General features: G+C 71.5%; 46 protein-coding genes (2 of these 46 only partly in view). 24 read left to right on the top strand and 22 right to left on the bottom strand.

The window, feature by feature from the left end; genetic code table 11:
* On the bottom strand, positions 1-794 hold the 5' portion of the coding sequence (locus tag ACF1A5_RS18740; protein WP_392193958.1) for a sodium:solute symporter family protein. It extends 898 nt beyond the left edge of the window; 794 of the gene's 1,692 nt are visible here — the first part of the coding sequence; it begins with the start codon at positions 792-794; its stop codon lies beyond the left edge, outside the window.
* 256 nt (positions 795-1,050) lie between these two features.
* Here ACF1A5_RS18740 and galT point away from each other — a divergent pair, with 256 nt between their 5' ends.
* The 7 genes from galT to ACF1A5_RS18705 all read left to right on the top strand — a co-directional run bounded on the left by galT (position 1,051) and on the right by ACF1A5_RS18705 (position 7,428).
* The gene (gene galT, locus ACF1A5_RS18735; protein WP_392193957.1) at positions 1,051-2,133 is read left to right on the top strand and encodes a galactose-1-phosphate uridylyltransferase; all 1,083 of its coding nucleotides are present in this window, start codon (positions 1,051-1,053) and stop codon (positions 2,131-2,133) included.
* Complete coding sequence (galE, locus tag ACF1A5_RS18730) at positions 2,133-3,101, top strand: UDP-glucose 4-epimerase GalE (RefSeq protein ID WP_392193956.1); 969 nt, start codon at positions 2,133-2,135, stop codon at positions 3,099-3,101. Before galT ends, galE begins: the two co-directional genes overlap by 1 nt.
* The gene (galK, locus tag ACF1A5_RS18725) at positions 3,101-4,264 is read left to right on the top strand and encodes a galactokinase (protein WP_392193955.1); all 1,164 of its coding nucleotides are present in this window, start codon (positions 3,101-3,103) and stop codon (positions 4,262-4,264) included. The genes galE and galK overlap by 1 nt, the downstream gene beginning before the upstream one ends.
* Positions 4,265-4,428: 164 nt before the next feature.
* Positions 4,429-4,746: a hypothetical protein gene (locus ACF1A5_RS18720; RefSeq protein WP_392193954.1), complete on the top strand. Its 318-nt coding sequence runs from the start codon at positions 4,429-4,431 to the stop codon at positions 4,744-4,746.
* Complete coding sequence (locus ACF1A5_RS18715; protein ID WP_392193953.1) at positions 4,743-6,116, top strand: DivIVA domain-containing protein; 1,374 nt, start codon at positions 4,743-4,745, stop codon at positions 6,114-6,116. Before ACF1A5_RS18720 ends, ACF1A5_RS18715 begins: the two co-directional genes overlap by 4 nt.
* A complete protein-coding gene (locus ACF1A5_RS18710) occupies positions 6,113-6,778 on the top strand; it encodes a hypothetical protein (RefSeq protein ID WP_392193952.1) in 666 nt (221 codons plus the stop codon). The genes ACF1A5_RS18715 and ACF1A5_RS18710 overlap by 4 nt, the downstream gene beginning before the upstream one ends.
* Before the next feature lie 143 nt (positions 6,779-6,921).
* Entirely contained in the window at positions 6,922-7,428 is a 507-nt protein-coding gene (locus ACF1A5_RS18705) for a hypothetical protein (protein WP_392193951.1), read from the top strand.
* Positions 7,429-7,509: 81 nt separating this feature from the next.
* Here ACF1A5_RS18705 and ACF1A5_RS18700 read toward each other — a convergent pair whose 3' ends face one another.
* Positions 7,510-7,953: a GNAT family N-acetyltransferase gene (locus ACF1A5_RS18700; protein WP_392193950.1), complete on the bottom strand. Its 444-nt coding sequence runs from the start codon at positions 7,951-7,953 to the stop codon at positions 7,510-7,512.
* A gap of 272 nt (positions 7,954-8,225) precedes the next feature.
* Here ACF1A5_RS18700 and ACF1A5_RS18695 point away from each other — a divergent pair, with 272 nt between their 5' ends.
* Positions 8,226-8,993, top strand: coding sequence for a LuxR C-terminal-related transcriptional regulator (locus ACF1A5_RS18695; protein WP_392193949.1), 768 nt, complete (start codon positions 8,226-8,228; stop codon positions 8,991-8,993).
* Here ACF1A5_RS18695 and tamR read toward each other — a convergent pair.
* Positions 8,952-9,449, bottom strand: coding sequence for a MarR family transcriptional regulator TamR (tamR, locus tag ACF1A5_RS18690; RefSeq protein ID WP_392193948.1), 498 nt, complete (start codon positions 9,447-9,449; stop codon positions 8,952-8,954). The genes ACF1A5_RS18695 and tamR overlap by 42 nt on opposite strands.
* A gap of 157 nt (positions 9,450-9,606) precedes the next feature.
* Here tamR and ACF1A5_RS18685 point away from each other — a divergent pair, with 157 nt between their 5' ends.
* Positions 9,607-10,425: a trans-aconitate 2-methyltransferase gene (locus ACF1A5_RS18685; protein WP_392193947.1), complete on the top strand. Its 819-nt coding sequence runs from the start codon at positions 9,607-9,609 to the stop codon at positions 10,423-10,425.
* 3 nt (positions 10,426-10,428) lie between these two features.
* The gene (locus ACF1A5_RS18680; protein ID WP_392193946.1) at positions 10,429-10,791 is read left to right on the top strand and encodes a VOC family protein; all 363 of its coding nucleotides are present in this window, start codon (positions 10,429-10,431) and stop codon (positions 10,789-10,791) included.
* Positions 10,792-10,793: 2 nt separating this feature from the next.
* Here the strand turns inward: ACF1A5_RS18680 and ACF1A5_RS18675 are convergent, their stop codons facing one another.
* Genes ACF1A5_RS18675 through ACF1A5_RS18660 form a run of 4 tightly spaced genes read right to left on the bottom strand, consistent with a single transcriptional unit; the run spans position 10,794 to position 12,944 of the window.
* Positions 10,794-11,045, bottom strand: a complete 252-nt coding sequence (locus tag ACF1A5_RS18675; protein WP_392193945.1) for a type II toxin-antitoxin system RelE/ParE family toxin — start codon at positions 11,043-11,045, stop codon at positions 10,794-10,796.
* Positions 11,042-11,272: a type II toxin-antitoxin system prevent-host-death family antitoxin gene (locus tag ACF1A5_RS18670; RefSeq protein ID WP_392194061.1), complete on the bottom strand. Its 231-nt coding sequence runs from the start codon at positions 11,270-11,272 to the stop codon at positions 11,042-11,044. The genes ACF1A5_RS18675 and ACF1A5_RS18670 overlap by 4 nt, the downstream gene beginning before the upstream one ends.
* Positions 11,269-11,943, bottom strand: a complete 675-nt coding sequence (locus ACF1A5_RS18665; RefSeq protein ID WP_392193944.1) for a TetR family transcriptional regulator — start codon at positions 11,941-11,943, stop codon at positions 11,269-11,271. Before ACF1A5_RS18665 ends, ACF1A5_RS18670 begins: the two co-directional genes overlap by 4 nt.
* Entirely contained in the window at positions 11,940-12,944 is a 1,005-nt protein-coding gene (locus tag ACF1A5_RS18660) for an acyl-CoA desaturase (protein WP_392193943.1), read from the bottom strand. Before ACF1A5_RS18660 ends, ACF1A5_RS18665 begins: the two co-directional genes overlap by 4 nt.
* Before the next feature lie 299 nt (positions 12,945-13,243).
* Between ACF1A5_RS18660 and ppc the strand changes: the two genes are divergently transcribed.
* The gene (gene ppc / locus ACF1A5_RS18655; protein WP_392193942.1) at positions 13,244-15,973 is read left to right on the top strand and encodes a phosphoenolpyruvate carboxylase; all 2,730 of its coding nucleotides are present in this window, start codon (positions 13,244-13,246) and stop codon (positions 15,971-15,973) included.
* Between the two features lie 68 nt (positions 15,974-16,041).
* Here ppc and ACF1A5_RS18650 read toward each other — a convergent pair whose 3' ends face one another.
* The 7 genes from ACF1A5_RS18650 to ACF1A5_RS18620 all read right to left on the bottom strand — a co-directional run bounded on the left by ACF1A5_RS18650 (position 16,042) and on the right by ACF1A5_RS18620 (position 22,566).
* Complete coding sequence (locus tag ACF1A5_RS18650) at positions 16,042-16,731, bottom strand: LPXTG cell wall anchor domain-containing protein (RefSeq protein WP_392193941.1); 690 nt, start codon at positions 16,729-16,731, stop codon at positions 16,042-16,044.
* Positions 16,732-16,866: 135 nt separating this feature from the next.
* Positions 16,867-17,370 (bottom strand): hypothetical protein, encoded by a 504-nt coding sequence (locus ACF1A5_RS18645; RefSeq protein WP_392193940.1) that lies wholly within the window; start codon positions 17,368-17,370, stop codon positions 16,867-16,869.
* Between the two features lie 42 nt (positions 17,371-17,412).
* Positions 17,413-18,015 carry an aminoacyl-tRNA hydrolase gene (pth, locus tag ACF1A5_RS18640; protein ID WP_392193939.1) on the bottom strand — a complete coding sequence of 201 codons (603 nt, stop codon included), beginning with the start codon at positions 18,013-18,015 and terminating at the stop codon, positions 17,413-17,415.
* 70 nt (positions 18,016-18,085) lie between these two features.
* Positions 18,086-18,694: a 50S ribosomal protein L25/general stress protein Ctc gene (locus tag ACF1A5_RS18635; RefSeq protein WP_392193938.1), complete on the bottom strand. Its 609-nt coding sequence runs from the start codon at positions 18,692-18,694 to the stop codon at positions 18,086-18,088.
* Positions 18,695-18,922: 228 nt separating this feature from the next.
* Positions 18,923-19,897, bottom strand: a complete 975-nt coding sequence (locus tag ACF1A5_RS18630) for a ribose-phosphate diphosphokinase (RefSeq protein WP_392193937.1) — start codon at positions 19,895-19,897, stop codon at positions 18,923-18,925.
* A gap of 136 nt (positions 19,898-20,033) precedes the next feature.
* Entirely contained in the window at positions 20,034-21,482 is a 1,449-nt protein-coding gene (gene glmU, locus ACF1A5_RS18625; protein WP_392193936.1) for a bifunctional UDP-N-acetylglucosamine diphosphorylase/glucosamine-1-phosphate N-acetyltransferase GlmU, read from the bottom strand.
* 211 nt (positions 21,483-21,693) lie between these two features.
* Entirely contained in the window at positions 21,694-22,566 is an 873-nt protein-coding gene (locus ACF1A5_RS18620; protein WP_392193935.1) for a hypothetical protein, read from the bottom strand.
* A 167-nt stretch (positions 22,567-22,733) separates the two neighbouring features.
* Between ACF1A5_RS18620 and ACF1A5_RS18615 the strand changes: the two genes are divergently transcribed.
* Positions 22,734-24,050 carry a sensor histidine kinase gene (locus tag ACF1A5_RS18615; protein ID WP_392193934.1) on the top strand — a complete coding sequence of 439 codons (1,317 nt, stop codon included), beginning with the start codon at positions 22,734-22,736 and terminating at the stop codon, positions 24,048-24,050.
* 14 nt (positions 24,051-24,064) lie between these two features.
* On the opposite strand, the gene ACF1A5_RS18610 is transcribed toward ACF1A5_RS18615, so the two are convergent.
* Both ACF1A5_RS18610 and ACF1A5_RS18605 read right to left on the bottom strand, forming a co-directional pair.
* Positions 24,065-24,559 carry an SUKH-3 domain-containing protein gene (locus ACF1A5_RS18610; RefSeq protein ID WP_392193933.1) on the bottom strand — a complete coding sequence of 165 codons (495 nt, stop codon included), beginning with the start codon at positions 24,557-24,559 and terminating at the stop codon, positions 24,065-24,067.
* Between the two features lie 101 nt (positions 24,560-24,660).
* Positions 24,661-25,185: a YwqJ-related putative deaminase gene (locus ACF1A5_RS18605; RefSeq protein ID WP_392193932.1), complete on the bottom strand. Its 525-nt coding sequence runs from the start codon at positions 25,183-25,185 to the stop codon at positions 24,661-24,663.
* Between the two features lie 286 nt (positions 25,186-25,471).
* Here ACF1A5_RS18605 and ACF1A5_RS18600 point away from each other — a divergent pair, with 286 nt between their 5' ends.
* The 3 genes from ACF1A5_RS18600 to ACF1A5_RS18590 all read left to right on the top strand — a co-directional run bounded on the left by ACF1A5_RS18600 (position 25,472) and on the right by ACF1A5_RS18590 (position 30,625).
* A complete protein-coding gene (locus ACF1A5_RS18600; RefSeq protein WP_392193931.1) occupies positions 25,472-26,470 on the top strand; it encodes an SMI1/KNR4 family protein in 999 nt (332 codons plus the stop codon).
* 8 nt (positions 26,471-26,478) lie between these two features.
* Positions 26,479-29,529, top strand: coding sequence for an SUKH-4 family immunity protein (locus ACF1A5_RS18595; protein WP_392193930.1), 3,051 nt, complete (start codon positions 26,479-26,481; stop codon positions 29,527-29,529).
* Positions 29,530-29,737: 208 nt separating this feature from the next.
* A complete protein-coding gene (locus ACF1A5_RS18590; RefSeq protein WP_392193929.1) occupies positions 29,738-30,625 on the top strand; it encodes a cellulose-binding protein in 888 nt (295 codons plus the stop codon).
* A gap of 90 nt (positions 30,626-30,715) precedes the next feature.
* Here ACF1A5_RS18590 and ACF1A5_RS18585 read toward each other — a convergent pair whose 3' ends face one another.
* Positions 30,716-32,329, bottom strand: coding sequence for a cation acetate symporter (locus ACF1A5_RS18585; RefSeq protein ID WP_392193928.1), 1,614 nt, complete (start codon positions 32,327-32,329; stop codon positions 30,716-30,718).
* A complete protein-coding gene (locus tag ACF1A5_RS18580; protein ID WP_392193927.1) occupies positions 32,326-32,871 on the bottom strand; it encodes a DUF485 domain-containing protein in 546 nt (181 codons plus the stop codon). Before ACF1A5_RS18580 ends, ACF1A5_RS18585 begins: the two co-directional genes overlap by 4 nt.
* Before the next feature lie 291 nt (positions 32,872-33,162).
* Here ACF1A5_RS18580 and ACF1A5_RS18575 point away from each other — a divergent pair, with 291 nt between their 5' ends.
* Genes ACF1A5_RS18575 through ACF1A5_RS18560 form a run of 4 tightly spaced genes read left to right on the top strand, consistent with a single transcriptional unit; the run spans position 33,163 to position 40,731 of the window.
* Positions 33,163-34,101: a toll/interleukin-1 receptor domain-containing protein gene (locus tag ACF1A5_RS18575; protein WP_392193926.1), complete on the top strand. Its 939-nt coding sequence runs from the start codon at positions 33,163-33,165 to the stop codon at positions 34,099-34,101.
* Positions 34,102-35,739, top strand: coding sequence for a hypothetical protein (locus ACF1A5_RS18570; protein ID WP_392193925.1), 1,638 nt, complete (start codon positions 34,102-34,104; stop codon positions 35,737-35,739).
* A gap of 8 nt (positions 35,740-35,747) precedes the next feature.
* On the top strand, positions 35,748-36,815 hold the full coding sequence (locus ACF1A5_RS18565) for an AAA family ATPase (RefSeq protein WP_392193924.1): 1,068 nt from the start codon (positions 35,748-35,750) through the stop codon (positions 36,813-36,815).
* Positions 36,816-36,831: 16 nt separating this feature from the next.
* On the top strand, positions 36,832-40,731 hold the full coding sequence (locus ACF1A5_RS18560) for an SAV_2336 N-terminal domain-related protein (RefSeq protein ID WP_392193923.1): 3,900 nt from the start codon (positions 36,832-36,834) through the stop codon (positions 40,729-40,731).
* Here ACF1A5_RS18560 and ACF1A5_RS18555 read toward each other — a convergent pair.
* From ACF1A5_RS18555 to ACF1A5_RS18545, 3 genes are read right to left on the bottom strand one after another with little or no spacing between them, the layout of a single operon-like run.
* Positions 40,728-41,000: a DUF397 domain-containing protein gene (locus ACF1A5_RS18555; RefSeq protein ID WP_392193922.1), complete on the bottom strand. Its 273-nt coding sequence runs from the start codon at positions 40,998-41,000 to the stop codon at positions 40,728-40,730. The two genes, ACF1A5_RS18560 and ACF1A5_RS18555, sit on opposite strands and share 4 nt — an antisense overlap.
* The gene (locus tag ACF1A5_RS18550) at positions 40,972-41,178 is read right to left on the bottom strand and encodes a Scr1 family TA system antitoxin-like transcriptional regulator (protein ID WP_392193921.1); all 207 of its coding nucleotides are present in this window, start codon (positions 41,176-41,178) and stop codon (positions 40,972-40,974) included. The genes ACF1A5_RS18555 and ACF1A5_RS18550 overlap by 29 nt, the downstream gene beginning before the upstream one ends.
* Positions 41,168-41,569: a Scr1 family TA system antitoxin-like transcriptional regulator gene (locus ACF1A5_RS18545; RefSeq protein ID WP_392193920.1), complete on the bottom strand. Its 402-nt coding sequence runs from the start codon at positions 41,567-41,569 to the stop codon at positions 41,168-41,170. The genes ACF1A5_RS18550 and ACF1A5_RS18545 overlap by 11 nt, the downstream gene beginning before the upstream one ends.
* Before the next feature lie 731 nt (positions 41,570-42,300).
* Here ACF1A5_RS18545 and ACF1A5_RS18540 point away from each other — a divergent pair.
* From ACF1A5_RS18540 to mfd, 3 genes are all read left to right on the top strand, one after another.
* Positions 42,301-43,089 (top strand): ABC transporter ATP-binding protein, encoded by a 789-nt coding sequence (locus ACF1A5_RS18540; RefSeq protein WP_392193919.1) that lies wholly within the window; start codon positions 42,301-42,303, stop codon positions 43,087-43,089.
* Positions 43,086-45,665 (top strand): ABC transporter permease, encoded by a 2,580-nt coding sequence (locus ACF1A5_RS18535; protein WP_392193918.1) that lies wholly within the window; start codon positions 43,086-43,088, stop codon positions 45,663-45,665. Before ACF1A5_RS18540 ends, ACF1A5_RS18535 begins: the two co-directional genes overlap by 4 nt.
* Positions 45,666-45,948: 283 nt before the next feature.
* Complete coding sequence (gene mfd, locus ACF1A5_RS18530; protein WP_392193917.1) at positions 45,949-49,485, top strand: transcription-repair coupling factor; 3,537 nt, start codon at positions 45,949-45,951, stop codon at positions 49,483-49,485.
* 181 nt (positions 49,486-49,666) lie between these two features.
* Here the strand turns inward: mfd and ACF1A5_RS18525 are convergent, their stop codons facing one another.
* Positions 49,667-49,843 carry an antitoxin gene (locus ACF1A5_RS18525; protein WP_392193916.1) on the bottom strand — a complete coding sequence of 59 codons (177 nt, stop codon included), beginning with the start codon at positions 49,841-49,843 and terminating at the stop codon, positions 49,667-49,669.
* 166 nt (positions 49,844-50,009) lie between these two features.
* Between ACF1A5_RS18525 and ACF1A5_RS18520 the strand changes: the two genes are divergently transcribed.
* Together ACF1A5_RS18520 and ACF1A5_RS18515 are read left to right on the top strand one after the other, a co-directional pair.
* Entirely contained in the window at positions 50,010-50,837 is an 828-nt protein-coding gene (locus tag ACF1A5_RS18520; RefSeq protein WP_392193915.1) for an HNH endonuclease family protein, read from the top strand.
* A gap of 311 nt (positions 50,838-51,148) precedes the next feature.
* A protein-coding gene (locus tag ACF1A5_RS18515) for a LamG-like jellyroll fold domain-containing protein (RefSeq protein ID WP_392193914.1) crosses the window boundary here: on the top strand, positions 51,149-57,671 show its 5' portion. The gene runs 4,511 nt beyond the window's last position; the window shows 6,523 of its 11,034 coding nt (coding positions 1-6,523); the start codon lies at positions 51,149-51,151; the stop codon falls past the right edge of the window.

The following is a 57,671-nucleotide window of genomic DNA, read 5'->3' as shown; positions in this document are numbered from 1 at the left end:
ACGAAGCCGAGGCCGAGGACGATGGTCAGCCAGTTGGCGCCCAGCGGGTTGGCGTTGCCGATGCCGGTGCCGCCCCAGGCGGTGACGAAGTTGCTGCCGTGCTGCTGGGTGAGCGTGTGGGTCAGGCCGTCCCAGCCGCCGACCTTCTTCAGGCTGAGCACCACGAGCGGGATGAGGGCCGCGAGGATCACGAAGAACTGCAGCACCTCGTTGTAGATCGCGGAGGACAGACCGCCGAGGGTGATGTACGCGAGCACGAAGAAGCCGGCGACCACGATCGCCACCCACTGGGGCCAGCCCAGCAGCGCCTCGACGACGATCGCGAGGGCGTAGAGGTTCACGCCGGCGATGAGGATCGCGGCGAAGGCGAACAGGATCGAACTGAGCAGGTGGGCTCCCTTGTCGAAGCGCAGGAGCAGGAACTCGGGGACCGAGCGCACCTTGGAGCCGTAGTAGAAGGGCATCATCACCAGGCCGAGGAAGACCATGGCGGGGATGGCGCCGATCCAGTACCAGTGCACGGTGTAGGCGCCGTACTGGGCGCTGTTGGCCGCCATGCCGAGGATCTCGGTGGCGGCCAGGTTGGCGGAGATGAAGGCCAGACCGGTGATCCACGCGGGCAGCGAGCGCCCGGAGAGGAAGAAGTCGAGGCTGGTCCGTACGGAGCGGCGGGCGGCGAAGCCGATGCCGAGGACCACGACGAAGTAGATCCCGAGGATCGTGTAGTCGAGCCAGTTGGTGGGGAGCCGTAGCTCCACTGCCAGGTAGGCAGGCGCATGTGTGGGGGTTTGCATGAGAACTCGCTTCGTTGCGCGAACTGATCCAGCGGGGAACCTACGCCTCTGTGTTCAGTAAATGAACACTTCTGTTGGTGATCTTTGTTTGATTGTGATGTGCGGACTGGTTGGTTGGTTGTGGCGTGTTATGTTTGATTGTGTTGAGTGATGGAGTGCGGCGCCAGGCAGTCCCCTGTGCCGCATCTTTCGGGGGCGACCCCCGGACCCCCGGCCGACTCGCTGGGGTGCCGGGTGTGAAGAAGGGTGAGTTGCTGTGAAGAAGACCTCGACCCGACTGGCCGACGGTCGTGAGCTCGTCTACTACGACCTGCGCGACGACGTGGTGCGCGGCGTGCCCGACCGGCGCCCGCTGGACCCCACCGTCACCACCTCCGAGATCCGCCGGGACCCGCTGCTCGGCGACTCGGTCGCGGTGGCCTCGCACCGCCAGGGCCGCACCTACCATCCGCCCGCCGACGAGTGCCCCCTGTGCCCGTCGCGGGGCGAGCGGCTGAGCGAGATCCCGGACTCGTCGTACGACGTGGTGGTCTTCGAGAACCGCTTCCCGTCGCTGGCCGGCGACTCGGGCCGCTGCGAGGTCGTCTGCTTCACGTCCGACCATGACGCCTCCTTCGCCGACCTGACCGAGGAGCAGGCGCGACTGGTGCTGGACGCGTGGACGGACCGGACGTCGGAGCTGTCGCATCTGCCCTCCGTCGAGCAGGTGTTCTGTTTCGAGAACCGCGGGGCCGAGATCGGTGTGACGCTGCAGCATCCTCACGGTCAGATCTACGCCTACCCCTTCACCACCCCGCGCACCGCGCGGATGCTCCGGTCCCTGGCCGACCACAAGGACGCCACCGGCGGGGAGAACCTCTTCGACGCCGTCCTGGAGCGGGAACTCGCCGGGGAACGGATCGTCCTGGAGGGTGAGCACTGGGTGGCCTTCGTGCCGTACGCGGCGCACTGGCCCTACGAGGTCCACCTCTACCCGCGCCGCCGGGTGCCGGACCTGCTGGGGCTGGACGAGGCCGCGCGCACAGAGTTCCCCCAGGTCTATCTGGAACTGTTGCGGCGCTTCGACCGGATCTTCGACGGGGGGGATGGAGGGGAGAGCTCCGCGGGTGAGCCTCCGACCCCGTACATCGCGGCCTGGCACCAGGCACCGTTCGGCACGCCGCAGGGGTACGGCGGGGTGAGCCGCGACGACTTCGCGCTCCACCTCGAGCTTTTCACCATCCGCCGCACTTCCGGCAAGCTGAAGTTTCTCGCCGGTTCCGAGTCCGGCATGAACGTGTTCATCAACGACGTGCCGCCGGAGCGCGCGGCCGAGCGACTGCGAGAGGTAGCGAGTTGATGAGCGGGAAGTACCTGGTGACGGGCGGCGCGGGCTACGTCGGCAGCGTGGTGGCCCAGCATCTGCTGGAGGCCGGCCACGAGGTCACCGTCCTGGACAACCTCTCCACCGGCTTCCGCGAGGGCGTCCCGGCCGGCGCCGCCTTCGTCGAGGGCGACATCCGCGACGCCGGCAAGTGGCTGGACCCCTCCTACGACGCGGTGCTGCACTTCGCCGCGTTCTCCCAGGTCGGCGAGTCGGTCGTCAAGCCGGAGAAGTACTGGGACAACAACGTCGGCGGCACCATGGCGCTGCTCGGCGCGATGCGCGAGGCGGGCGTGCGCACGCTGGTCTTCTCCTCCACGGCGGCCACCTACGGCGAACCGGAGCAGGTCCCGATCGTCGAGACCGCGCCGACGAGGCCGACCAACCCCTACGGCGCCTCCAAGCTCGCCGTCGACCACATGATCACCGGTGAGGCCGTCGCGCACGGCCTCGGCGCGGTGTCGCTGCGTTACTTCAACGTGGCGGGCGCCTACGGCGCGCAGGGCGAGCGGCACGACCCCGAGTCGCACCTCATCCCCCTGGTCCTCCAGGTCGCCCAGGGCCGCCGCGACGCGATCTCCGTCTTCGGCGACGACTACCCGACCCCGGACGGCACCTGCGTCCGCGACTACATCCACGTCGCGGACCTCGCCGAGGCCCACCTGCTGGCCCTGCAGGCCGCCACCCCCGGCGAGCACCTGATCTGCAACCTCGGCAACGGCAACGGCTTCTCCGTCCGCGAGGTGATCGAGACGGTCCGCCGGGTCACCGGCCACCCCGTCCCCGAGGTCGTGGCCCCGCGCCGCGGCGGCGACCCGGCGGTGCTGGTCGCCTCCGCGGCTGCCGCCCGCGAGAAGCTCGGCTGGAAGCCGTCCCGCGCGGACCTCGCGGGTATCGTCGCGGACGCCTGGGAGTTCGCACAGAAGATCGCAAGGGAGCAGTAGTGGGGGCACAGCAGGTGCGGGACGGCTTCGTCGGGCTGTACGGAGCCGAACCGGAGGGAGTCTGGGCGGCGCCCGGCCGGGTCAACCTGATCGGCGAGCACACCGACTACAACGACGGCTTCGTGATGCCGTTCGCGCTGCCGCACGGCACGGTCGCCGCGGTCTCCCGCCGCACCGACGGCCTGCTGCGGCTGCACTCGGCGGACGTCGGCGGCGGGGCGGCGGCCCCCGTCGGACTGCGCGTCGACGAGCTGACCCCCGAGTCCGACCGGGAGTGGACGGCGTACCCGGCGGGCGTGGTGTGGGCGCTGCGCGAGGCAGGCCACGCGGTGACCGGCGCGGACGTGCACCTGGCGTCGACCGTGCCGGCCGGCGCCGGACTGTCCTCGTCGGCGGCCCTGGAGGTCGTCGTCGCCCTCGCCCTGAACGACCTGTTCGAGCTGGGCCTGCGGGGCTGGCAGCTGGCCCGCCTGTGCCAGCGCGCCGAGAACGTCTACGTCGGCGCTCCCACCGGGATCATGGACCAGACGGCGTCCGCCTGCTGCGCCGAGGGGCACGCCCTCTTCCTCGACACCCGCGACCTCGCGCAGAAGCAGATCCCCTTCGACCTGGCCGCCGAGGGGATGCGCCTGCTGGTCGTCGACACCCGCGTCAAGCACGCCCACAGCGGCGGCGAGTACGGCAAGCGGCGCGCGGGCTGCGAGAAGGGCGCGGCCCTGCTCGGGGTGGACGCCCTGCGCGACGTGCCGTACGCGGAACTGGACGCGGCGCTCGGCCGGCTGGGCGACGAGGAGGAGGTCCGCCGCCTGGTGCGGCACGTCGTCACCGAGGACGAGCGGGTCGAGCGGGTGGTGTCCCTGCTGGAGTCGGGCGACACCCGCGCCATCGGCCCCGTCCTGACCGAGGGCCACCTCTCGCTGCGGGACGACTTCCGCATCTCCTGCCCGGAGCTGGACCTGGTCGTCGACACCGCGAACGCCGCCGGCGCCCTGGGCGCCCGCATGACCGGCGGCGGCTTCGGCGGCTCGGCGATCGTGCTGGCCGAGGAGACCGACGTCCCGGCGATCACCAAGGCGATCGAAGAGGCCTTCGCCGCGGCCGGCTTCACCACCCCGCGCGTCTTCGAGGCAGTGCCGTCCGCGGGAGCCCGGCGCCTCACCTGACCCACGACGCACCACCGGCCCCGGACGACACGTGACCGCTCACGCCCCGGGGCCGACGCCGTCCCGTACACGGCCCGCGAAAGGTGCCGGACCCCCACCCAACCGGAACCGATACCATCACTTGCTCCGGACGTCGGCCGGTGAACGGGGAGAGGGGCAAGGGCATGGCGGACCGCCTGGTCGTCGACGGCGACGAACTCGCGCACTTCATGAAAATGCTGAAGGCGTCGAGCACTTCGCTGAAGGGGGTGCGCAAGGCACTCGGCGACGCGAGCGTCACCGGTCTGGGAACGGACGATCTGGACTCGGCGTGCGAGGACTTCCAGGAGGACTGGAAGTACGGCACGGAGCAGATCGGCGAGCAGACGGAGGACCTGGCCAAGATCATCGGTCAGAGCAAGGACAGCTACCGCGAGGTGGACAAGGCGCTGGAGGAGGCGCTGCGCAAGGGCGGGCACGGCAAGGGGGCGGACAGGAAGTGACCGTCACTCCCGGCGTCGAACCCTCGCCCTACCCCGGCTCCGCCGCCCGCCGCAACGGCGACCTTCCGCAGGGCCTGAAGTCGGCCCCGCACATCCCCAACCCCGGCTATCCCCACCTGGGCTTCAACCCCGTCCCCGGCAGCACCGACACGGTCCACGACCTGGGCAGGAAGCTCGCGAACTGCGCGAAGGCGCTGGAGGAGACCCACGGCCTGGTCACCCGCCTGATGGACGGCAGCTACTGGCAGGGCGACGCGGCCGTCGCCTTCCGGGAGCAACTCGACGGCGGCCCGCTCCCGCTCAACCTGAAGAACGCCGCCCACTCGCTGCGCAAGGCGGCCCGTCAACTCGACCGCTGGGAGACCGAACTCGACGACTTCCAGCGCCGCGCCAAGCGCCTGGAGGAACAGGCGAAGGAGGCGCAGGCCACGGTCGACGCGGCCAGGGGCCGCGCCCACAGGGCGAAGAACAGCCCCGACCTGCACAGGAAGGGCGCCGACCACGACGCGGCCCAGAAGACGCTGACCCACGCGAACACAGCGGTGGAAGAGGCGCAGTCCGACCTCGACAAGATCATCGCCAAGGCGAGGAAACTGGCCGAGGAACACGAGGACCGCGCCCGCCACCGAGCAGCCAAGATCCGCGACGCGACGAAGAAACTGGCACCGCAGGAGCCGGGAGCGTGGGACAAGTTCACCGACTGGCTGGACGAGAACCTGCCCGACCTGCTCAGCGGCGTCGCCGCGATCTTGGGTGTCTTCGCCCTGTTCGCCACAGGTCCGCTCGCGGTTCCGCTCCTCATGCTGGCCGCTGGGGTGCTGAGCGGGTCTGCCCTCGTCCTGCGGCTTCAGGACGACGAGACGTGGGCCTCTTTGCGTGACGGAATCACCAAGGGCGAGCTCGACTCGGACTTCTGGGGCAACGCCATCTCCGTAGCCGGGGACGCGCTGGGCGTCGTGCCGGGACTCGGTGCGGTCACCAAGGGGCTCCTGAAGACGCCTGAAGTGTGGAGCGCCGCTGCCCGGTCAGCGGATGAAGCCCTCACCTTCGGGCAGAAAGCCGCCGCGGTTGGTTCTTCGATCCGTGAAGAGGCCTCGGCAATAGACGAAGCACCGAGTCTGCTTGAACGAGTCAACGTCTTCGGCGCGCGCACTGAAGACGTCCTGCCGAAGGTGGAGACCGCCTCGACGTGGCTCGGGGCCGGTACGGCCGTGTACGGGGTGGCCGGCAGCCTCTACGACACACTGGACAGCGATGGCGCCAAGACCGTGACGTCCGTGGTGGACGGGGTGCGGACCGGAGCGGTCGATGCCCCTGCCGCCGCCGGCGTTCTCCATTTCCTCTTCAAAGGAGTGGCTGCCGCTTCATGACCGCGGATACGTTCGTCATCGATCCGTCCGCCAGGACGCCGGACGCGGACATCTGGTTCGCCCTGCCGGCGGGCTTCATTCCGCTGCCTTTCAGGGAACTTCTCAAGTCCGAGAAGGCTTCCGCTGGTACGGACACCGCCCCGCGCTGGCCCCAAGCCATGCCGATGCTTCATGCTCTCGGGGACTCCCAACGGGCCCTCGAATTCCTTCTGCCTGTCCGGCGCTTGTTCCAGGTCCTTGCACACAACGGCGTGCTGCACTGCTCGCTGGGGCTGCATCGTGATGACGAAGCAGACGGAGCCCTGCTGCCGTCATTGTTCACTCTCGGCTGGCAGGAGATCGCCTGGGCGCCGCGCCGAGTGACCGTCGCGCGCATCGCCGCCGGGACACACGATGCACGGCACGCGGAGGTCCTCGAACTGCCCTGCGGCCCCGCGTCGTTGGTGGTGACCACCCTGGACGCGTCGGCTGCCGGCTTGCCGCGCGACCTGCTTCAGGTCGCCGTGCACATTCCGTACCCCGAGGCCACGAAGCTGGCTGTTCTGACGCTTTCCACACCGGCCGCACACCGCGCCGACCATTACTGTGATCTGCTCCGGGAGACAGCCCGCATGGTCACCTTCGAGAACCCATTGCCCGTGAACCTGCAAGGGGAGGCGTGACCTTGGAACCGCTTCAGCACCCCAGAGGCCCCCGGCCGGGTTGGGACGACCCTGGCACGCGTCGTGCTTGCGGGAAGCTGCTCGGCCTCGCCGTTCTGGGGCAGGCGCTCTGGCCCGCGGTGGCGGTCGGTGCCTTCGTCCTCATGATTCTCACGGGGCGTTGGTCGATGTGGTTCCTGCTGCCCGTGGCTCTGTACGCCCTCTACCGCACGCTGCTTCAGCGGCAGTACATCGTTGCGGCCCTGCAGACGCGTCGCATCCTCAAGGTGTATCCGTGGCAGGCGCACACGACTCCGGAGAGCGGCATCGGGCAGATCCCCCGAGCGAAATCCGGTGACGTCTGGCTGGCGTTCCCCGACCCGGACCAGCCCGGCGGCGTCGTCCGGATGATCCTTCACGGGCATGCGCGATCCGTCTGGTGGCGGCGCCGCCTCGGGCGTGGCTACGAGACGGAGAAGACCTCTCAGGTGGCCGAGGTGTGGTTCGCGGGCGATCCGCGGTTCGTCGGTGTCGTCGCGGTGCCGGGGCCTCGGCGTCTTTTCCTGCTCTATCAGCTCTCCTCCGGCAACTCGTCCGCGGAGAGCGAGTGGAACCCCTCGCCGGAGGCAGTGGTCATGGCCCGCCGCGCCGGGGTGCGTGTCACCGGCTGACCCAGTGCGCGGCGCCCTGAGGCCGTAGCGCCACCGGCCGAATCGACCACGCGGTGTTCCACAGCCGGTGAAGCGGGGTGCTCACCCCAGTCGCTTCGTCAGGGTGTACTCCGTCAGTCCCGGGGGATAGTCCGGGATCACGCAGACCACGTCGTAGCCGTGGCGCCGGTAGAAGTCGGGGGCCTGGAAGTCCCAGGTCTCCAGGCGGGCCGCCGTGCAGCCGCGTTCGGTGCGGGAGAGGTGCTCCGCGCGGGACAGGAGGTGGGAGCCGAGGCCCGCGCCGCGGTGGCGTGCGTCGACCCAGAGGTAGGTCACGTGCAGCCAGGTCGCCCAGGTGTGGCCCACGAGGCCGCCGGCGAGGGCGCCGGAGTCGTCCGACGCCCAGACGTGCAGCGGCACCTCGCGCCCGCCGGCCGTCCCGCGCAGCGCGGCGAGTACCGGGGACGCCGCCGTGTTCGTGTCCCGGAGGCGGGAGCGGAGAAGATCGCGCCGGTCTTTGTCGACTTCTGCCTCAATACGAAACATGCGGCACACCCTAAACGCGCTCGGTGGCCAGTTCTGCGAATTGCCTTCCCCTCCTGGCCACCGTCCGTACTCTGAGGAGCAGCACCGGTGGGGGCCGGTGCCGATCAGGGGGCGAGACAGTCGGGTACGACGCCCGAAGTGGGGGTAACTGTTCCGCACGGCGGCGGCCGTGCGGTCGTGGCCGCCCCCGGGCGTCGTGCCCGCGCCGGTCGGTGTTCTCCGGACGTTGGGGATCCCCTGCTCTGCGAGGAGCGTGGGGAAGGGGGTTTTCAGTGGTTCGCATCCGAGTCCTGGTCGTCGACGACCACCGCATCTTCGCCGAGTCGCTCGCCGCCGCTCTGGCCGCCGAGCCCGACGTCGACGTCTCCGCCGCCGGCTCCGGCCCGGCGGCGCTGCGCTGCATGGAGCGGGCGGCCGCCGAGGGCCGCCGGTTCGACGTGCTGCTCGTCGACGCCGACCTCGGCGGCAACGTGCCCGGCGGACGGCCCGCGGTCCCGGTGCAGGAGGGCAACGCGGACGGTCTGGTCGACGGGATCTCCCTGGTGGCCGGGGTGCGCGGGGCTCAGCCCGGCGTGCGGACCGTGGTGCTCGCGGAGAAGGACGACCCCCGGCGGGCGGCGCTCGCCCTGCAGGCCGGCGCCTCGGGCTGGGTGGCCAAGGACTGTTCGCTGTCCCGGCTGCTGACGGTCATCCGGGGCGTGCTGCGCGACGAGACCCATCTGCCCCCGGCACTGCTCACCGGCGTACTGCGCGAACTGACCGCTGCGCGCAAGCACCGCACCGACAGCGAGCGCCTGGTGGAGTCGCTCACCCCGCGGGAGCGGGAGGTGCTGCGCTGCATGGTCGCCGGGCTCGGCCGCAAGGCCGTCGCCGAGCGGCTCTATCTGTCCCCGCACACCGTGCGCACCCACATGCAGAACGTGCTGGGCAAGCTGGGCGTGCACTCCACCCTCGCCGCCGTCGCCCTCGCCCGCCGGGCCGGGGTCGGTCCGGCCGACCTAGCCGGGGATGTTGTCGAACGGGGCGGTCAACTGGCGTAGCAGTGCCGCCAGTTCGGCTCGCTGGGCGGTCGACAGCTCACCGAGGATCGCCCGCTCCTGGGCGAGCAGCCCGGCCAGCGCCTGGTCGGCGCGGTCGCGGCCCTCGTGCGTGAGGCGGACCAGCACCCCGCGCCGGTCGCTGGGGTCGGGCAGCCGCTCCACCAGGCCCTTCTTCGCCAGGCGGTCGATACGGTTGGTCATCGTGCCCGAGGTGACCAGCGTCTGGGTCAGCAGCTGTCCGGGCGAGAGCTGGTAGGGCGATCCCGCGCGCCTGAGCGCCGTCAGCACGTCGAACTCCCACGGCTCCAGGCTGTGCTCGGAGAAGGCCAGCCGACGCGCTCGGTCCAGGTGCCGGGCCAGTCTGCTCACCCGGCTGAGCACCTCGAGCGGTTCCACGTCGAGGTCCGGGCGCTCCCGGCGCCACGCCGCGACCAGCCGATCGACCTCGTCCTCCATGGCGATCAGTGTAGTGGTTGTGTCGACGTGAAGTCTCTTGATGTCGATCCTCTTGACGTCGAGATATATTCCGGGGAGAGTGGTGATCGTCGTGGTGCGCGCACCGGGCGTACCGCGCCGGGCGCGCCGCGGACGCCCAGCACCTCGAGGAGACGCCATGCCCGCCCACGCCACCAGCTGGGACCCCGCCCAGTACCTGCGTCACGCCGGCCACCGCGCCCGTCCCTTCACCGACCTCCTCGCCCGCGTCCCCGGCCTCCCCGGCGACCCGCCCCGCATCGCCGACCTCGGCTGCGGGCCCGGCAACGTCACTGCGCTCCTCGCCGACCGCTGGCCCACCGCCCGCATCACCGGCTACGACAACGCGCCCGAGATGCTCGACAGGGCCCACGTCGACCACGAGGGCCCCACCCCGGGCGGCGGCCGTCTGGACTTCGCGCCCGCCGACGCCCGGACCTGGACCCCAGCCGAGCCCTGTGACCTGATCGTCTCCAACGCCACGCTCCAGTGGGTGCCCGGACACGCCGGCCGCTTCGCCGACTGGATCGCGGCCCTGACCCCCGGCGGCACCTTCGCCTTCCAGGTGCCCGGCAACTTCTCCGCCCCCAGCCACACCCTCATGCGCGAACTCGCGCACTCCGCCCGCTGGCGCGACCGCCTGGCCGGCACCCTGCGCCACGACGACGCCGTGCTCGCACCGCGGACCTACCTGGAGAGGCTGACCGGCCTCGGCTGCGCGGCGGACGTGTGGGAGACGACGTACGTCCATCTGCTCCAGGGCGAGGACCCGGTCCTGGACTGGGTGAAGGGCACCGGCCTGCGCCCGGTCCTCACCGCGCTCGCCGACGACCCGGAGGCCAGGGGGCAGTTCCTCGCCGAATACCGCTCGGCCCTGCGCGAGGCCTACCCGACCGGCCCGCACGGCACCCCGTTCCCCTTCCGCCGCATCTTCGCGGTCGCCACGAAGGAGGCGTAGCGGATGATCGCCGCCGTCGACCACGTCCAGCTCGCCGCCCCGCCCGGCTGGGAGGACCGGCTGAGGGCGTACTACGCCGACGTCCTCGGCATGACCGAGATTCCCAAGCCGCCGGTCCTGGCGGCACGCGGAGGGTGCTGGTTCCAGGCCGGGACCGTCCGGCTGCACCTGGGCGTCGAGCAGGACTTCCGCCCCGCCCGGAAGGCCCACCCGGGGCTGCGGGTGACGGACATCGAGGCGTACGCGGCCCGTCTGGAGGCCCGGGGGGCGAAGGTCACCTGGGACGACGGCCTGCCGGGCCACCGCCGCTTCTACTCCGAGGACCCAGTGGGCAACCGGCTGGAGTTCCTCCAGCCGGCCGGCTGACGTCAGGAGGGGGTGCGGCCCAGGTGGGTGACCAGGATGCGGATCACGTCGTCGTCGATTCGGTAGAGCACCCGGTAGCGGCCGACTCGCAGGCGCCGGGCCTCCGGCCCGTAGACACTGGAGCCGGCGGGGCGCGGGGATTCCGCCAGTGCGTCGACGGCTTCGTAGACGGCTGCGAGGCCCTGGGGATCGTCCTTGAGGACGCGGAGCGCGGCATCGGTGGCGTTCGGCTCCCAGACGATGCGGTGGGTCACGGGCGCAGCCCCAGCATGCGTCCGACTTCCGCGTGGGGGATGCCCTCGCCGAGCGTGCCCTCAGCCTTGCGTCGCTCGTAGTCAGCCAGTGCCAGAGCGTCTTCCAGATCCTCTATCACCTGCGGAGACACGAGCAGCGCGGCCACGTGCCCATGGTCGGTGAGCGCGATGGTCTCGCGGCTGTGGGCGGCGCGGTCTATTGATTTCACTCGGTGGAGTGACGTCAGTTCTTGCGGTGGCCTATCAGGCGCGGCTTCTGCTCCAGGCCGTCCAGGCCGTGCCAGGCCAGGTTCACCAGGTGGGCGGCGACCTCCGCCTTCTTCGGGCGGCGGACGTCCAGCCACCACTGGCCGGTCAACGCGACCATGCCGACCAGGGCCTGGGCGTACAGCGGGGCCAGCTTGGGGTCGAAGCCGCGGCTCTTGAACTCGCGGCCCAGGATGTCCTCCACCTGGGTGGCGATGTCGGAGATCAGCGAGGCGAAGGAACCCGTCGACTGGGGAATGGGGGAGTCGCGGACCAGGATGCGGAAACCGTCCGTGTACTCCTCGATGTAGTCCAGCAGCGCGAAGGCCGCCTGCTCGCACAGCTCGCGGGGGTGGCCGGCGGTCAGCGAGCCGGTCACCATGTCCAGCAGGCGCCGCATCTCGCGGTCCACCACCACCGCGTACAGGCCCTCCTTGCCGCCGAAGTGCTCGTACACCACCGGCTTCGACACCCCGGCCTTCGCCGCGATCTCCTCCACCGACGTGCCCTCGAAGCCCTTCGCCGCGAACAGGGTGCGACCGATCTCCAGCAGCTGCTGGCGGCGCTCGGCACCGGTCATCCGGGTGCGACGCGCGCGCCGCGGCTTGTCATTGCTGGGGGTGCTGGAGTCGGTCGCCACGGCGACCATCATGCCGCCTCGGCGGTCTCCTCCCGGCGCCGGGAGCCGCCTTCCCGGTCCTTGCGGCGGGAATCGATACGCGAGCGTGACGGCCAGCGCACGTCGTACGCCCACCCGAGCCGCTCGCACCAGCGGATGATCCGGGCGGAGGAGTCCAGCTGCCCCCGCTCCACCCCGTGCCGGGCGGAGGTCGGGTCGGCGTGGTGGAGGTTGTGCCAGGACTCACCGCACGACAGGACCGCCAGCCACCACACGTTGCCCGAGCGGTCCCGCGACTTGAACGGGCGCTTGCCGACCGCGTGGCAGATCGAGTTGATCGACCACGTCACGTGGTGCAGCAGCGCGACCCGCACCAGCGAGCCCCAGAAGAACGCGGTGAACGCGCCCCACCACGACATCGTCACCAGACCGCCGATCAGCGGCGGCAGCGCCAGCGACACCACCGTCCACAGCACGAACTGGCGGGAGATCGTACGCAGCGTCCGGTCCTTGATCAGGTCCGGCGCGTACTTCTCCTGCGGCGTCTGCTCCTCGTCGAACATCCAGCCGAGATGGGCCCACCACAGGCCCTTCATCAGCGCCGGGACCGTCTCGCCGTACCGCCACGGCGAATGCGGATCGCCCTCGTGGTCGGAGAACCGGTGGTGCTTGCGGTGGTCCGCGACCCAGCGGACCAGGGGGCCCTCCACGGCCAGCGAGCCCATGATCGCCAGCGCGATCTTCAGGGGCCGCTTCGCCTTGAAGGAACCGTGCGTGAAGTGCCGGTGGAAACCGATCGTGATGCCGTGGCAGCCCAGGAAGTAGAAGAAGACCAACAGGCCGAGGTCCAGCCAGCTCACTCCCCAGCCCCAGGCCAGCGGCACCGCCGCCAGCAGGGCGAGGAAGGGAACGATGATGAACAGCAGCAGCGTAATCTGCTCGATCGAACGCTTCTGCTCGCCACCCAGGGTCGCGGACAGCGCGGTGTCGGTCGCCTTCGGGGCGTCGTCGATCACATCGGAGCTTGTGGTCATGGGCGTCCCCTGTGGGATCGAGGGTAGAGACAGGCTCAGGTGTCGAAGGGGGCGCGGAACCAGCCGGCTCCCTACGGTTCCGTAACCTACGGCGTCGTAAGTATGGCAGCGCCTCGCCGCGCGGCAAGAGCCCGCGAGCCTGCGCCTCCCGGTCGACACCTAGACTTGGAATCAGTCGGACAGCGCGGTCCGCTCTGATTTCTTCCCGGATGCCCCCCTCTCATGCGGCACCCACCGCGCGGGCGTGGCCACCGGGTTCCCCTCCCGGACGAGCTTCAACACTGCAAGGAGCCGCACCTGTGAGCAGTGCCGACGACCAGACGACGACCAGCAGCGAGCTGCGCGCCGACATCCGCCGACTGGGTGACCTCCTCGGTGAGACCCTCGTCCGGCAGGAGGGCCCCGAGCTCCTCGACCTGGTCGAAAAGGTCCGCCGCCTCACCCGTGAGGACGGGGACGCCGCCGCCGAGCTGCTGCGCGGCACCGAACTGGAGACCGCGGCCAAGCTGGTCCGCGCCTTCTCCACCTACTTCCACCTGGCCAACGTCACCGAGCAGGTCCACCGCGGCCGCGAGCTGCGCGCCCGGCGCGCCGCCGAGGGCGGCCTGCTCTCCCGCACCGTCGACCGCCTCAAGGACGCCGACCCCGAACACGTAAGCCAGACGGTCGAGCACCTCAACGTCCGCCCCGTGTTCACGGCCCACCCCACCGAGGCCGCGCGCCGGTCGGTCCTCAACAAGCTCCGGCGCATCGCCGCGCTCCTGGAGACCCCGGTCATCGACTCCGACCGCCGCCGCCACGACGTCCGGCTGGCGGAGAACATCGACCTCGTCTGGCAGACCGACGAACTCCGCGTCGTCCGCCCCGAGCCCGCCGACGAGGCCCGCAACGCGATCTACTACCTCGACGAACTCCACGCCGGCGCCGTCGGCGACGTCCTGGAGGACCTCACCGCCGAGCTGGAGCGGGTGGGCGTCAAGCTGCCCGACCACGTCCGCCCCCTCACCTTCGGCACCTGGATCGGCGGCGACCGCGACGGCAACCCCAACGTGACCCCGCAGGTCACCTGGGACGTACTGATCCTCCAGCACGAGCACGGCATCAACGACGCCCTCGACATGATCGACGAGCTGCGCGGCCTGCTCTCCCAGTCGATCCGCTACACCGGCGCCACCGACGAGCTCCTCACCTCCCTCGACGCCGACCTCGAACGCCTGCCCGAGATCAGCCCCCGCTACAAGCGCCTCAACGCCGAGGAGCCCTACCGGCTCAAGGCCACCTGCGTCCGGCAGAAGCTCGAGAACACCAAGCAACGCCTGGCCAAGGGCACCCCGCACGAGCCCGGCCGCGACTACCTCGGCACCACCGAACTCGTCGACGACCTGCGCGTCATCCAGACCTCACTGCGCGCCCACCGCGGCGAACTGTTCGCCGACGGCCACCTCAACCGCACCATCCGCACCCTCGCCGCGTTCGGCCTCCAGCTCGCCACCATGGACGTCCGCGAACACGCCGACGCCCACCACCACGCCCTCGGCCAGCTCTTCGACCGGCTCGGCGAGGAGTCCTGGCGCTACGCCGACATGCCCCGCGAGTACCGCGCCAAGCTGCTCGCCAAGGAACTGCGCTCCCGCAGGCCGCTCGCCCCCAGCCCCGCCCCTGTCGACGCGGCCGGCGCCAAGACCCTCGGCGTCTTCCAGACGGTCAAGCGCGCCCTGGAGGTCTTCGGACCCGAGGTCATCGAGTCGTACATCATCTCCATGTGCCAGGGCGCCGACGACGTCTTCGCCGCCGCCGTCCTCGCCCGCGAGGCCGGACTGCTCGACCTGCACGCCGGCTGGGCCAAGATCGGCATCGTGCCGCTGCTGGAGACCACCGACGAGCTCAAGGCCGCCGACACCATCCTCGAGGACATGCTCTCCGACCCGTCCTACCGGCGCCTGGTCGCGCTGCGCGGGGACGTCCAGGAGGTCATGCTCGGCTACTCCGACTCCTCCAAGTTCGGCGGCATCACCACCTCCCAGTGGGAGATCCACCGCGCCCAGCGCCGCCTGCGCGACGTCGCCCACCGCTACGGCGTCCGCCTGCGCCTCTTCCACGGCCGCGGCGGCACCGTCGGCCGAGGCGGCGGCCCCTCCCACGACGCCATCCTCGCCCAGCCCTGGGGCACCCTCGAGGGCGAGATCAAGGTCACCGAGCAGGGCGAGGTCATCTCCGACAAGTACCTCATCCCCTCCCTCGCCCGCGAGAACCTGGAACTGACCGTCGCGGCCACTCTGCAGGCCTCCGCCCTGCACACCGCGCCCCGCCAGTCCGACGAGGCCCTCGCCCGCTGGGACGCCGCCATGGACGTCGTCTCCGACGCCGCCCACGCCGCCTACCGCCGGCTCGTCGAGGACCCCGACCTGCCGACGTACTTCCTCGCCTCCACGCCCGTCGACCAGCTCGCCGAGCTGCACCTGGGCTCGCGGCCCTCCCGCCGCCCCGGCTCGGGCGTCTCGCTCGACGGTCTGCGCGCCATCCCGTGGGTGTTCGGCTGGACCCAGTCCCGGCAGATCGTCCCCGGCTGGTTCGGCGTCGGCTCCGGCCTGAAGGCGCTGCGCGAGACCGGCCTCGACACCGTGCTCGACGAGATGCACGAGCAGTGGCACTTCTTCCGCAACTTCATCTCCAACGTCGAGATGACCCTCGCCAAGACCGACCTGCGCATCGCACAGCACTACGTCGACACCCTCGTCCCGGACCACCTCAAGCACGTCTTCGACACCATCCGGGCCGAACACGAACTCACCGTCCGCGAGGTCCTGCGCGTGACCGGCGAGAAGGAACTGCTCGACGCCACGCCGGCGCTCCGGCAGACCTTCTCCATCCGGGACGCGTACCTCGACCCGATCTCCTACCTCCAGGTCACCCTGCTCAAGCGGCAGCGCGACGCGGCGGCCGCCGGCGAGGAGGCCGACCCGCTGCTGTCCCGGGCCCTGCTGCTCACCGTCAACGGCGTCGCCGCCGGCCTGCGCAACACCGGCTGACCCGGACCCTGACGCACGAAGGCCCCCGCTCCGACACGGAACGGGGGCCTTCGCCCTACGGGAGCCCGTCAGCCCCGGCGGACCGCACGCCGCCGGAACACCAGATAACCGCCCGCCGCCAGCAGCGCGGCCGCCGCGGCCGAGAGCGCCCCCACCGGGGCACCGGCACCGGTCTCGGCCAGATCGCCCGCGCCGCCCTGGGGCGACGGCGACGACGACACGGCCGCCCCCGCACCGGCGGACGCCGACGGCGAGGCCGCGGAACCGGCCGGCACGGAAGCGCCCGCCGACACGGACGCGTCGGCCGAGACGGAAGCGCCCACCGAGACGGACGCCGACGGGCCGCCGGATGCCGCGCAGTCCGTCCAGAACACCTTCTGCTTCGCGGCACCCTTCTCGCCGTCGAAGTTCCAGAACAGCTTGTAGTGCCCGTCCGGCAGCGACAGGTCCGGCGTCCGGCCGGCGCCCTCGGCGTCCAGCACGATCGACCCGGACTTCACCTCGACGCCCTTGGCCGCGGCCGTCGGAGCCCACGCCTCGATGTGCCAGGCCACCTGCTGCCCACCGTCGAAGCCGAAGGCGTCCAGGTAGAAGGAGCACACGTGCGGCTCGTTGCGGCGCGCCTCGGCGCCGGTCGCCGCGTCGTGGATCTTCACGGTGCCGTTGTCACCGCGGGGCGAGGCGTGAGCGGCCGGAACGGCCACGACCGCCGCGCAGACGCCGGCGGTCAGCGCGCCGGCGCGAATCAGGGTACGCATGGAGAAGGCCCTCTTCGGGAAGCGAAAGGAAGGTGTGGAGGGGGCGGTTCAGCTTCCACTCGCCACTGACCATGCGTCAATCACAAACCGGGAACGCTTGGAACCCGCACACACGTGGAGGTCGCCCCCACGCGGTCAAAGCGCCACGAACGCCGCCGTCAGCAACGCGAACCCCGCCCCCGCCAGCGCCCACGCCACCCGCGTCCGCCGCAGCCCGCCCGCCACCACGACCGACGCCAGCAGCAGCGCCCCGCCCAGCGGCACCCAGGCATACAGCACCCCGGCCGGACCCGAGCGCACCACCTCGTCCGTACCCGGCTTCACGATCACCGCGTACGTACCGCCCCTGCGCACCGTCACCGTCTGCGTGATCACGACCCGGCCCCGCGGCGTCGACCCCGGCGACACCGGCGTGTACCGGCCAGTGCACGCACCCTCCCCGCAGCGCACCACCGTGACCGTGCCGTGCTCCCGCCCCTTGGTCAGCATCACGTGCTGCGCGGTCCCCCAGGACGCCCACACACCCGCGATCAGGATCAGCACCGCGACCGTGCCCATCGCCGCGACCCGACCGAGCCGGAGCGCGGCGGCCGAGGCCTGACGGGAGCGGGTGAGGGTGGCGGGCATGGCCGGGATCATTGGCCATACCGTCGCACCCGGTCAACTCACAAGGCGGACAAGTCAGGAGTTGTACGAGCTCTGCGCCCGCTCCAGCCCCTCCGACACCAGACACTCCACCGCATCCGCCGCCCGGTCCACGAAGTAGTCCAGCTCCTTGCGCTCCGCCGACGAGAAGTCCTTCAGCACGAAGTCCGCCACCTGCATCCGGCCCGGCGGGCGCCCGATCCCGAACCGCACCCGGTGGTAGTCCGCACCCATCGCCTTCGTCATCGACTTCAGACCGTTGTGCCCGTTGTCGCCGCCCCCCAGCTTCAACCGCAGCGTGCCGTAGTCGATGTCCAACTCGTCATGCACCGCCACGACGTTCGCCACCGGCACCTTGTAGAAGTCCCGAAGCGAGTTCACCGGACCGCCCGACAGGTTCATGAACGACATCGGCTTCGCCAGCACCACCCGCCGACCCGCCGGCCCCGGCGGCCCGATCCGGCCCTCCACCACCTGCGCCTGCGCCTTCTGCGCCCGCTTGAACCTCCCCCCGATCCGCTCGGCCAGCAGATCCACCACCATGAACCCCACGTTGTGCCGGTTCATGGCGTACTCCGGCCCCGGATTGCCGAGGCCGACGATCAGCCACGGGACATTGGCGGGAGTGGTCACGTCCACATCTCCTCGATACGCGCCAGCCGCTGCCCCCGACGGGAACAGCGGCTGACAGAAACGACGACGGTCAGGCTCAGGCCTCGGCGCCGGCCTCTTCGCCCTCGACGGCCTCTTCGCCCTCGCCCTCCGGGGCCTCCTCGATCTGGGCCTGCAGGACCTGCAGCACCACGGCGTCCTCGTCCACGGCCAGGGTCACGCCGCTGGGCAGCTTGATGTCCTTGGCGTGGACCGAGGCACCGGCCTCCAGACCCTCCACGGAGACCGTCACCTGCTCCGGGATGTGCGTGGCCTCGGCCTCGACCGGCAGCGCGGACAGCACGTGCTCCAGCAGGTTGCCACCCGGGGCCAGCTCACCCTCGGCCTGCACCGGGATCTCGACCGTGACCTTCTCGCCGCGCTTGACCAGCAGCAGGTCCACGTGCTCCAGGAAACCCTTCAGCGGGTCACGCTGCACGGCCTTCGGGATCGCCAGCTCGTTCGCCTTGCCGTCGATGTCCAGCGAGATCAGGACGTTCGGCGTACGCAGCGCCAGCAGCAGCTCGTGGCCCGGCAGCGTCAGGTGCAGCGGGTCCGAGCCGTGCCCGTACAGCACACCCGGAACCTTGTCCTCACGACGGATACGGCGCGCGGCACCCTTGCCGAACTCGGTGCGCGTCGCGGCGGAGATCTTCACCTCGGACATGCTCTTCACTCCTCGCAGAAATTAAGGGGACTGGTCACCCGGCCACACGAACGGCCTGCTACGAAGAGCGCGTCGATTACGGACCACCGCATCCGCCGGAACAACGGAAACGGCCTCCCTCGCCGAGCAACTGGAGCAGTCTACTCGGCAAAGGAGGCCGAACCCAAAACGATCTACAGCGATCTACAGCGACCGACGGCGATCAGTCACGCCCCACCACAGTGACCGTCACTGCTCGTCGAACAGGCTCGTCACCGAACCGTCCTCGAACACCTCACGCACCGCGCTCGCGATCGTCGGCGCGATCGACAGCACCGTGATCTTGTCCAGCTCCAGCTCACCCGGCGTCGGCAGCGAGTTCGTGAACACGAACTCGCTCACCTTCGAATTCTTCAACCGGTCCGCCGCCGGACCCGACAGCACACCGTGCGTCGCCGTCACGATCACGTCCTCCGCACCATGCGCGAACAACGCGTCCGCGGCCGCACAGATCGTGCCACCGGTGTCGATCATGTCGTCCACCAGCACACAGATACGGCCCTTCACATCACCCACGACCTCGTGCACCGTGACCTGGTTCGCCACATCCTTGTCCCGGCGCTTGTGCACGATCGCCAGCGGCGCGCCCAGCCGGTCGCACCAGCGGTCCGCCACCCGCACCCGGCCGGCGTCCGGAGACACCACCGTCAGCTTCGAACGGTCCACCTTGTTGCCCACGTAGTCCGCGAGCAGCGGCAGCGCGAACAGATGATCCACCGGACCGTCGAAGAAACCCTGGATCTGATCCGTGTGCAGATCCACCGCGAGAATCCGGTCCGCACCCGCCGTCTTCATCAGATCGGCGATCAGACGCGCCGAGATCGGTTCACGCCCCCGGTGCTTCTTGTCCTGCCGCGCGTAACCGTAGAACGGCACGATCACCGTGATGGAGCGGGCCGACGCACGCTTCAACGCGTCGATCATGATCAACTGCTCCATGATCCACTTGTTGATCGGGGCCGTGTGGCTCTGGATCAGGAAACAGTCCGCGCCACGCGCCGACTCCTGATAACGCACATAGATCTCACCGTTGGCGAAGTCGAAGGCCTTCGTCGGGACAACCCCGATACCCAGCTCGTGAGCGACCTCCCCGGCAAGCTCGGGGTGGGCGCGGCCGGAGAAGAACATCAACTTCTTCTCGCCGGTCGTCTTGATCCCGGTCACAGCACTGTCTCCTCAGAGGTATTCACAGCTGGATGTCGAGAAGCCTCGTCAGCTGTCTGCGCGAAGCCGTCTCAGCTGGTGGGGTGCGGGTGGTGCACTTATCACGGTACGCCGTCCCGGACGTGCGTGATTCCCCTCAGACCTCGCCCTCCGGCTCCCGGGACGCCGCCTCGGCCGCCTTCGCCGCCGCGCTCCCGGGCCGCTTACGAGCCACCCAGCCCTCGATATTCCTTTGCTGGCCACGGGCCACGGCCAGCGAACCCGGCGGCACGTCCCGCGTGATCACCGACCCCGCGGCGGTGTACGCCCCGTCCCCGATCGTGACAGGAGCCACAAACATGTTGTCCGAACCGGTACGGCAGTGCGACCCCACCGTCGTGTGGTGCTTGTCCTGCCCGTCGTAGTTCACGAACACGCTCGCGGCGCCGATGTTCGAGTACTCACCGATCGTCGCGTCACCGACGTACGACAGATGCGGCACCTTGGTGCCCTCACCGATCGACGCGTTCTTCGTCTCGACGTACGTGCCCACCTTCGACTTCAGCCCCAGCCGCGTACCCGGACGCAGATACGCGAACGGCCCCACCGAAGCCTCCGCACCGATCACCGCACCGTCCGAGACCGTGTTGTCCACCCGCGCCCCCCTGCCCACGCGCGTGTTCGTCAGCCGGCTGTTCGGCCCCACCACACAGCCCTCACCCAGCTGCGTCGACCCGTGCAACTGCGTCCCCGGCAGCACCGTCACGTCCTGCTCGAACACCACCGTCACATCCACCCACGTCGTCGCCGGATCCACGACGGTGACACCCGCCAGCATCGCCTCCGTCAGCAGCCGGTCGTTCAGCGTCCGGCGCGCCTCGGCCAGCTGCACCCGGTTGTTGATCCCCGCGATCTCCCGGTGGTCCTCCGCCACACAGGCGCCCACCCGGTGCCCGGCCTCCCGCAGGATGCCGAGGACGTCCGTCAGGTACTCCTCGCCCTGGCTGTTGTCCGTCCGCACCTTGCCCAGCGCCTGGGCCAGCAACCGCCCGTCGAACGCGAACACCCCGGAGTTGATCTCCCGGATCGCCCGCTGCGACTCCGTCGCGTCCTTGTGCTCCACGATCGCCGTCACGGCCCCCGAGGCCCCGTCGCGGACGATCCGGCCGTAACCGGTCGCGTCCGGCACCTCGGCCGTCAGCACGGTGACGGCGTTGCCGTCCTCGGCGTGGGTCGCGGTCAGGCTCTGGAGAGTCCTGCCGGTCAGGAGCGGGGTGTCCCCACAGACGACGACGACGGTCCCGTCCACGGACCCGCCGAGCTCCTCCAGCCCCATCCGGACGGCGTGCCCGGTGCCCTTCTGCTTCTCCTGCACCGCGGTACGCGCCTGAGGGTCGACCTCGGCGAGATGCGCGGTGACCTTCTCCCGCGCGTGCCCGACCACCACGACCAGGTGCTCGGGCTTCAACTCACGGGCGGAGGCCAGCACATGACCGACCAGGGAACGGCCGCAGATCTCGTGCAGGACCTTGGGTGTGGCCGACTTCATACGGGTGCCCTCACCCGCTGCGAGAACGACGACGGCTGCCGGGCGAACGGAGCTCACGGGATGCCCTTCGGCTTTTGGGTGGGGTGGACATCCGCAGGATACCGGGGTGGTTCGTGGGGGAGACGAGAGCGGGCCCTGACTGGGAAGTCAGGGCCCGCATCGTGACAGCTCCCCCATCAGGATTTGAACCTGAACTTAAGGGACCAAAACCCTCAGTGCTGCCTGATTACACCATGGGGGATGAAACTCGCCCGAACCGGACATTTGGTCAGTCCGTCGAGTCGGCACCCCACACTATGCCGCACCAAGACCCTTCGATGCGACGGTACAAGTCCGCGCCCTTCAGGACTTTGATCACGAGGCAGCCCCGATACGCGGCGCCGATGTTCTTGCGAACCGTCTTGGGGTTGTGCTTCTTGAGTGTTGTCTTGTTGAACGCCGAAGAGTCGGCGCCGACGAGCTCGGCCCAGTACCGCTCGGCTCCGGCCACGTCCGCGCTCTCGTGGATCATGACGGTGAAGCGGAGACGCTCGCGCTCGATGCCGACCAGGTCGAGCCAGGCGAGGAATACCTTGATCACGCCCGGGTCGCTGTTGACGAACGTCACGTTCTCGCGGCGCTCGTAAGGCTTGTCCTTGCTGCCCTCCGCCCAGTACAGGCTCACGCCCACCAGGAAGAGCTCGCGGGGCGAGAGGCCGCCGATCGCCTGCTTGGCCATCGCCTGCTTGGCCATCGCCTTCGTGCGCTGCCGCTCCTCGTCGCGGATGCGCAGTTTCGCTTCCCAGCCCTTCCGGGCGATGGCTGCCGCCTCCCCAGGGCTGCGCTTGCGCTCCGGCTTCGGCAGGTCCCGCACCCACAGTGACACCGAGCTCCGTGAGCAGCCCAGCTCCGCCTCGATCTGGTCGTAGGTCCAGCCCTGGAGGCGCAGCTCGCGTGCCTTTGCGCGGAGGTCGTCCTTGGCTCGCGGGCGCTTCGTCCACGCCGGCGGCGCCTCCCCTTTCACCAGTTGATTGAGGATGTCGTTGTTGAAGACCTTCAGTTCGTCGCGGATCTGCCGAAGGCTGTACCCCTCGCGCCGCAGCGTCACCGCCCGCTCCCGCAGGCTCTCGAAGTCCGCGTACTTGCTGTGTGAATGTGCCATGGGCATACCGTCCGGCCGGAATGGAGTGGTCCGGGGTTGAACGGGGGCTGGTTCAGTAGTTCGAGGGATATCAGCTGGTTTTGCTGCTATTCGATTACGGAGTGTGGTGTGGGCCAGTAGCGGAAACTCGCCGGAAAAGCCGGGGGCGGCGCCCGTAGGCTGGAGTCATGACCACGACGGGGGAAGACCGCGCGGCGGCCGTGACCGGGCCGTGGTGGTGGGCGCGGTGGCGCAGTGCGGCGCTGGACGGGAGTCTCGCGCTGGTGTCCGCTCTGGAGTGCGGGGCGGAGGGGATTCCCTTCGCGCGGGACGCGGGGATCCCGGTGTCGGCGGGGATCGTGTTCGGTCTGGTGGCCGGGTCCGTGCTGCTGGTCCGGCGGCGGTGGCCGATCGCCGTCGTGCTCGTGTCGATCGCCGTCACGCCGGCCCAGATGGGTTTCCTGATGGGCATCGTCGGCCTGTACACGCTGGCGGCGTGTGAGTTGCCGCGCCGGGTCATCGCGGCGCTGGCCGGGATGTCGCTGCTGGGCACGATGATCGTGACGTTCGTGCGGGCGCGGCAGGACATGGCGCGGGGGGATCTGACACTGGGGGACTGGTTCGTGCCGTTCGCCGCCGTCACCACCTCGCTGGGGCTGACGGCTCCTCCTGTGCTGCTCGGGTTGTACGTCGGCGCGCGGCGCCGGCTGATGGAGAGCCTGCGGGAGCGGGCGGACAGCCTGGAGCGGGAGTTGCAGTTGCTGGCGGAGCGGGCCGAGGAGCGGGCGGAGTGGGCTCGGGGTGAGGAGCGGACGCGGATCGCGCGGGAGATGCACGACGTGGTCGCTCATCGGGTGAGTCTGATGGTGGTGCACGCGGCGGCGTTGCAGGCGGTGGCGCGCAAGGACCCGGACAAGGCGGTGAAGAACGCCGCGCTGGTGGGGGACATGGGGCGGCAGGCGTTGACCGAGTTGCGGGAGATGCTCGGGGTGCTGCGCAGTGGGGAGGGCCAGGGTCGGCGTGAGCCGGTGGCGGTCCCGCTTGTCGCGGTGGGGGTGGCGGCGGCCGCGGCGGCGTCGCGGGGTGCGGGTGAGGAGCCGGGTGCCGAGGGGCCGTGGTTGTCGGAGCTGGACGAGTTGATCGGGCAGTCGGCGGCGGCGGGGATGGTGGTGAACCTGTCGGTCGAGGGGGAGTCGCGGTCGTATGCGGCGGAGGTGGAGCAGACGGCGTACCGGGTGGTGCAGGAGGCCTTGACGAACGTCCACAAGCATGCGGCGGGGGCGAAGACGCGGGTGCGGGTGGCGCACCGGGTGTCGGAGATCGCGATGCAGGTGGAGAACGAGCCGCCGCCGGAGCCGGGGTCGGCGTCGGCCGCGCGGCTGCCGTCGGGAGGGAACGGTCTGCTCGGGATGAGGGAGCGGGTGGCGGCGCTGGGCGGAGTGTTCGTGTCGGGGCCGACGGATGCGGGTGGTTTTCGGGTGTCGGCGGTGATTCCGGCTTCGTAGTGCCGGTTGGTGCGTCAGCCTCCGGTCAGGCGAGTGGGCTGGGTGCCGGAGACGAGGGCGGTGAGGGCCTGGTCGATGTCGGGGCCGAGGTACCAGTCGCCGGTGTGGTCGAGGGCGTAGACGCGGCCTTCGGTGTCGATGGCGAGGAGGGAACGGGTCTCGGTCTCGGTGCCGAGGGGGCAGACCTCGCTGTCCAGGGCGCGGCCGAGGTCGCCGAGGGTGCGGGCCAGGTGGAGGCCGTGCAGGGGGTCGAGGTGGAGGGCGGCGGGGGCGATCTGGCGGCCGGGTCCGGTGGGGGTGATGCGGAGGCCGCCGAATTCGGCCCAGGCTTCGACGGCGGCGGGGAAGACCGTGTGGCGGTGTCCGGCGGGTGAGGTGTGGTCGCGCAGGGTGTCGGCCCAGCTCTCGGCCTGTCTTATGTCCCAGCGTCCGGGTTGCCAGCCGGCGGCGCGCAGGGCGGCGTCGACGGGTACGGCGAAGCGGGTGGTGGAGGTGCGGTCGGTGTGCATCTGCCCTATGTTGGCCCGTTCTTGCCTGTGTGTGCCTGTGCGTCGGTGGAACTGTGCGTCTGTTCGCTTGTTCGTCGTGGTTCGCCCGTGGGTTCCGGGTGTCAGTCGTCGGTGGCGGTGGGGTCGACGATGCGGACGCCGAAGTGGGCGCTGAGTGCGGTGCAGGCCCGGCAGGGGGTGGCGAAGCTGCCGTGCAGGGGGTCGCCGGCCTCGCGGATGCGGCGGGCGGTGAGTTTGGCCTGCTTGAGTGCTCTGCGGGCTTCGCCGTTGGTCATGGGTTTGCGTGCGGCCCGTTTGCTGCGGGCCGCGTCGGCGCCCGTGATGTGCCGGGAGATGAGGATGGTCTCCGCGCAGCGGCCGGTGAAGCGGTCGCGTTGGGCGCTGGTGAGGGTGTCGAGGAAGTCCTGGACGAGTGGGTGGAGGGCGGGGGGCTGGTCGCCGCGGGCGGCGGTGCCGGTGAGGGTGGCGCCGCGGACGGAGAGGGCGGCGGCGACGGTGGGGAGTATGCCGTCGCGGCGGTGGCGCAGGGCGGGCGCGTGGGGGGTTTCGGCGCTGCTCCAGCCGATTCGCGGGTCGCCGGATGCGTTGGTGTGCGGTCCCGTCTGTGTCGCGCTCATGATCATCATCCCCTCCCGAGCATCCCCCGGAAGAAGACAGACTGCCAAATGCCTTGGCCGGTGCGGAAGCTGGGGCGGTGCGACACGCCCGGGCAGGATCGGTCCGTCACGCGGGGGTGACGGCTGGTCACGGAGGTGGAGGCCCGGTGACCGGTGAAGCGGTACCGCATAGGCTGTCGGCACCGCGATCGGTGCGGTCAACGCGTTGGAGAGAAGTAGTCGATACGGGCAGTGGTGGGCCGGCGCAGGAGCCGGCGGCCGCGGGCCGTACAGAGTGCCGCAGGGGGCAACCGCCATGACGACAGGTCGGCTCGGGCAGCAAGCCGCGCCGCCGAACGCGGCCTATGCAGGGCAGGTCGTGCACTTCCCGGATCCGGTCCGGGCCACCCGCCACCCGAGGGGGGTGCGGATGGACGAGCGCGGTTATCCCGACTTCTCGCCGTACGCCCGGGCGGTGGCGGAGATCGCGGAGCCGCCGGAGGGTTTCGGTGTCGACGAGTTGCGGCTGACGGACTACGTGTCGGCGAACGCGGCGCTGGCCGCGACGGGGCACGAGTTGTGGGACACCGTGCCGGATGTGGCGACGCCGCACGGCTGGACGTGGCACCACGTGCCGGGCGGCCGCCGGTTGGAGCTGGTGCCGGTCGAGGTGAAGGCGTTGCTGCGGCACCACGGCGGGATCGCGACCGCGAAGGTCGACCAGACCAAGCGGGGCACGCGGCCGTTGCAGGAGACGCGTCCGGCGCACTTCGGGCTGCCGAAGTCGGGTGTGGCGGTCTCCGAGCAGGCGGTGCAGGGGGTCGAGGAGGACCTGGGGTACCGGCTGCCTGGCCCGTACCGCTCGTTCCTGAAGGCGGCGGGCGGTTGCGCGCCGGTCGGGACGGCGCTGGACGCGGAGTTGGGGCTGCTGGTCGACCAGCCGTTCTTCACCGTGCGTGAGGAGGCGGCGGTCAACGACCTGGTGTATGTGAACAAGTGTCTGCGCGACCATCTGACGAAGGACTATCTGGGGGTCGCGTTCGTGCAGGGCGGTCTGCTCGCGGTGAAGGTGCGGGGCGACCGGCAGGGTTCGGTGTGGTTCTGCGCGTACGACGACGCGCGTGACGTGGATCCGTCGTGGTCGCCCGCGGAGCGGGTGGAGCGGCTGCTGCTGCCGTGCGCCGCGGACTTCGACGCGTTCCTGTCCCGACTGGCGGGTTCTCCGCCGGAGTTGGAGACGGTGGCGAATCTGATGGTGGACGGCGGTTTCGCGCGGGTCGTGCCCGTCTCTTCCGTGTCGTCGGTGGGGGAGTGAGCTGAGCGATGGTGACCTTCGCGCAGGCGCAGGAGCGCGCCGAGGAGTGGATCAACGGGGACGTGCCCTCGTACCAGCACCGCGAGGTGCGGGTGCGGGAGTTCGAGCTCGGTTTCGTGGTGTGGGCCGAGGACCGTGCGGACGGGCCGCGTTCGGACGGGGGCGCGCAGCGGCTGGTGATCGCGCGGGACAGCGGGGAGGCGACGCTGTGGCCGTCGCTGCCGGTGGGTGAGGTGATCCGCCGGTACGAGGAGGAGTACGGCCGTCCGGACGTGCCCGCCGAGCCGGCGCCGGCGCCTGCGGCGCGGGTGGATCTGAATCAGACGTCGTTCCTGCTGAGTCCGCCGGAGTGGTTGCAGGAGGCGGCGGACAAGCTGGGGATTCCTGACCGGAGGTCCGGGGCCGCGTCCGGGACGGGAGCCGGGGCCGGGGCCGGGGCCGGGGCCGGCAGTGGTGCCGGGCCGGCTTCTGATGCCGGTGTCGCTTCCGGGACGGCTGCCGGTTCCGGTGCCGGTGGGGTTTCGGGTGTGGCCGGGGGCGGGGCGCTGCCCGAGACGCAGGCCGGGGTGCCGGCCGGTTCCCCGGTGTCGGGCGGCGCGGCGTGGCCGGCCGCCGGTGGAGGTGCGGAGGACGCCGGTGCGCCGTCCGGGAGCGGCGCGGGTGCGCCTGGGGCTCCGGCCGGGATGGGTGCGAGTGCGCCGGGGACTCCGGCGGGGGCCACGCCGTGGGCGGGTACGGACACCAACGCCGACGCGGGGGAGGACCGTTCCGTGCCGCTGCCCGCGACGGTGTTCGCGCCGCAGCTGAGCGACTCCGGCGACGGCACCCCGCCGCCGTCGTCCGTGCCGGACGCGAAGACGGCGCTGATGGCCGGTGGCAGCCGGCTTCCGCGTACGGCCATGGCGCCGGCGCTCGACGACCCGGCCGCACAGCACACACCGGGCGGGCCGGGCGCGTCCCAGGGCGGTACGCCGCCTTCGCCGCCCGGCGCTCCGGTTCCGCCTCCGGGCGGTCCGCAGGGCACGCCCCCGCCTCCGCCGCCCGGCGCGTCCTCGTACGGGTATCCGCAGGGGCCGGGCGGGGCCGCGGCCGCGCCGCCGGCTCCGGGTGGTCCGGCCGGTCCGGGGCGCCCGCTCGCCGCGAACGCCGGGGACATCGCCGACGCCGCGACCAGCAAGGCGGCGCCTCCGCCGCGCCGTGGACACGGTGGCGGGTCGGCGCCGCCTCCGCCGCCGGGTGCCCCGGGGACGCCGGGCGCGCGGCCGGGCGGGACGCCCGCGCCGGACACGCCTCCGCCGCCGGGCGCCCCCGCGGGCGGGTACGTGCGGACCCAGCTCGTGTCCTCGCTCGGTCCCGACGGCCCCGAGGGCGCCGCCGGTCCGGGCACGCCTCCGCCGCCGGGTGCCCCGCAGCCGCCCGGTGCTCCGGGTGTTCCGGGCGCGCCGAACACGCCTGGTGGTACGCCTCCGGGCGGGGTCCACCATGCGGCCACGATGCTGGCCGATCCCAGTCAGCTCGGCGGTGCGCCGCAGCCTCCGGGTCCGCCGGGCCCGCCCGGCGCGCCGGGAGCGCACGGTGCCCCGGGCGCTCCCCATGCCCCGCAGCCGCCCGGCCCACCCGGTGTTCCGGGTGTTCCGGGCGCGCCGAACACGCCTGGTGGTACGCCTCCGGGCGGGGTCCACCACGCGGCCACGATGCTGGCCGATCCCAGTCAGCTCGGTGGTGCGCCGCAGCCTCCGGGTCCCCCCGGCCCGCCCGGCGCCCCCGGTGCTCCGGGCGCACCCGGGATGCCCCCAGGCGCCCCGCAGCCGCCCGGTGCGACGCCTCCGCCTCCTGGTGCGATGCCCCCGCCTGGTGCGATGCCCCCGCCTGGTGCGATGCCCCCGCCTGGTGCGATGCCCCCGCCTGGTGCGATGCCTCCCCCCGGTGCGATGCCCCCGCCCGGTGCGATGCCCCCGCCGGGCCAGCCGCCCGTGCCCGGTCAGGCCATGCCCGGTCAGCCCCTGGTGCCCGGTCAGCCCGTGCCGGGCCAGCCGCCCGTCCCCGGGCAGCAGCCTCCGGCGTACGGCTATCCGCAGCAGGGGCAGCCGATCGTCGGCCCCGGCTATCAGGCCGTGCTGCGCTACCGCGCGCAGGACGGGTCGGAGCAGCAGCTGATCCGGCGGTCCGCGCCGGGCACGCCGCACCCGGAGTGGCAGATCTTCCACGAGCTGCGCGCCATGAACGTGCCGCCGAACCAGGTGCTGGAACTGCACACCGAGCTGGAGTCGTGCGAGCTGCCCGGCGCCTACTGCGCGCGGATGATCCGCGAGCAGTGGCCGCAGGCGCGTATCGCGTCGATCGCGCCGTACGGCACGGATCACGCGAGCCGGCAGCAGGGGATGCAGCAACTGCTGGCGCACCAGGGTGAGTTGCACCAGGTCGCAGACGGTCCGGCGCGGCCGGGGCCGGTGCGGGCGCCGCTGCCGCCGGTGCAGCCCGCGCCGCCGGTTCCGCCGGAGGCGATCGGGCAGGAGCTGGCCGGTGCCTTCGGGCCGGGAGTGTTCCGGTTCGAACAGGCGGCGGTCTCCCGGCAGGGTGTGCCGCCGATCGTCGCGCACACGCTGGTGGCGGCCGGTCTGCCGGTGGACATGGGCCCGTTCTTCTGGGCGCAGGCCCAGCCGGGCCGTCCGGTGCCGACGCTGGCTGAGCTGGCGGCCGAGCGCGGGGTGCAACCGGCGCCGGACGCGGGCTCGTACCTGGTCATGGGCAGCGACTTCGGCCGGGCGATCTGTGTGCAGTACGGCACGGCGAACATCGTCGCGGTGCCCGTGGAGGCGGGGCCGGGCGGTACGTCCGTACCGCCGCAGTTCGTGAACACGGGTCTGCCCGAGTTCGCGCGCTGCCTGGCGCTGCTCGGGCGGATGTGGCGGCTGCGGTACGGGCTGAACCAGGAGCAGGCGGGCCGCTGGACCGTCGACTTCCAGGCCCAGCTCGCCGCCCTGGACCCGGCGGCGCTGGGTTCGCCGGAGAGCTGGTGGTCGGTGCTGCTGGAGCAGATGTGGGACGGGCTGCTGTGACCCGTTGAGGCGGGTGCGAGGGCCGGGCCCGGTCGGATGACCGGGCCCGGCCCCTTTTTGTTCACCGCAGCTCGGCTCTCGCCCGTATCCGGCATTACCCCTTGCCCGGAGTGTCGCGTTATGGACATTTATGCCCGATACCTCAAGATGTGCGCGACGTCGGCTGGCGGCGTCCGTGCGGCGGGGGTCCGGCGGAAGGGGTTCCAGGATGGGCAGCACAGCGGTGTCACCTCACGGCTTCGCGGCCGTACGGGGACGCGGCTACCGGCCGGAGCAGGCCGATGCCTGGGTGGCGGCCCTCTCCGACGACCGGGACGCCGCCTGGGAGCGCGCCGCGCGGCTGACCGTCCTCGCCAGGAACATGGAGGCGGAGGCCCTCGCCCTGAGGGAGACCGTGGCGCGGCTCGCCCCGCAGACGTACGCGGCCCTCGGTGAGGGCGCCCGGCTGCTTTTCGAGCTGGGGCAGCGGGAGGCGCAGGAGGTCCGGGAGCGCGCCCGGCGGGAGGCGCGGCACGTGGTGGACGAGGCGCGGGCGGACGCGGAGGCCGTGCTCGAAGCGGCCCGGACGCACGCCGAGGCCGTGCGGACGGCGGCCGAGGAGACCGCCCGGCAGCGGCTGCTGGCGGCGCGCGCGGAGGCCGACGAGATCCGGGTCTCGGTGCGGCGCGAGGTGCGGGAGGGCCGGGGCGAGGCGCTGGCCGCGCTGCGGGAGGTGCGGCACCGTGTCTGCGGGATGCTCGCCGAGCAGTCCCGCGAGCACGCCGAGCGGTGGGCCGAGGCGGAGCGGGAGCTGGCCGGGCGGCAGGCCGCGCTGGAGGCGGAGTACGCCGGGCGCGTGGTGGCCGCCGAGGCGGCGCTGGCCGAGGCGGCCGAGGCGCTCGCCGCCGCGGAGGAGGCGGCGCGGCGGGCACCGGAGGAGGCGGGGGCGCGGGCGGCGGAGGTGCTGGCCGAGGCCCGGGCGCACGAGGAGCGGATCGGCCGGGAGACCGAGGAGGTGCTGCGGGAGCACGGCGAGAGATGGGACGACGTGCGCGCGCAGATGGACTCGGTGCAGGACAGCATCACCACCCTCACCGGGCGGGCGTGGGCGGAGTAGCCGAGCAGAGGACGGCGGGCCCGTTCGGCGGGGGTGCCCCGGACCGTCCCTCCGGCCGTCCGTCGGCCCGGGGCACCCGCCGCCCGTCGCTCACCCGCCCCTGCGTGCCGCGCCCGCCAGGATCCAGCCCTCGACCGCCTCGTACTGCCGGCGCTGTTCCTCGGCCTTCGCGCGGCCCGAGACCAGTGTGCCGAGCCAGCCGAAGAGGAAGCCCAGGGGGATGGAGACCAGGCCGGTCGTGGTGAAGGGGAAGAAGTTGAAGTCGGCGTCGGGGAAGGCCGCCACCGGGGAGCCGGAGACCAGGTTGGTGCCCGGCATCAGCACCAGCACCGCCAGCGAGCCGCCGATGAGCGTGCACAGCAGGCCCGTTCGGGTGTAGCGACGCCAGAAGAGGCTGTATACCAGGGCGGGGGCGATGGCGGAGGCGCCCAGGCAGAAGCTCAGCGTCACCAGCGGCTGCAGGCTGTGGTGCTGGACCAGGACGGCCAGCAGGATCGTGGGGATGCCGACCGCCAGCGCGGAGACGCGGGCCAGGGTCATCTCACGGCGCGCCGACATCTCCCGCACCCGGGCCGCGAACACGTCGTGGGCGAGGGAGTTGGCACAGGCCAGGATCATCCCGGCGACGGAGGCGAGCAGGGTCAGGAACAGCGCCGTCGTGACGGTGGTGAACAGGAAGCTCTCCGCCGCCGACACCTCCGCGCCGAACACCGCCCGGCTGCCCAGCAGGTAGGCGGTGTTGCCCTGCGGGTCGGCCTGCGCGATGGCCCCGCGCCCGATCAGCGCCGTCGCGCCGAACCCGACGACCGTGACCACCAGCACGAACAGTGCCACGCTCGACACCGCCCAGGACATCGACCGGCGTACCTGCCGGGCGCTGGAGGCGGTGTACATGCGCATCGTGATGTGCGGCAGGCAGGCGCCGCCGAGGACGATCGTCAGCTCCGAACTGATCATGTCCAGGCGGGGGTTGGCGCCGCCGGCGAACTCCAGGCCCGAGTGGAGGAAGGCGGGCCCGACCCCGCTGCGCTGCGCCGCCGCGGCGAACAGCGCGCCCGGGTCCCAGTCGAACCGCCCCAGGATCAGTACGGCGACGACCGCGCCGGAGCCGAGCAGCATCACGATCTTCAGGATCTGGATGAGGGCCGTGCCCTTCATTCCGCCGATCGCCGCGTAGCTGATCATGAGCACGCCGAGGCCGATCACGCAGCCCGTCTTCAGCGAGTCGCCGGAGAAGCCGAGGATGAAGGCCAGCAGCTGTCCGGTGCCGGCCAGTTGCACCAGCATCAGCGGCACCAGCGCGGCGATGGTCACCGCGCACGCCGCGATGCGCGCCGACCGCCCCGGCATCCGGCGCGCCAGGACGTCGCCCATGGTGAAACGGCCCGCGTTGCGCAGCGGTTCGGCCAGCAGGAACATCATCAGCATCAGCGACAGGGCCGTGCTGAGCGCCAGCACGATCCCGTCGTAGCCGCACAGGGCGATCACGCCGCCCGTGCCGAGCACGGAGGCCGCGGAGATGTAGTCGCCCGCGATCGCCAGGCCGTTGCGTACGGGGGACAGGGAGCCGTAGCCGGTGTAGAACTCGTCGAGGTCGTCGCGGTCCGGGCCGGTCATCACGCACAGCAGCAGCGTGACCGTGGCGACGGACGTGAACGCGACCAGGGACATCGTCTGGGCCGACCCGCTGAACTGCGTCGTCATCGGGTGGCCTCCCGCTTCGCGTCCAGCTCCGCCTGCTTGCGGATGCGGCTGGCGATCGGGTCGACGTACCGGCGCGCGGTGTGCTCGTAGAGGGCTATCGCCAGCCAGGTGACGGGGAGCTGGAGCAGGGCGAGCAGCAGCCCGAGGGGCAGGCCGTCGGTGACGGTGGTGGTCATGAGCGACGGCGCGAACGCCGAGAAGACCAGGAACAGCGTGAAGTACCCGAGCGCGGTGAGCGTGGCCACCCGGCGCTGCAGGCGGTAGGCGCCGCGCAGGATCCGCAGGTCGCTGTGGTGCCCCAGCGCGGGCCGGGGCGGCTGCCGCCGGTGATCGGGTCCGGGTTCGGACTCGGGCGGCGACGGCTGCCAGGGGTAGGTGGGGCGGCCCGCGTCGGCCGGGTGGGGCGCGTAGGCCTGGTACGGCGGTGAGGCCTCGTGCGAGGGATGAGGACGCGACGGGGACGTGTCGTGCGGCCGGTACGGGTACGACGATGACGCGTCGTGTGGTCGATATGGGTACGGCGGGGACGAGTCGTAGGACATCCCGGTATTCCTTGCGCGGCTCGGGTCCGGTGCGACGGACTGCAGGGAGGGGGGTGAGTGGTGCCCGCACGTTACTCGGCCAACCGGGCGGTCGCGAGCCTTTCGTCAAACTGTCCGGTCGGTATGCGCTTTCTGCACGGCGCCGGGGTCCTGGCTCGGGGGTTACCCGCGTTAAGTCAGTCTTTTGGGCCGTGTGGCAGGGTGCTCCGGGGGCAAACGGCTGACCCCCCGTCGCCGGTGGGCCATCATGGATTCACTCGTGGTGGTGCGGGGGAGCAAGGGGGAGGCCACATGAGTGGGGTGCCGTCACCGGGCCGGGTGTTCATCTCGTACGCGCATGACGACGACGGGCATGTCGACAAGGTCCGGGACCTGTACCGCTTACTGCGTTCCGAGGGGGTCGAAGCGGACCTCGACCTGCCCGCCGGGGAGCGCCGCCAGGACTGGGCGCTGTGGATGCTGCGCGGCATCCGCGACAGCCGGAGGGTGATCGTCGTCGCCTCGCCCGCGTACAAGCGGCGCGCGGAGGGCGACGCCCTTCCCGGCGAGGGTGCGGGAGTGCAGTGGGAGGCCCTGCTGCTGCGGAACCTGGTGTACGCGGACCCGGCCGCCGCGCTCGAGCGGATCGTCCCCGTCGTCCTGCCCGGCGGCTCCGCCTCCGACCTGCCGCTGTGGCTCGGCGGCTCCACCACCACCCACTACCCCGTCCGGGACTTCAGTGTCGACGGAGCCGAGAAGCTGCTGCGGCTGCTGACCGGGCAGCCGTACGAGACGGTTCCCGAGCTGGGGTCGGCGTCCCGGCTGCCCACGCGGGACGAGAACGCACAGGGGGCCCCGCCCGGGCCCGTCACCCCCCTGGCGCCGGTCGCGCAGCCGGTGCCGCCCCCGCAGCCGCCGCCCGCCGCCTTCGTCCTGCCGGAGCAGAAGGACCTGCTCGATGCCCTCCTGGCCTGCCCGGACCTGCACCAGCTCGCCAGGCGCCACGAACTCCTCCTGCTCATGGGTGAGTTACTGGGGCTCGACCGGCCCTTCGACGGGGTGCCCGAGTCCCCGGACGCCCGGACCCATCTACGCGGCCTGTACCGCCGCATCAAGCGGACGACCCTGACGGCCGACGCGGCGCTGAAGGCGATGTACCTCGCGCTGGAGGAGATCGCGCCGGACGACATCGGCACCAAGCGGGTGCGGGACCTCCTGGTCGCCTCCGGGCTTCCCCTCGGGGAGGAGTGAGTGTTCGGTCGGCGCCCGCTGTTCGGCGGCCCCGCCACCCGCGGGGGCCACCGGCGGCAGAGACACACGTGGAAGCTGCACCGGCAGCTCGTGGGGATGCTGCTGAGTGTCCGTGAACTGCACCAGCAGGACACCCGCCACGAACTCCTGGACCTGATGGGCGAACACCTGGACCTCGACGAGCCGTTCTCCGTGCCCGACAACCCCGACGCCCGCAAGCATCTGCGCGCTGTCGTCCGCGCCGCCGCCCAGGAGGACGCCACCCTGGAGGCCTTGCGGGACGCGCTGGAGGACATCGTCCCGGACGACATCGACGCCGCGTGGTTCCGGCTCGCGGTCACGGCGCTGACCGCGACCGAAGGCCCGCTGGCCGCCAGGTTCATACTCGGCCTGATCAGCGAATTCCGTTCGTTGCCGCGGGACTTCGGAAGGGCCGCGACATCCCGCTACCGGACCGAGCGCCGCGCCGCGGGACACCCGGTCGACGGCCGCACGCTGCCGCTGGTGCTGCTCCACCTCTACGACGCATGGGCGCCCTCCCCCGACGCCCGGCGCCGGGAGCTGGTCGGCTTTCTGCGGCGGCTGGACGCCGAGCCCGGCCGCAGCCCCCGCCTCGCCCATCTCCTCGCCCGGATCCCGGGCGAGGAGACCAAGGCACTCGCCCCGGCGGCCGCCGGGGCGTCCGCGTGCGCCGGGGGACAGGCGGGCACCGGTCGCCGGGTCATCATCCAGATACGGGTCGAGGAGGAGGACGCCCCCAGCGACCTGCCGTACACCCAGCGCCGCTACTCGCTGCGCGGTCTCCACTACGAGGGCACGGGAAACGCCCGGCCGGAGTTCCACTGCGCGTGGGACTGGCCCGGCCCGCTCACCGGGGAGGAACTGGCGCGCTGCGGGGACGGCTTCCTGGCCGACTGGAGCGCGCACGAGGCCGTCGAATGGGGGCCTGACAAGCGGGTGGAGTTCCTGCTGCCGGACTCGCTGCTCGGCTATCCGGCCGAGGCCTGGCCCAGCGGATCGGCCGGCCGGCCGCTCAGCCGCAGCTGCCAGGTCGTCGTACGGTCCCTGCGGCGCTACAAGGACGACTCGCTGCACCAGGAGTGGGGCCGGCGCTGGCGGATGCTCGACGCCGACCGGCCGCCCGGTGACGCGCTCAAGCGCATTGGCTGGATGAGCACCGACGGCGGGGGCGCGGCGGCGCAGGACGCGAAGGTCCCGCCGGAGGGCTTCGACTGGCCCGACAGCGCCTACGCGCCCCTGCGGCTGACCGACCTCGCCGACGTGCAGCGGTGGCTGGAGGGACACACCGACCTGGCCTGTCTGGGCCTCGGCAGTCCCTACGACTATCACGACCCCCTCATCCGGGAGGCAGTGCTCGACGCCCTGCTGGAGGACGGGATCCCCGTGATGGTCTGGCGCCGCGACGCCGGCGACCCCGCCCATCTGGTGGACGCCCTGCGCGCGGACGGGCCGCCCGCCCTGCTGGCCGAACTGCCGGACAGCGTCCTCAAGGCGCGCAAGCGCGAACGGAACAACCCGCTCAGCGTCGGCAAGCAGATCACCCTGCTGTGGGACGACCCCACATGTGTCTTCCGCGGACAGGACGGCCGAATGTCCGGCACCCAAGGGGCCGGTTAAGGAGCAGCATGACGCAGAAGCAGGACTGGTGGGTCTACGAGGGCAGCGGTAGGCCGCACGACGGCATCCGCCGGCTGCCCCCGGCACCCCCGTGGCGGGCCTTCCGGCACGGGGCGGCCGAGGACGCACCCCCACGGCGGCTCCCCCCGCCGTCGGCGGCCGGCGACGACGCCGTCCAGCGCCACCTCGGGCGAGCCGGACAGGGAGCCGCCTACCGGGCCGGTGACCGCGAGATCCACCTCGTCAACCTCGCCCTGCACCTGCGCCGCCCGCTGCTGCTGACCGGCAAGCCCGGCACCGGCAAGTCCACCCTCGCCTACGCCGTCGCGCACGAACTGGGGCTGGGGCCGGTGCTGCGCTGGGCGATCACCAGCCGCTCCACCCTCAAGGACGGGCTCTACGAGTACGACGCCGTGGGCCGCCTCTACGACGCCGGGCTGCGCAACGCGGGCGCCCTGGCGACCGGTACCGGAGCGACGCCCGAACCGCCCGACATCGGCAAGTACCTGTGGCTCGGGCCGCTCGGCACGGCCCTGCTGCCCTGGCAGCGGCCCCGGGTCCTGCTCATCGACGAGATCGACAAGTCCGACATGGACTTCCCCAACGACCTGCTGAACGTCTTCGAGGAGGGCGAGTTCGTCATCCCCGAACTGGCCCGGCTCGGCCGCAGGCCGCAGCGGGTGATGACCGCCGACCGGCGGGAGGTGGAGGTCAGCGGGGGCGCGGTGGCCTGCACGGAGTTCCCCTTCGTGGTGCTGACCAGCAACGAGGAGCGGGAGTTCCCGATGGCGTTCCTGCGCCGCTGCGTCCGGCTCGAGATCGGGGCCGCGGACCGGGACCGGCTCACCGGCATGGTCGCGGCGCACCTCGGTCCGCCCGCTCCCGGCGGCAACGGCTCCGCCGAGGTGCGGGCCGAGATCATCGACCAGTTCCTTTCCCGGCAGCGCGAGTTGGGCGCGCTCGCCAACGACCAGCTCCTCAACGCGCTGCTCATGGCGGACCGCGGGCTGTGGGACAACGAGACCGGGCGGGCCCTGCTCGGCGACGACCTGCTGCGGCCGCTGGACCGGGGCTGAACGTGCCGTGACGGGGGTGTCGAGGTTCAGGTCGAGCGCCGCGCCCGGCGGCGGACGGCCCGGGGCGCGGGCCGGGAAGGGCATCCGGCCGGACGGCGGGGACACACCCGGCGACGAGCAGGCCGGGCCGGGCGGTGAGCGGGCGGCGGCGCCCGACGCCGTCCTGCGCGCGGAACTCGCCCGGCTCCTCGCCGCCGAGCGCGCGCCGGAAGCGAGGGACGCCCTCGACGTGCTGTGGATCGCCCGGCTCAGCGGCCTCGATCCGGTCGACTGGTCACACCTCGGCCCAAGCATCGACACCTCGGCCCCCTCCCCGCCCGCCGACCCGCTGCCCCCGTCCCCGCCGGACGACCGGCCCGCCCCCCACCCCCGGCCCGAAGAGCCGACGGCCCAGCTCCACCTGCCCGGCGGCACCGGCGGTACCGCCCCGGCCCGTCCGGGCGGCGCCCACGCCATCCGCGTCGCCCAGCCGCCGGCCCTCTCCGACCCCCTCTCCCTGACCCGGGCGCTGCGCCCCCTGCGCCGTTGGGTGCCCTCCGCCCACGCCCGCGTCCTGGACGTCGAGGCCACGGCGGCGGCCTCCGGGGAGACCGGCCTGCTGCTGCCCGTTCTGCGCCCCGCCATCGAACGCCGTTTCTCCGTCGATCTGCTGATCGACACCGGCGCCACCATGACCGTCTGGCACCGCCTCGCCGGCGAACTGCGCACCCTGCTCGCCCGGCACGGCGCCTTCGCCGACGTCCGCGCCTGGGCCCTGCACACCGACGGCCCCGAGCCGACGCTGGCACCGTTCAGGTCCGGCACCCGCGCCGCCTCGCCCACCCGCCGCTGGCGCGAGGCCCTCGCCGATCCCGCGGGCCGCCGCGCCGTCCTGGTCCTCACCGACGCCGTCGGGCCCGCCTGGTACGGCACCGAACTGCCCGCCACCCTGGCCGACTGGTCGCGCCGCCGCCCCGTCGCCGCGCTCCAGGTGCTGCCCAGCCGCCTGTGGCACCGCACCGCCCTGGGCACGTCCCCCGTCCGGGCCCGGGGCACGGAAGCGGCCTCCGCCACGATCGAGGTCCGCTCCTCGGGCCCGCTGCCCGGCATCGCCCGGGGCCGTGCGGGCGCCGCCGACCGGGAGCGCATCCGCTGGCTGCCGGTGATGGAGGCCGACGACGCCTGGCTCGCCCCGTGGGCACGGCTGGTCTCCGGCCGCACGACGGACTGGGTCCCGCTGCACGCCGCCCCGCTCACCGTCGTCGAACGGCCCCGCCCCCTCACCGCGTCCGAGGAACCGGCCACCCCGGCAGCCTGGGTCGAGCACTTCGAGGAGGGCTACTCACCGGAGGCCTTCCGCCTGCTGCGCCTGCTGGCCGCCGCCCCGCTGAGCCTGCCGGTGATGCGGCTCGTCCAGCGCGCCATGCTCCCGTCGTCCACGCCCATGCACCTCGCCGAGATCTTCCTCTCCGGCCTCCTCGTCCGCCGCACCCCGCCGGGACCCGGTGAGGACCCCGACCGCGTGCTCTACGACTTCCGGCCCGGCGTCCGGGACGCGCTGCTCGGCCGCCTCACCCGCACGGAGTCGCTGCGCGTGCTGCGCCGGGTCCTCGACGGCGTCAGCGAGCGCGTGGCGGCGACGCTGGGCGGAGTGACCGACTTCGGTGCGCTGGTGGCGGCGGTGGGGGCGGAGGGCGACGGCGCCCTGGACGGCCTCGAACTTCCTGAGGAGAGCCGGGCGTTCGCCGAGGTCGCGGTGGCGGTGATCGGCGGGGTCGGCGGGGACTACAAGGAGGTGGCGGCGCGGCTGGGGGTGCGGGGGAGCGGGACGGGGGCGCGGGGGGCGCCTGCGGATCCGGAGCCGGAGCCGGAACCGGATCCGGAGGTGGTCGAGGGACGGAGGTCGCGGTGGTTGCCTTGGCGGCGTGATCGGCGGCGTCAGGTGACTGCCGACGGCGACTCGATCGGTGTCTCGGCCGCCGGCAGTGTCCACGTGGCCGGCTGCCCGACGAACCTGCCCGACCTGCCGGCTCTGCGCACCCACATCCGCAGTGATGAAGTCGGTCTCGTTGTGGGGTGGCTGCTCGCGATCAGCCGTCGGGCTGTGGGCAGAGGCTACCCGCTTCAACGCCCGACGACGTGGGTGATCGAGGGTGGCCAAGGCGTCGGCAAGACCACGCTGGCCGTTGACTGCGCACATCGAGTGATCGATGACTTCACCTTGGTCCGGTGGATCCGGGCCCACAGTTTCGATGTCCTGCTGGAGGATCTGAACGCCCTTGCCGACGATCTCGGCATCCCCCCAGCCGACCCCGAGGCCGGTCCACTGCGACGCCTGGCGGAGCTCCGGGCGCATCTGAGAAGCCATCCCGGCTGGCTCCTGATCTACGACGGCGTCACCCCGCAGACCATCCGATCAGGCGGCCCGGCGTATAAGGAGACCTGGGCTCTGAGCCAGCCGCCACAGGGGTACGGCGCGTTGCTGGTGACCCTGTCGGAGGGAGCGCGGTGGCCGGACCCGATGAGTGGGAGCCTGAAGCTGGCGGATTTGAACCGAGACAAGGCGATCTCCTACCTCGCGAAATCCCTTGAGTCTCAGCATGGGGAGTTGTGGCACAACCTCGCCGAACTGGGGGACATCGTCGATGTCGAGGGAGGGAACCCGCGGCGACTGTTGCAGATCGGGGCGATGCTCACGGCCGCGCGCCGACCGGTCGGCCACTATGTCCATGAAGTGCTCGCGCGCCGCGTGGGGGACAAGTTCCTGCGCTCACTCGTCTGGATCAGCAGGGACGGGGAGTTCCTCGTCACCGGGATCGCCGTGCGGCCCGACGTAGTACTCGCGGCCCGGCGCGATCCCCTCGTGGGCGGCCATGTGCGCGTCCATCGTCAGGATGGCGCGGACTTCGCCGCCGTCACGGGACGGGTCGGAAGCGCGGGTCCAAGCCTGATGCGGCTGGATCTCGTGGAAGGCGCACTCCCTGCCGTGCCACCCGCTCGCCCTGACAGCAGCCCGGTCGTCGCCGCGTGGTACGAGCTGCACGCGCGCACGGGAGCGCCGGTGCTCACCCTGCGTCCTGCGTCGTCCAAGCCGCACCCTCCTCCGGGCGCGGTGCTGATCGACGCGGACGGCAGACTGTGTTCCGTCGTCGGGTGGTCGGCAGAGGGCCCGGTGAGGGTGGACGCCCACCCTATGTTCATCGATCACGATGAGTCGCAGATCACTGCCCGCGATCGGGACAACCGTCGGCTGCTGGTGTGGCCGGAACCGAAAGCGGTCATGCGGGAGGCGCTGATACGGCACCGCTACCAGCCCGTCGTCGTGCACTCGCGAGAGGAGGTCGAGGCGCAGCTCGCCGCGCACCCGGCCGCACTGTTCGTCGACCCGATGACCGGGTCGATCACGCGCACCGCGCTGCAGTCGCTGCGGCAGGCCGCGGTCGCGGCCGGGGTGCCGATGCTGGTGACCGCGGGGCTCGGGCAGACCTCACGCGAGGCGGCCTATGATGCCGACCCCGCTGTATGGCTGAAGGCGCTTGCGCCGCGCGACGGCGAGCAGCACCGACAGCGTGTGCTGCTGATCGAGGAGCGGGCGGGGATCGCGCAGGCGCTGGCCACGGCGCTGGAACTGCGGGGGATCAGGGTGATGCGGGCGACCGCCGCGAACGCGATGATCCTGGCGAGCGAGTTGCGGCCGAACCTGGTCCTGATGGGCCTGATGCAGGTGCACCAGGAGCGCTACAGGATCGTGCACTGGCTGCGCGAGTACGGGCTGCTCGACCGCACCCCGATCGTCGCCTACACGACCGCCGTCGAGCAGACGGACCTGGCACGGCTGGCCTCCGGCGAGACGGTGCTGTACGTCGCGGAGCGGGCCAACAGCCGCGAGGTGCGGGACCGGATCGTCGAGTTGCTGGCCCGGATCGGCTTCGACTAGCGGGCGACCCAGGTGGCGAACGCCGTCCAGGACGGCGCCGAGAAGACGATCGCCGGGCCGGTGGGGTTCTTGCTGTCGCGGACGGGGACGTGGGCGGGGCGGGAGGCGTCGTTCACTTCGAGGCAGTTGCCGCCGCTCTCGCCGCTGTACGTCGACTTGCGCCAAGCCGTCACTTCGAGGCAGTTGCCGCCGCTCTCGTCGCTGTAGCTCGACTTGTGCCACCCGGTCAGGACCGAGGCGTCAGGGATGCTGCTCTCGCTGCGCTTCATGCTGATAATCCTCCGCGACCGACCTGAGCATTGCCAGGGACTTACGGTGCGACAAGGCATCGCCCAGCGCCTGATCGTAGACATCGTCGAGTTGGCACACCATCGCCGGAACCTCCCAGATACGGCCGGACTTCAGCCCCTCCACGTAGGCGACGGGGGGTAGCTCGTCAAAGCGCATGATCTTGACCGGGTGGATGGCCGGAACCGAGGACTTCGCGGGCGTAGTCCGGAGTCTGGAGGAACCCGGGTACCAGCGGGTTGGCGTACTCCTTGATGACGACGGCCTGTTGCTCCAGCTCCGCGGCCTCAGCGAAATGCTCCGCCACCGCCCGCCCGTCCAGCGCCGGCAGAAACCGTTCGAAGAAGCCCCCCGCTTCCAGCACCTGGTCCAGGCGCCGCGCGTCCTCCACGTCCGGTCGGCGCCGTCCCGCCTCGATGTGGGCGATGTGGGTGCGGGACATGACCGCACGCTGGCTCAGCTCCTCCTGGGTGAGGTCTGCCGCCTCCCGGCGCCGCTTCAGCTCCTGTCCGTACTGCTCCCGCGAGCGCGGATTGTCCTCGATGGCCACGTGGAACTCCCTCTGGTGCCAACCGCGTTGTCACGCTCAGCCACCTTCCGAGACTACCCGCCGTCACGTCACCGTGTGTTCGTATCGGCACGGAAAGTGAAAGGCGGAGGCAGTGGACGACGTCGTGCACGACGAGGAGGACGGGCTCGTCGGGGCCCACATCACGCTGCGTGTCTCGCGGGACGGCGGGCGGACCTGGGGGCCGACCACGGTCTACCGCCCGTCGCGCGAGAGCGCGCCGCTGGAGTCGGCGGGGCGATTCCCGCCCTGTGAGTGCCCCCGGTGCGAGGGCCGCGGGCGGAGTTGACCGCCGGACGGTGAGGGGGGACCCGCCGGGCGGTGAGGGGGGTGGGGCCCGTCCGGCGGCTTCCCGCTTGCCCCTGACGCGGCGGGAGGGTGGAGGCTGCGTGGGCCGGAGGGTGGAGGCGACCCTGAGAGGGCCTCCACCCGTCGGTGGACGGCCCCTAGGGGTACCTCTGTACCTGAGGTCGGGGAGGGTTCGTACCGGCGGAGGAGGAGAAGACCGGGGCCTCCTCCTTAACCTGGCTTTACGCCGCTGGGGGGCGGCGCACCGCACCGGCGACGGTGGGGTTTTCCCCCGGGGAAGAGGGTGCTGAGCACCAGCGCGCCAGGAAGGCACCCCGGCCAGACTCACCGGCGTACCACTTCGTAGGGCTCGTGGGCTCGTGGGCTCGTGCGACTCAACCGTCGACCGACATAGGAGACATACCGTGACTTCGGCTGTGACCATTCCCAGGCACGGGGGTACTGGAGGGCCTACGGCCGTCGCCGCGCGGGCGCGGCAGGTCGTGAAGGCGTACGGGACCGGGGAGACCCGTGTCGTCGCCCTCGACCACGTCGACGTGGACATCGCCCGCGGCCGGTTCACCGCGATCATGGGCCCCTCGGGGTCCGGCAAGTCCACCCTGATGCACTGCCTCGCCGGGCTCGACACCGTGACGAGCGGGCAGATCTACCTGGACGAGACCGAGATAACGGGCCTGAAGGACAAGAAGCTCACGCGGCTACGCCGGGACCGGATCGGGTTCATCTTCCAGGCGTTCAACCTGCTGCCGACGCTGAACGCGATCGAGAACATCACCCTGCCCATGGACATCGCCGGGCGGAAGCCGGACAAGGCGTGGCTGGAGCGGGTGGTGGAGACCGTGGGGCTCGCCGAGCGGCTCGGGCACCGGCCCAGCCAGCTCTCCGGCGGCCAGCAGCAGCGGGTCGCCGTGGCCCGGGCGCTCGCCGCCCGCCCCGAGATCATCTTCGGTGACGAGCCGACCGGGAACCTCGACTCGCGGGCCGGCGCCGAGGTGCTGGGCTTCCTGCGCCGGTCGGTGGACGAGCTCGGGCAGACCATCGTGATGGTCACCCATGACCCGGTGGCCGCCTCCTACGCCGACCGCGTGCTGTATCTCGCCGACGGCCGGATCGTCGACGAGATGCACCAGCCGACGGCCGACCAGGTGCTGGACCGCATGAAGGACTTCGACGCCCGCGGGCGGACGTCATGACCGTCCTGAAGACCTCCCTGCGCAACTTCTTCGCGCACAAGGGGCGCATGGCGCTGTCCGCGGTCGCGGTGCTGCTGTCGGTGGCGTTCGTGTGCGGCACGCTGGTGTTCACCGACACCATGAATACGACGTTCGACAAGCTGTTCGCGGTGACCGCGGCCGACGTGACCGTCTCGCCGAAGGGCGCGAGGAACGACCAGACCCCGCAGAGCGGCGTGCCCGAGTCGCTCCCGGCCTCGCTGGTGCCGAAGGCGCGCGAGGCCGAGGGCGTGAAGTCGGTCGAGGGCGGCGTGGTGTCGGCGAACGTGACCGTCGTGAACGCCGACAACGAGAACATGGGCTCCTCGACCGGCGCCCCGACGATCGCCGGCAACTGGAACGGCAACGAGCTGCGCTCGATGGAGATCACCTCCGGGCACGCCCCGCGCGGGCCGACCGAGACGATGGTCGACGCCGACACCGCCGACAAGCACCACCTCAAGCTCGGCGACGAGCTGCGCACCATCGCGCAGACCGGCGACTTCAAGGCGCGGATCGTCGGCATCGCCACCTTCAAGGTGACCAACCCCGGCGCCGCCATCGTCTACTTCGACACCGCCACCGCCCAGCGCGAACTGCTCGGCGCCACCGGCCGGTTCACCCACCTCAACATCACCGCCGCATCCGGCGTCCCCGACGGGACGCTGAAGCGGAACGTCGCGCGCACCCTGGCCGGGACCGGCTCCGGACCGTACAAGATCCAGACCGCCAAGGAGAACGCGGACGAGAACCGCGAGAGCGTCGGCGCGTTCATGAACGTCATCAAGTACGCCATGCTCGGCTTCGCCGGGATCGCGTTCCTGGTCGGCATCTTCCTGATCATCAACACCTTCTCGATGCTGGTCGCCCAGCGCACCCGGGAGATCGGCCTGATGCGGGCGATCGGCTCCTCGCGCCGGCAGGTCAACCGCTCGGTGCTGGTGGAGGCGCTGCTGCTCGGTGTCATCGGCTCGATCCTGGGCGTCGGCGCGGGCGTCGGCATCGCGGTCGGCCTGATGAAGCTCATGTCGGCGATGGGCATGGAGCTGTCCACGCGGGACCTGACGGTCAAGGCGACCACGCCGGTGGCGGGACTGCTGCTCGGTGTGGTGGTCACCGTGCTCGCCGCCTACCTTCCGGCGCGCCGGGCCGGCAAGGTCTCCCCGATGGCCGCGCTGCGCGACGCGGGCACTCCGGCCGACGGCCGGGCGGGCCTGGTGCGGGGCGTGATCGGCCTGGTCCTCACCGGCGCCGGTGTCGCGGCCCTGTTCGCGGCTGCCGGGGCGAAGAAGGCGAGCGAGGGCTCGCTCGTCCTGGGGCTCGGCGTGGTGCTGACCCTGATCGGCTTCGTCGTCGTCGGGCCGCTGCTGGCCGGCGGGCTGGTGCGGGTGATCAGCGCGGTGCTGCTGCGGGTGTTCGGGCCGGTCGGCCGCATGGCCGAGCGCAACGCCCTGCGCAACCCGCGCCGCACCGGCGCCACCGGGGCCGCGCTGATGATCGGCCTCGCGCTGGTCGCGTGCCTGTCGGTGGTCGGCTCCTCGATGGTCGCCTCGGCCACGGACGAGCTGGACCGGTCGGTCGGCGCGGACTTCATCGTCCGGGGGCAGCAGCAGCGGATCGTGCCGCAGGCGGAGAAGGCCATGCAAGACACGCCCGGCCTCGCCCACGTCACCCGCTACAAGACCATCGACGCCACGCTGACCTCGCCCGACGGCCGGGTCGACGACCACGGGGTGACGGCCGCGGACCCGTCGTACGCCGAGGACCTGCTCCGCACCACCACCGCCGGCTCCCTGGCGGCCGCCTACGGCGACGACGCCATGTCGGTCGGCTCCGACTACGCCAAGAAGCACGGCGTGCACGTCGGCGACACCCTCACCGTCGCCTTCAAGGGCGGCCGCACGGCCAAGCTGAAGGTCGCGGCCGTCACCAGCGACGACGCCGCCATCGACAAGGGCGCGCGCTACCTGAGCATCGCGACCATGCAGAAGTACGTCCCCAAGGACAGGATCCCGCCGAACCAGATCATGTTCGCCAAGGCCCGGGACGGCCGGGAGAAGCAGGCGTACGCGGCGCTGAAGAGCGCGATGAAGCCGTACCCGCAGTACCAGGTGCGGGACCAGACCGACTACAAGCAGGAGCTGAAGGACCAGGTCGGCCAGCTCCTGAACATGGTCTACGGCCTGCTCGCCCTGGCGATCGTCGTCGCGGTCCTCGGCGTGGTGAACACCCTGGCCCTGTCGGTGGTCGAGCGGACCCGGGAGATCGGCCTGCTGCGGGCGATCGGCCTGTCGCGCCGGCAGCTGCGGCGGATGATCCGCCTGGAGTCGGTGGTGATCGCCCTGTTCGGCGCGCTGCTGGGCCTCGGGCTGGGCATGGGCTGGGGGGCGACCGCGCAGAAGCTGCTCGCGCTGGAGGGCCTGAAGGTGCTGGACATCCCCTGGCCGACGATCACCGGGGTGTTCGCCGGCTCGGCCCTCGTGGGCCTGCTCGCCGCTCTGATCCCGGCCTTCCGGGCGGGCCGGATGAACGTCCTGAACGCGATCGCGACCGAGTAGCCGCACGGCCGCACCGCACGCCGAGTACCACCGCACACGGGGGTTGCGGGGGCGGGCGGGCCCGGTGCCGGGAGGTCCCCGACTTCCCGGCACCGGGCCTTTGTGCGCCGCCCGCCCCGGCACCCGTGGGGTGCGGGGTTGGCCGGGCGTCGTCCACAGGCCCGGCGGTCGTCGGTGCGGCGTCGTACGCTGGAGGGACCCCCGGCCCGCGGCGCGTGTCGGGCTCTTCGTGTTGTCCATCAGCCCTGCCCACCCCTCGCCCACCCCGGACGGAAAGCCCTCCATGAGCCTGCACGGTCTGCTCGACGCCGTCGTCAAGGACCCCGCCCTAGCGGAAGCGATCACCGCGGCCGCGGACGGCAACCGCATGCACGTCGACCTGGTCGGGCCCTCGGCGGCCCGCCCCTTCGCGGTCGCCGCGCTGGCCCGCGAGACCGGCCGCCCCGTCCTCGCGGTGACGGCGACCGGCCGAGAGGCCGAGGACCTGGCCGCGGCGCTGCGCTCGCTGCTGCCCCCCGAGGGCGTGGTGGAGTACCCCTCCTGGGAGACGCTCCCGCACGAGCGCCTCAGCCCCCGCAGCGACACCGTCGGCCGCCGCCTCGCCGTCCTGCGGCGCCTGGCCCACCCCCGCCCCGACGACCCCGAGACCGGCCCGGTCTCCGTAGTCGTGGCGCCCGTGCGCTCGGTGCTCCAGCCGCAGGTCAAGGGCCTCGGCGACCTGGAGCCGGTGTCCCTGAGATCCGGGCAGTCCGCCGACCTGAACGAGGTCGTGGAAGCCCTCGCCGCGGCCGCGTACGCGCGGGTGGAGCTGGTGGAGAAGCGCGGCGAGTTCGCCGTGCGCGGCGGCATCCTCGACGTCTTCCCGCCCACCGAGGAACACCCCCTGCGCATCGAGTTCTGGGGTGACGACGTCGAGGAGATCCGCTACTTCAAGGTCGCCGACCAGCGCTCCCTCGAGGTCGCCGAGCACGGCCTGTGGGCGCCGCCCTGCCGGGAGCTGCTGCTCACCGAGGACGTCCGCAGCCGCGCCGCGGCCCTGGCCGAGCGCCACCCCGAGCTCGGCGAACTGCTCGGCAAGATCGCCGAGGGCATCGCCGTCGAGGGCATGGAGTCCCTGGCGCCGGTCCTCGTCGACGACATGGAGCTGCTGATCGACGTCCTGCCCAAGGGCGCCATGGCCGTCGTCTGCGACCCCGAGCGGGTGCGCACCCGCGCCTCCGACCTGGTGGCGACCTCGCAGGAGTTCCTGCAGGCGTCCTGGGCGGCCACCGCGGGCGGGGGCGAGGCGCCCATCGACGTCGGCGCGGCCTCCCTGTGGTCCATCGCCGACGTCCGCGACCGGGCCCGCGAGCTGGACATGATGTGGTGGTCGGTGTCGCCGTTCGCCGCCGACGAGTCCGCCGGGGACGGCGACACGCTCAAGCTGGGGATGCGCGCCCCCGAGACGTACCGCGGCGACACCGCGAGGGCGCTCGCCGACACCAAGGGCTGGCTCGCCGACGGCTGGCGCACCGTCTTCGTCACCGAGGGCCACGGCCCGGCCTCGCGCACGGTCGAGGTGCTCGGCGCCGAGGGCGTCGCGGCCCGGCTGGACGCCGACCTCGGCGAGATCTCGCCGTCCCTGGTGCACGTGGCCTGCGGCTGCATCGACCACGGCTTCGTCGACCCGGCGCTGAAGCTGGCCGTGCTCACCGAGACCGACCTCTCCGGCCAGAAGGCGTCCGGCCGGGACGGCGCCCGGATGCCGGCCCGCCGCCGCAAGACCATCGACCCGCTCAGCCTGGAGGCGGGCGACTACATCGTCCACGAGCAGCACGGCGTCGGCCGCTACATCGAGATGGTGCAGCGCACCGTGCAGGGCGCCACCCGCGAGTACCTGGTGGTGGAGTACGCCCCCGCCAAGCGCGGCCAGCCCGGCGACCGCCTGTACATCCCCACCGACCAGCTCGAGCAGATCACCAAGTACGTCGGCGGCGAGGCCCCCACCCTGCACCGCCTGGGCGGCGCCGACTGGACGAAGACGAAGGCCCGCGCGAAGAAGGCGGTCAAGGAGATCGCCGCGGACCTGATCCGGCTGTACTCCGCGCGGATGGCCGCCCCCGGGCACGCCTTCGGCGGGGACACGCCCTGGCAGCGCGAGCTGGAGGACGCCTTCCCCTACGCGGAGACGCCCGACCAGCTCACCACGATCGCCGAGGTCAAGGAGGACATGGAGAAGACGGTCCCGATGGACCGCCTGATCTGCGGCGACGTCGGCTACGGCAAGACGGAGATCGCGGTCCGCGCCGCCTTCAAGGCCGTCCAGGACGGCAAGCAGGTCGCGGTGCTGGTGCCGACGACACTGCTGGTGCAGCAGCACTTCGGCACGTTCGGCGAGCGGTACGCCCAGTTCCCGGTGAGCGTGCGCGCACTGTCCCGCTTCCAGACCGACACCGAGGCGAAGGCGGTCCTGGAAGGGCTGAAGGACGGCTCCGTGGACGTCGTCATCGGCACCCACCGGCTGTTCTCCTCCGAGACCAGGTTCAAGGACCTGGGCCTGGTCATCGTCGACGAGGAGCAGCGCTTCGGCGTCGAGCACAAGGAGCAGCTGAAGAAGCTGCGCGCCAACGTCGACGTGCTGACCATGTCGGCCACCCCGATCCCGCGCACCCTGGAGATGGCGGTCACCGGCATCCGCGAGATGTCCACGATCACCACCCCGCCGGAGGAGCGCCACCCGGTGCTCACCTTCGTCGGCCCGTACGAGGAGAAGCAGATCGGCGCCGCGATCCGCCGTGAGCTGCTGCGCGAGGGCCAGGTCTTCTACATCCACAACCGGGTGGAGTCGATCGACCGGGCTGCGGCGCGGCTGCGGGAGATCGTGCCCGAGGCGCGCATCGCCACCGCCCACGGCCAGATGTCGGAGCAGGCGCTGGAGCAGGTCGTCGTCGACTTCTGGGAGAAGAAGTTCGACGTGCTGGTCTCGACGACGATCGTCGAGTCCGGCATCGACATCTCCAACGCCAACACCCTGATCGTGGAGCGCGGCGACAACTTCGGCCTGTCCCAGCTGCACCAGCTGCGCGGCCGGGTGGGCCGGGGCCGCGAGCGTGGCTACGCCTACTTCCTCTACCCGCCGGAGAAGCCGCTGACGGAGACCGCCCACGAGCGGCTGGCGACCATCGCCCAGCACACCGAGATGGGCGCGGGCATGTACGTGGCGATGAAGGACCTGGAGATCCGCGGCGCGGGCAACCTGCTCGGCGGTGAGCAGTCCGGCCACATCGCGGGCGTCGGCTTCGACCTGTACGTCCGTATGGTCGGTGAGGCGGTCGCCGACTACCGGCGGCAGCTGGAGACCGGCGAGATCGAGGAGGAGGCCCCCCTCGAGGTCAAGATCGAGCTGCCGGTCGACGCGCACGTTCCGCACGACTACGCCCCCGGTGAGCGGCTGCGACTGCAGGCCTACCGGGCCATCGCCTCCGCCAACTCCGAGGAGGACGTGAAGGCGGTCCGCGAGGAACTCACCGACCGCTACGGCAAGTTGCCGGAGCCGGTGGAGAACCTGCTGCTGGTGGCGGGCCTGCGGATGCTGGCCCGGTCGTGCGGTGTCGGCGAGATCGTCCTTCAGGGCGCCAACATCCGCTTCGCCCCGGTGGAGTTGCGCGAGTCGCAGGAGCTGCGGCTCAAGCGCCTGTACCCGGGATCGGTGATCAAGCCGACCGTCCACCAGGTCCTGGTACCCCGCCCGAAGACCGCGAAGGTCGGTGGCAAGCCGCTGGTCGGACGCGAACTGCTCGGCTGGGTCGGGGAGTTCCTCGCGTCGGTCCTGGGGTCGTAGCAGGTTCGCGACACGCTGTTCGTGCCACGCCGTTCGTGACACGCCGTCGGGACGCCGCCCCCCCCAGGGCCGACGGCGCGTCCCGCCTTCGCCGCTGGGGCCTTTCTTCCGGATCAGGCCGACTCCGGGCGACGGTGCCTTCCGAGGTGCGCGACCCCGGCAAGATGCGAAAGAGAGGGCCTTAGGGCTGCTGTTCGTCGGGACGGCGTTCCCGCTCCATGCCGGTGCGGCGTTCCGCCTGCTGCTGGGCCTGGTCGACCTGGGACTCGTACTTGTTGCCCGTCCTCTCGTTGACCTTCCGCTCGGCCGTGTCGGACACGCTTTTGGCCTTGTGCCTGAACTTGTCGAAGATGCCCATGGAAGAGCTCCTTCCGGAGGTCGTTTCGACCGACGATACGCCCGGTATGCGCCGGGTGCCTCTTCGCGCCCCATATGGCATGGACATCTTCGTCGCTACCGTGGGAAGCCGGAGAACGGCCGCCCGCGTCGGGGGCGGGACCGGGAGGCAAGGGGAGGGGCGCATCGTGACGCGTCTGAGGGGCGGGGCCGCCGTGCGCGCGAAGGGGCACGCGGGGCACGGAGGCGGGCGCCAAAGCGTCCTGGTGACGTCGGCCGCGCTGCTGGCCGGCGGGCTGCTGCTCGGCGGCTGCAAGGACCTCGCCCCGCCCGTGGACAGCGGGCCGTCCGGCTCCGCCGTGCCGACCGCCGGTGACGGCCGCGCGGTGAGCCCGCTGGAGAACCCCGACGGCACGAAGCCCGGCCTGGCGGCGATCACGTCCCCCGCGGACCTGGCGAGGGCGCGCTCGCTGATCGGGAAGGTGGCGACCAAGGGGCGCGGTCCGAAGACGGGCTACGAGCGCGACAAGTTCGGTTACGCCTGGATGGACTCGGCCCCGGGCGGCATCCCCTACGCGCACAACGGGTGCGACTCGCGCAACGACCTCCTCAAGCGCGACGGGGAGCGGCTCCGCTTCCGGTCGGGCTCGAACTGCGTGGTCGCCTCGATGACCCTGCACGACCCGTACACGGGCAGGACCATCGAGTGGACCAAGTCCCGTGCCGCGAAGGTCCAGATCGACCACGTCATGCCGCTGTCGTACGACTGGCAGATGGGCGCGTCGCACTGGACGAAGGGCAAGCGGGAGGACATCGCCAACGACCCGCTCAACCTGATCCCGGTGGACGGGCCGACCAACGGCGCGAAGGGCGACTCCGGGCCGGCGGCCTGGCTGCCGCCGAGCAAGCCGATCCGCTGCGCCTACTCGGTGCGCTTCGCCCAGGTGTCGGTGAAGTACGACCTTCCGGTGACGGCGGCCGACAAGCGGATGATGCTGCGGCAGTGCGGCGGCTGAAGTTCGCTCGTACGCAGCAAATGTGACGGCCTGCCAGTAAGTGAGTCACCGTCGGATGAACAAGTGATACGGGTCCTGTAACGGAACTGCAAAGGCGTTCACAAGTCGCAAAGGGGCGCGGGGCAGCAAACCGGTCAGGTTCAGCAAGAGGCGGTCAAGGTCTGCACAAGATCGTTCCCTGACGTGCCCACAGGATGTTCACCACAGGGCAAGATCAGCGCGTTTCTGTGTCGTTCTTGACCGCTGGAGTCGAACCCGTGCTTTTGTGGCCGCTCAGCCGCCGCCCACGCCCCACGCGCACCGCGCGTCCCGTGCGGCCATCCCTCCTCGCACGTCGTACGCAGCGCCTCGTCGCCACGGTGGCGCTCACCGCGCTCGCCCTGATGCTGACGACGGATCAGGCCCTCGCCGAGGGACTGGAGCTGAGCCGCGTCGACCTGCCGAGCCTGAGCGCATCCTCGCTCGCGTCCTGGTTCACCGACCCGCACTGGGGCAAGCTGCCGCACCAGCAGTCCGGCACGGCCACCGGCCACCGGCACCACGTCTCCGCCGACGCCACCGACGCCCACCGCGGCGCGGGCCACGCCCCCGGCAAGGGCCGCGGCGAACTGGCCGCCTACCACCCGCACGCGAGCGCCGTGAAGCACGGCCGCAGCGCGGGCGGTGCCTTCAACGCCAAGACCAGCAAGCGGAACGCCGCCAAGTCCACGCGCAACGAGACCGTCTACGACAACGCCGACGGCTCCACCACCCGCCAGATATCGCCCTCACCCGTCAACTACCAGGTGCGCAAGGGCCGCTGGGCGCCCATCGACGTGGACGTACGGGCCGGGCCCGACGGCCGCTGGCACGAGAAGGCCAACTCCCTCACCGTCGAACTCGGCGCCAAGGCCACCGACTCCGCCCTGGCATCACTCACACTCGACGACAAGCACGGCATCGCCTACGCCCTTCAGGGCGCCGCCCCCGTCCGGGGCACCGCGCACGGCTCAACCGTCACCTACGGCGGCGTCCTCGACGCCACCGACCTGAAGCTGTCGCCCACCGCCACCGGCGTGAAGGAGTCGGTCGTCCTGCACTCCGCGGACGCCGCCAACTCCTGGACCTTCCCGCTCACCCTCAAGGGCCTCACCCCCGTCCAGCACAAGAACGGCTGGATCGACCTCAGGAACTCCGCCGGCAAGACCGTCGAGCGCATCCCTCCGGCGTACGCGTACGACTCGAAGGTGAACCGCCGCTCCGGTGACCCGGCCACCACCCACGACGTCACCTCCGAGCTGGTCCACGGCAAGGACGGCTACGCGCTGAAGGTGACCCTGGACAGCCGCTGGCTGCACGACTCCCACCGCGTCTTCCCGGTCACCGTCGACCCGACCGTCACCGACGGCTGGACCACCACCTACGCCGAGTCCGGCGCCGGCAACAACGTCGACCACTCCTACGAGCAGACCATCAAGGTCGGCTCCTACGACTCCGGCACCCACTCGGCCAACAGCTTCGTCAACCACTGGGACACCGCCTGGGACGCCAGCGGTGCCACCGTCACCTCGGCGTCCCTGAAGCTCTTCGACACCTGGGCCTCCACCTGCACCGCCGAGCGGTTCGACGTCGCCCTGGTGACCAGCTCCTGGACCCCCGAGTCCGTCACCTCCTACCCGGGCCCCTCCAAGGGCTCCTCCATCGGCAACCTCACCCCGAGCGTGCCCACCGCGTGCGCCAACACCGCCGCCGACCGCTCCGTGGGCGACTGGGTGACGGTCTCGCTGTCCACCTCCGCGATCCAGGGCTGGTTCAGCGGCACCACCGCCGACCACGGCCTCGCGGTCTACGCCGCGACCTCCGACAACCTGCACTGGAAGCAGTTCGGCTCCTTCAACGACCCGAACCTCGGCCCGGTCCTCTCGGTCACGTACACCGGCAACACCGCGCCGCAGCTGTACGAGCAGTTCCCGCAGGACAACGCCGTCGTCGGCACCACCCAGCCCGAACTGACCGCCTGGGCGGGCGGCGCCAACTCCACCAGCGGCAGCAACAACCAGTACCTCTTCCAGGTCTACGACGCCTCCGGCGCCAAGGTCGCCGACTCCGGCCTGGTCGCCACCGGGGACTGGACCGTCCCCGCAGGCAAGCTCGCCTGGGGCAAGTCCTACACCTGGACCGTCAAGGCGTACGACTCCGCCACCAACCTGTACTCCCCGGCCGATCCGTACACGCTGTCCGTGCAGGTCCCGCAGCCCGTGATCACCTCCGGGCTGTCGCAGAACAGCAGCGACCACGGCTTCGACGCGGCCATCGGCAACTACACGACCTCCGACACGGACGCCTCGATCTCCACCGTCGGCCCCTCCCTGGACGTCGAGCGCGACTACAACTCCCGCGACCCGCGCTGGACCGGCGCCTTCGGCTCCGGCTGGTCGAGCATCTTCGACTCCCGGGCCACCGAGCAGTACAACGCCTCCGGCGCGGTCACCAGCGCCGTCGTCACCTACCCCGACGGCTCCCAGGTCGGCTACGGCAAGAACAGCGACGGCACCTTCACCCCCGGCAACGGCCGGTTCGCCACCTTCAAGACGGTCACCGGCGGCTACACGCTGACCGACAAGGACGACACCGTCTACACCTTCACCCAGTCCCTGGGATCCGGCGGCTACGGCCTGACCTCGGTCACCGACGCCAACGGCCGCGCGGTCAACCTCACCTGGGCCGGCGGACACGTCACCAAGATGACGTCCGCCGTCTCCGGCCGCTCCCTGTCGCTGACCTGGAGCACCCCCTCGGGCGCGCAGGCGGCGCACGTGGCGACCGTGGTCACCGACCCCGTCACCCCGGGCGACACCTCCACCGTCCAGACGTGGACCTACGGCTACACCGGCGACCAGCTCACCAAGGTCTGCTCGCCGCTGTCGACCACCAAGTGCACCACCTACGGCTACGCCTCCGGCTCCGGCTACCGCAACGCGGCCCTCGACCTCGACCCGCACACCTTCTGGCCGCTGTCGGAGACCTCGGGCACCAGCGCCAAGGACACGATCCTCGCCAACGAGGGCACGACCGACGCGACGTACGAGAACGTCACCCTCGGCCAGGCCACCGGCCCGCTCACCGGGTCCTCGGCGAAGGCCGCCACCTTCAACGGCACCTCCTCCGACGTATCGCTGCCGAAGAACCTCGGCAACGACACCGACTCCGGCGCCATCTCCCTGTGGTTCAAGACCTCGGCCGGCCCGGGCGTGCTCTACTCCTACGCCTCCCAGCCGATCGGCTCCGGTCAGGCCGCCGGCTTCTACACCCCGTCGATCTACGTCGGCACCGACGGCAAGCTGAACGCCGAGTTCTGGTACAGCGGCGGCGTCAACCCGATCGTGTCCTCCGCGTCCGTCGCCGACGGCAGATGGCACCACGTCGTGCTGTCCGCCGCGGGCAACTCCCAGTCCCTGTTCCTGGACAACGCCAAGGTCGGCTCCCGCACCGGCACCGTCTCCATCAAGAGCGCGACCGCGTTCGGCAAGAACCAGTCGTTCAACTACCTCGGTACCGGCTTCCTCGGCGGAAGCTGGCCCGACGAGCCGCACTACTCGACCACCGAGAAGGACGGCTACGCCACCTACTTCAACGGCACCATCGCCGACGTCGGCTGGTACAGCCGCCCCCTGGTCGCCGCCGACGTCAACGCCCTCTACACGTACGGCACCCACGGCACCAGCCTGCTCAACTCCGTCACCCGCCCGTCCGGCAAGACCTTCGCGGCGATGAGTTACGACGCGGACTCCACCACGCTGACCCAGCTCACCGACGAGAACGGCGGCGTGTGGAAGCTCGGCACCCCGACCGTGGCCGGCTCCAGCGACACCTACCGCGGTGCCGTGCTCGGCGGCGCCCCCTCCGAGTACTTCCGCCTCGGTGAGGCCGCGGGCGCCACGACCGCCGTGGACCAGGTGCGCGGCGGCGACGGCACGTACAACACCGTGACCCTCGGCGCCACCGGCCCGTTCAGCGACGCCAAGGCCGCTTCCTTCGACGGGACGGCGTCCCAGGTGACGCTGCCCGGCGGATCGGTCCCGGGCTCGGGTGCCGAGTCGACGAGCATGTGGTTCAAGACGTCGACCCCGAACGGAGTGCTGCTCGGCGCCTCCAAGAACCCGCTGTCCGCCGGCACCACGGTGTCCGGCTACACCCCCGTGCTCTACGTGGGCAGCAGCGGCAAGCTGCACGGCGAGTTCTGGTTCTCCGGCGGCTCGGACAACCCCCTGGTCTCCACCGCCTCCGTGACCGACGGCAAGTGGCACCACGTGGTGCTGTCCACCTCGGCGAGCAGCCAGTCGCTGTATCTCGACGGCGCGCTCGTCGGCACGCAGACCGGCACCGCCGCGATGTCCGGCCAGACGTACGCCTACGTCGGCGGCGGCTTCCTCGGCGGCTACTGGCCGGACGAGCCGCACAACAGCACCACCGACAACACCGGTTACGCCACCTACTTCAAGGGCTCCATCGCCGAGGTGGCCCTCTTCCGCTCGCAGCTGTCCGACGCCGACGTCGCCGACCAGTTCGAGGCGGCGAAGAACTCCACCGGGCTGCTTCCGGTGAAGACCATCAAGGTCACCTCGCCGACCAACTCCACGCTGACGTACACCTACGACGTCACCAACAACAACCGCGCGCTGACCGAGACCGACGGCCTGGGCAACAGGACGAGCTTCGGCTACGACACCGCCGGCTTCGAGCACACCGTCACCGACCCCAACGGGGCGATGACGATCACCGGTCACGACGTGCGCGGCAACGTGGTCTCCTCCACGTCCTGCCAGGACCAGCCGGCGAACAAGTGCAACACCGAGTACTACACGTACTACCCGGACGACACCACGCCGAAGCTGACCACCGCCGACCCGCGCAACGACCAGCTGCTGACCGAGCGCGACGGCCGGTCCTCGTCCGCGACGGACACCACCTACCTCACGTCGTTCACCTACGACTCGGCCGGCAACCAGACCAAGGTCACCGGCCCGGCGGTGCCCGGCTTCCCCAACGGCCGCGCCACCACCACCGAGTACAGCGACGGCACCAGCGCCTACCCCTCCGCGGACGGCGGCACGGTGCCCAAGGGCCTGCCGGTGAAGACGGTCAGCCCGGGCGGCGCCGTCAACCAGGTGTCCTACCTCAAGAACGGTGACGTGGCCTCCACCACCGACGCCATCGGCCTGGTCACCCAGTACACCTACGACGGCCTGGGCCAGGTCACCACCCAGAAGGTCGTCTCCGACACCTACCCGAACGGCCTGGTCACCTCGTACAAGTACGACGCCGCCGGCCAGGTGGTCGAGGAGCACGACCCGCAGCTCACCGACCGCGTCACCGGCGCCACGCACGCCGCGGTCACCAGCACCGTCTACGACGAGGACGGCAACACCACCTCGCAGACCGTCGCCGACGCGAGCGGCGGCGACACGTCCCGCACGCAGACGTGGACCTACGACGCCTACGACCACGTGGCGACCGAGGCCGACGCCAACGCGGCCGAGAACGCCTCCAACGGCAACACCACGACGTACACCTACGACTCGTCCGGCAACAAGACCAAGGAGGTCACCACCGCCGGCAACGAGACCCGCTACACCTACGACGACAACGGCAACCTGCTCACCCAGGGCCTGATGTCCACCGGCGACCCGACGAACCCGCAGCCGGCGGCCCTGCTCACCGAGTCCTCCCGGGCCTACGACCCGGCCGGACGGCTCGCGTCGATCACCGACGCGATGGGCAACACCACGTCGTACACGTACACCGACGACGGCCTGACCGCGACGGTGAAGCGCACCAGCGCCGACGGCAGGAGCACCTACACGCTCGAGTCGGACACCTACGACGCGGCCGGCAACCTGCTGCAGTCCACGTCCGACAACGGCGAGACCGTCACCAAGTACACCGTCGACGCCGCCTCCCGGACCACCTCCACCGAGCTGGACCCGACCGGCGTGGACCGCGTGACCACGGTGTCGTACACCCCGGACGACCAGGTCGCCTCCGAAAGCGACCACGACGCCTCCGGCTACGACCGCACCACCACCAACACCTACGACGACATGGGCAACCTGCTCAGCGAGACGCTGTACGGGGACGCCTCCGGTCACCCGGCGGGCTGGTGGAAGCTGAACCAGACGTCCGGCAGGTCCGTGACGGACTCCTCCGGCACCGGCAACACCGCGACCGCGGACCCCGGTGTGACCTGGGCGGACGACGCGGCGAAGTTCGCGGGCTCCAGCACCGGCACCGGTGACGTGATCGCCACCAACAGCCCGGTCCTGGACACCACCGCCTCGTACACGGTCTCGGCCTGGGTGAACCTGACCGACACCTCCACCTACCGCACCTTCGTCGCGCAGGGCGGCACCAACCGGGCCTCGTTCTACCTCCAGTACTCCAAGGCCGACAACGCCTTCCGCTTCCACGCGGCGAACTCCGACACCGCCTCACCGTCCGCGTACTACGACGCGACGGCCGGCTCCGCGGCGCCGCTGAACACCTGGACCCACCTGGTCGGCGTCTTCGACGCGAGCAACGGCTCGATGAAGCTGTACGTCGACGGTGCGCAGTCCGGGACGACGGCGACCAACACCTCGCCGTGGACCGGCACCGGCCCGCTGTCCATCGGCGGTACGAAAACCGCGGGCGGCACCACGAGCGACGTGGTGGCCGGCGAGGTCGGGAACGTGCAGGTCTACCAGCGCGCCCTGTCCGCCACCGAGATCTCCTCGCTCTACGGCAAGGGCCGCTCCGGCGGCACGGTCGGCTCCTCCGACGCGCAGACCACGAAGTACGCCTACGACAAGCGTGGCC

This window comes from Streptomyces sp. NPDC014864 (assembly GCF_043081525.1).
GTDB lineage: Bacteria > Actinomycetota > Actinomycetes > Streptomycetales > Streptomycetaceae > Streptomyces.
The sequence above is the reverse complement of the archived record's forward strand: the minus strand, read 5'-3'. Positions and strand labels throughout refer to the sequence as shown.

Bases quoted from the DNA above. Each gene is read 5' to 3' on its own strand.
- galE (WP_392193956.1), top strand. From the start codon at position 2,133: ATGAGCGGGAAGTACCTGGTGACGGGCGGCGCGGGCTACGTCGGCAGC.
- ACF1A5_RS18720 (WP_392193954.1), top strand. From the start codon at position 4,429: ATGGCGGACCGCCTGGTCGTCGACGGCGACGAACTCGCGCACTTCATG.
- ACF1A5_RS18710 (WP_392193952.1), top strand. From the start codon at position 6,113: ATGACCGCGGATACGTTCGTCATCGATCCGTCCGCCAGGACGCCGGAC.
- ACF1A5_RS18705 (WP_392193951.1), top strand. From the start codon at position 6,922: ATGATTCTCACGGGGCGTTGGTCGATGTGGTTCCTGCTGCCCGTGGCT.
- ACF1A5_RS18700 (WP_392193950.1), bottom strand. From the start codon at position 7,953: ATGTTTCGTATTGAGGCAGAAGTCGACAAAGACCGGCGCGATCTTCTC.
- tamR (WP_392193948.1), bottom strand. From the start codon at position 9,449: ATGGAGGACGAGGTCGATCGGCTGGTCGCGGCGTGGCGCCGGGAGCGC.
- ACF1A5_RS18685 (WP_392193947.1), top strand. From the start codon at position 9,607: ATGCCCGCCCACGCCACCAGCTGGGACCCCGCCCAGTACCTGCGTCAC.
- ACF1A5_RS18680 (WP_392193946.1), top strand. From the start codon at position 10,429: ATGATCGCCGCCGTCGACCACGTCCAGCTCGCCGCCCCGCCCGGCTGG.
- ACF1A5_RS18665 (WP_392193944.1), bottom strand. From the start codon at position 11,943: ATGATGGTCGCCGTGGCGACCGACTCCAGCACCCCCAGCAATGACAAG.
- ACF1A5_RS18660 (WP_392193943.1), bottom strand. From the start codon at position 12,944: ATGACCACAAGCTCCGATGTGATCGACGACGCCCCGAAGGCGACCGAC.
- ACF1A5_RS18650 (WP_392193941.1), bottom strand. From the start codon at position 16,731: ATGCGTACCCTGATTCGCGCCGGCGCGCTGACCGCCGGCGTCTGCGCG.
- ACF1A5_RS18645 (WP_392193940.1), bottom strand. From the start codon at position 17,370: ATGATCCCGGCCATGCCCGCCACCCTCACCCGCTCCCGTCAGGCCTCG.
- ACF1A5_RS18635 (WP_392193938.1), bottom strand. From the start codon at position 18,694: ATGTCCGAGGTGAAGATCTCCGCCGCGACGCGCACCGAGTTCGGCAAG.
- ACF1A5_RS18620 (WP_392193935.1), bottom strand. From the start codon at position 22,566: ATGGCACATTCACACAGCAAGTACGCGGACTTCGAGAGCCTGCGGGAG.
- ACF1A5_RS18615 (WP_392193934.1), top strand. From the start codon at position 22,734: ATGACCACGACGGGGGAAGACCGCGCGGCGGCCGTGACCGGGCCGTGG.
- ACF1A5_RS18610 (WP_392193933.1), bottom strand. From the start codon at position 24,559: ATGCACACCGACCGCACCTCCACCACCCGCTTCGCCGTACCCGTCGAC.
- ACF1A5_RS18605 (WP_392193932.1), bottom strand. From the start codon at position 25,185: ATGATGATCATGAGCGCGACACAGACGGGACCGCACACCAACGCATCC.
- ACF1A5_RS18600 (WP_392193931.1), top strand. From the start codon at position 25,472: ATGACGACAGGTCGGCTCGGGCAGCAAGCCGCGCCGCCGAACGCGGCC.
- ACF1A5_RS18595 (WP_392193930.1), top strand. From the start codon at position 26,479: ATGGTGACCTTCGCGCAGGCGCAGGAGCGCGCCGAGGAGTGGATCAAC.
- ACF1A5_RS18590 (WP_392193929.1), top strand. From the start codon at position 29,738: ATGGGCAGCACAGCGGTGTCACCTCACGGCTTCGCGGCCGTACGGGGA.
- ACF1A5_RS18585 (WP_392193928.1), bottom strand. From the start codon at position 32,329: ATGACGACGCAGTTCAGCGGGTCGGCCCAGACGATGTCCCTGGTCGCG.
- ACF1A5_RS18580 (WP_392193927.1), bottom strand. From the start codon at position 32,871: ATGTCCTACGACTCGTCCCCGCCGTACCCATATCGACCACACGACGCG.
- ACF1A5_RS18575 (WP_392193926.1), top strand. From the start codon at position 33,163: ATGAGTGGGGTGCCGTCACCGGGCCGGGTGTTCATCTCGTACGCGCAT.
- ACF1A5_RS18565 (WP_392193924.1), top strand. From the start codon at position 35,748: ATGACGCAGAAGCAGGACTGGTGGGTCTACGAGGGCAGCGGTAGGCCG.
- ACF1A5_RS18555 (WP_392193922.1), bottom strand. From the start codon at position 41,000: ATGAAGCGCAGCGAGAGCAGCATCCCTGACGCCTCGGTCCTGACCGGG.
- ACF1A5_RS18550 (WP_392193921.1), bottom strand. From the start codon at position 41,178: ATGCGCTTTGACGAGCTACCCCCCGTCGCCTACGTGGAGGGGCTGAAG.
- ACF1A5_RS18535 (WP_392193918.1), top strand. From the start codon at position 43,086: ATGACCGTCCTGAAGACCTCCCTGCGCAACTTCTTCGCGCACAAGGGG.
- mfd (WP_392193917.1), top strand. From the start codon at position 45,949: ATGAGCCTGCACGGTCTGCTCGACGCCGTCGTCAAGGACCCCGCCCTA.
- ACF1A5_RS18525 (WP_392193916.1), bottom strand. From the start codon at position 49,843: ATGGGCATCTTCGACAAGTTCAGGCACAAGGCCAAAAGCGTGTCCGAC.